We start from the raw sequence: 46,848 nt of genomic DNA, 5'->3' as shown, positions 1-46,848 counted from the left end.
TAAAAAAGACGCCGAAGCGTCTTTTTTATTGGTTAGGCAAGATGCGAAGGCAAATCTTTACGTTCATAAGCATCAGCAAACCCGTGGTTTCTATCTCTATGACCGGCTTCATCCTGCCTGATTCTTAAAACAACATCACGCAACAGTGCATCGTCCGCTAACTGGTAATAATCGATCGCAATTTTGGGAGCCGGTATGTTCTCTATGTACCCTTCGTCTATCTTCTCTAGGTATTCTGTATAGCTTTTACAGGCTTCTTCTTCAAAATAACCTACAACTCGATGTGCAACTTTGGAAGAGAGTAAATAGATAATCGAGTAAACAACAATAAACACGCCCTGACCCAGTAGAACTATGAGCCTCTCCAACCAACTGGGTTTGGCAATATCTAGAAAAATCATTAAGTGCATTCGCTCATTTTCAGCCTCGTCTAAAAGCTCTCGGATCCAACCTTCATCGTCTCTCATACGCCTAAGCGCTTTTAAGTGATTGAACATACCCGCTACCATTCCAGGTACGGCGGCGATGGTTTCCAGAATAACTGCCCTTTTATCGTATTTTTTGCCGTAAAAAAGGTTGAGTACATACTTCAGCAACTTAGTGACAGAAAGAGCGACTTTTTCTGAAACACGTTCAGCTTTCTTGTGCATCAATTTGAATTCTACCATTACTGATCTCTCCATATGATTAATCTACAAACAACATACATACTTAACGCCATTCATTCAACTATTTTTGAATAACACCAATAATAGTTGAGTTTTTATAGGGTTATTAAGACAAGATCATAAGAAAAAAGGCATTGAAATAGATAATAGTTTCGTTAAATCAGGAGCTTAAATTCAATCATCACTTTTATTGAAAAAGTTGAATCGTAGGGGGAATACTGGCTATCTAAGAATAATTAAGCGAAAGACACTGTCTAGCAGACACAGGCAGTTACACAATTGCGTCACGGCTGAATTTGTTCCCCTTAACAGGGTAAAGGGCATCAGATCATTGCGAGGAGGATTGAAAAGCGTGGATGATTATACGTTTGAGGATAGGTGCAAAAAAGAGCCTCGGTTTAACCAAGGCTCTTTATTGAGAACTGTTTTTAGCTTTGAGCAGGTCGAAGCATGAACCAGTATGGGAAATTTTCACTCTTAGACAGTACTTCAAAGCCTCGACGTTCAAAAGTCTTCACAACTTTCTCACTAGATGCCACGACATAGGTTGGTTTGCCTGCCGCATCTGCTTGGTCAGTGACGGTTTTGATTAACGCACTCGCCAGACCTTTTCCGCCAGCTTTCGGTGACACCCCTAGGCCCCACAACCAATAGCAATCTTGCAACGGTGGCACTGCTAGCATTTGTTCGCAGACTTCTTTTGCCAATTCAATTTTGCACGAGCCCATCATGCGCGTAACAATGGATAGAATCTCCATTTTTTGCATCACATCCGGCTGGTGCTTGCCTGGTGAGCGCATAATAACGCAACCATCGCGCTCAGGAGTGGTGTACACTTCACCACCGGCTAACCCCCACTCGCCAACCGCCCAACGCCAGTAACAATCATGTGCGAAGTCAGCCACCTCGTCTTGGCGTAATGCTGCTTGCATCGCTTCATTATCAGCGTAGGCATCTAGAAACATGTTACATAGATCTGGTACTGCAGAGTAATCGGCTTTGATAATTTGTAATTCAGACATGCTACTTCCTCATGGCGGATTTAAATCGAGATCGTAAGAAAAGAAACACACGCACATTTGCTTGCCTTCTTCCTTCAATAAAACAGCACTTTAAAGCAAAGTCAATATTCTACGATAGTTAATAACATATCGATTAATAAAGCAGCATAACCTGCAAATAGAGGCGTTTTATCTGACGGTATTTGGACAGGTTTGGAGATTGTGAGTTCCGCCAATAAAGCAAAGGCTCCATATAATGAAGCCTTACTTATTATCAAAATTGGCGGTTTAGCCTTTCAACTATAAGGTTGCTATACGTGTCTCTCTTCGCAAAATGTTGCTTGCTTCGCGCGTGGTTTTAACACGATCGCTACTACCGCTGATAATGCTAATGCGAAGCAGTAATAGGAGTTAGAAACCACTTCTAAAGGCGATAATTGGAAAACGGAGCCAAGCAGTAACACTTGAGCACCATAAGGCAGTATTCCTTGAATTACACATGAATAGATATCAAGTAAGCTTGCTGAGCGGCGTGCGGTTACTTTGTTTTCTTGAGCCAATTCTCGAGCCACGCTACCAGAGACGATAATGGCTACGGTATTGTTTGCCGTGCACATATTTACTAGAGAGACTAAGCCTGCAATACCGAACTCACTCGCCTTTCTGTTTGCTTGCGTTGAATGCGTTGATCCAAACTTACGAATCATTTTAGTAATAACTTGCGTTAGAAATGCTAAACCGCCTTGACGACGCATTAGCTCACTCAGCCCACCAATTAACATAGACAATAAGAAGATTTCTTGCATGTTGCCAAAGCCAGCATAGATATCTTGAGCAAAGCTTGTCAGTTGGTAGCCCTCAACAGCGGTCAAACTTACCGTACCCGCAAGCAGAATACCTACGGTTAAAACAACAAATACGTTTAATCCAGAGACGGCCAATACCAAAATCGCAATGTAAGGCATGACTTTAAACCACTCAATGTCTCCAGTGTCTGGTAACTGAGTCGCAGAACTATTCAATGCGAAAATCACTAAAGCAATAAACGCTGCAGGAATAGCAATACGTATATTTTCTTTAAATTTATCTTTCATTTCACACCCTTGCGAACGTGTCGCAGCTATGGTTGTGTCGGAAATAATAGATAAGTTATCACCAAACATAGCGCCACTTAGTACGACACCCGCAGTCAGTGGAACACTCATGCCCGCAGATTCTGCAATACCGAGTGCAACAGGGGCAACGGCGGCTATAGTACCCATTGATGTCCCCATTGCAGTCGCAATGAAAGCTGAAATAAGGAATATACCAGGAAGAATCATGCTTGTTGGAATGGCTGATAACCCGAGATTCACTGTCGCATCAACACCTCCAGAGGCTTTCGCTACGGCAGCAAACGCACCCGCTAACAAATAAATCATGCACATGGCAATGATATCCTGATGCCCCACACCTTTAATAAACTGCTCAATAGCTTTGTTGAGTGTTTCTTTACTTAAAACGATCGCCAAAAACACCGCTGGTAATGCAGCAATTGGCGCAGGAAGTTGATAAAACGCGAAATCTACACCTTGTAAGGATAAATAGGTCCCTACACCTATAAATAATGTCAGGAATAGCACAAGAGGAAGCAGTGCTATAGGTGAAGAAACAATAGATTGGTTGTTTTTATTCGTTTTGGTCATATCAAAAGTGGCAGCAATAACAGGAAGGCGTGCAGCATAATGCCGCCATTAAGACATGTCAACGTCTAGACGTCCAAATGTCCATGCACTATTCCACTGTATGATAAAACAGCTAAACGAAAGCAAGGTAAATACTGAAAGAAATAAAACACCCGCATCACGTCGATAATACCGCTGAGAATGCTCAATGTTCGTTGCCATACACTCTCTCGGGTGGTCTAATAAGAGTTATTCAAGCATCATTTCATCATGCTTAGTCTATGATTTAAGGAACCATTTCTAATGTCCCAACACCAACCCACTTATTTCTTTTTCGATTATGAAACATGGGGAGTGAGCCCTGCTAAGGACAGACCTTGTCAGTTTGCGGGTGTACGGACGGATGAGAACTTTAATATCATTGGTGAACCATTGGTTATTTACTGCCAGCCACCATCGGACTACTTACCTTCTCCCGAAGCAGCATTAATCACAGGTATCACACCACAACTTTGTCAGGAGAAAGGGCTCTCAGAACCAGAGTTCATTGCTAAGATTCATCACGAACTAGCCACACCAAACACGACAAGCCTTGGTTACAACAGCATTCGCTTTGACGATGAGGTAACTCGTTATACCTGTTATCGTAACTTCATCGATCCTTACGCATGGAGTTGGCAGAACGGTAACTCACGTTGGGATTTATTGGATGTTATGCGCGCATGCCACGCACTCCGCCCTGAAGGAATTGAATGGCCGCAGAATGACGAAGGGTTTACCAGTTTTAAACTTGAACATCTCTCTGTTGCTAATGGTATCGAACATGAAAATGCTCACGATGCCATGGCAGACGTTATTGCAACGATAGAACTAGCCAAAAAAGTAAAGGCCGCGCAGCCAAAACTGTTTGACTACTTTTATTCGATGCGTCAAAAGCGAAAACTAAACGAACTCGTCGATATCGTGAACATGACACCCTTGATGCATGTATCTGGAATGTTAGGTAAAGAGTGCCAATATACCAGTTGGGTAGTACCTATCGCGTGGCACCCAACCAATCAAAATGCGGTTATCGTTGCTGATCTGGCCAAAGACCCACAACCACTATTAGATTTAGATGTTGATGCATTACATCAGCGCCTATACACCCGACATGATGAACTCGCACCGGACGAGAAACCTGTCCCGCTTAAACTTATTCATCTCAACAAGTGCCCTATTCTCGCGCCAGCCAAAACGCTCACAGCGGAAAATGCAGAGTCCATTGGCATTGACAGAGAGCAGTGTTTGAAGAATCTAGCCCTAATCAAACAACATCCAGAGATCCGTGAAAAACTGATCGGACTTTATAGTATTGAGCGCGAGTTTGAGAATGATGGCGACGTAGATACTCAGCTCTACAGCGGCTTTTTCTCGCCAGCAGACAAGAGCGCGATGGATATTATTCGCGAAACGGACCCAAACAATCTATCTGCATTAGACATTAGTTTTAGTGATCCTCGTATTGAACCGCTGCTATTCAGGTACCGTGCACGCAATTTCCCATGGAGCCTTGATGAAACGGAACAAGCTCGCTGGGCAAACCATTGTCGTGAGTTTTTCGAAAGTCGTATTGAAAGCTATATGCTAAATATGGAAAACTTAGTTCACGAACATGAGTCTGACGAGAAGAAACTCGCCATACTAAAATCCGTCTACCGCTACGTGGAGCGTCTCGTTTCTTAACTTCTCCAGCCATGTAGTGACCGTGCAGCTAAACCTCAGGATTCATTCTTTTGGCTGCACTTAAGGAGAGTCGTTACTTTTTATACTAAGAGGAAGCCATGCTCAAAACCGCGCTTCACTATATACTATCGTTCGCTATTATTTTCGTTGCCCTATTTATCGGAAATACCATCCAACATTTACTCGATGTGTCCGTGCCTGGCAGTATATTTGGCATGTTACTGTTATTTGCGGCGATGGCGGGCGGAGTTATCCCGGTTAAACTCGTTCAACCGGGTGCTCACGTGTTCATTCGTTATATGATTTTGTTGTTCGTTCCCATTAGTGTCGGGTTAATGAACCATTTCGATATGTTGATTGCTAACGCTCTGCCGATCTTAGCCGGTGCTATTGGCGGTACACTTATTGTTCTGACCGCACTCTCCGTCTTCCTTGATCGATTCTTAAAGAAGGGAGATAGCTAATATGTGGCTGCTAGTTACTATCGTCGTTTTCTTTGTTGCCCGTTTTATTTCTCAGAAAGTAAAGAATCCACTGTTTAATCCGCTACTCCTCAGTATTGCGATTATGATTCCTTTACTCACGTACCTTAAAGTGCCGTTTGACACGTATTACGCGGACAACGAGTGGATCAGCTACCTGCTACAACCCGCAGTAGTTGCACTTGCCTATCCGCTCTATGAGCAACTCCCCCAAATACGTGCTAACTGGAGAATAATCGCGTTGGCATGTGGTGTTGGCAGTGTTGCTTCCATGTTCACGGCTTCAATGCTCGCTGTATGGTTAGGCGCCGACATGCAACTCATCGCTAGTTTGTTGGGTAAATCGGTCACCACGCCTATCGCAATGGAAGTTTCAAGCCATTTAGGTGGGGAGCCGGCCATTGCAGCCATTCTAGTCTTACTCGTCGGATTATTTGGTGCGATATTAGCGTACCCAATTTACAACTTACTCGGTGTCACGCATCCCATTGCAAAGGGATTAACCATGGGCACGGTGTCTCACGCTCTTGGCACAGCCACTTGCGCAGAGAAAGATCCTAGAGACGCGGCATTCAGCTCACTTGCTCTCGTTGTTTGTGGTGTTATCACTTCCATTCTTGCCCCGTCTATGTTCGCATTCTCCCTCTGGTTTGGGACTGTTATCGCTTAACACTTCAGGACTGTATAGCCAGTAAAACTCGTCGTTTACTGGCTACAAATTGTGTGACATCACTCTTATTGCTGAAACATTGCATTCATTGCATTTTTATTTGTGATCATCATCACCCTTATTTCTCACTAACTTGCATAGAATGTCAGTAAACCGCAAAAGATAAAGGACACAGCATGACAGATCGTTTTGAGTCAGCGCTTGCAGATATGCCAGAGCAGATCGTTAACTATCTAAAACCTATCATTACTAAGCCAGAATTTGATGCAACGCTATCACAAGAGCAGTTTGAACAACTGCTTGTTCTTTCTGGCCTAGAAGATGATGAGCTTCGCGTTGCCTTGCTGCCTTTAGCTGCAGCCTATTCATATGCACCTATCTCTGAGTTTTTTGTTGGCGCAATTGCACGTGGGACATCAGGCAAACTGTACTTCGGCGCAAACATGGAGATCATTGGGGCACAACTTGGTCAAACAGTTCACGCAGAGCAATCCGCTATCAGCCACGCTTGGATGAAGGGTGAAACTGGACTTAAAGATATCACGATTAACTTTAGTCCTTGTGGTCACTGCCGCCAATTTATGAACGAGCTGACCACTGCGGACAAGCTAGTTATTCAATTGCCACAGCGCGATGCAATGACGCTACAAGAATATTTACCAGAGTCCTTTGGACCTAAAGATCTTGGTATTACCGAAGGGTTAATGAGCCCATTAGCTCACGCTTTAACTACTGACGAAACCGATACGCTCGTCGTATCTGCAGTAGAAGCGTTAAATCGCAGTCATTCACCTTATACTCAAAACCTAAGTGGTGTTGCTATCGCAATGAAAGATGGCTCTGTCTACCAAGGGGCGTATGCTGAGAACGCAGCATTTAATCCTAGCCTTCCACCATTACAGGTAGCGTTTGTTCAGTTGCTTCTAGATGGTCAAAACTTTGAAGACATTCAGCTAGTAGCGCTAGCAGAAGTGTCCAAAGGTAAAATCAGTCACCTTGCAGACACTCAAGCAACACTTGAGGCCATTGACCCAGATATCCAACTAGAATACGTGTCAATTTAGCGCTACAACTCTCTGATATCGTTTAGCCTCGCTCATGCGGGGCTTTTTTAGGCCAAAATTTATACTGATAATAAAATCTCGCGCAAACGTTTGCTTTCCTGCAATAATCCAGTATGATCCCCCGAAATTCTTCCTCATGAATGCTCAAGGACACTCTATGTTTGGTACTGCTACTCGTGAAAATGCTACACGTGTTTTACTTTTAGGCTCTGGTGAATTAGGTAAAGAAGTTGCCATTGAATGCCAACGACTAGGCTTAGAAGTCATCGCTTGTGACCGATATGCTGACGCCCCTGCAATGCAAGTTGCTCACAGAAGTTATGTGCTCGATATGTTGGACGGCGAAGCACTAGAGGCCATTATCAATCAAGAACAACCCGACTACGTAGTGCCGGAAATCGAAGCCATTGCAACGGACAAGCTAGTCGCGTTAGAAAGTAAAGGCTTAAACGTTGTTCCTACTGCGAATGCAACCAAGCTAACCATGAATCGTGAAGGTATCCGTAGACTGGCGGCTGAAGAACTCGGCCTGAACACCTCTCCTTACCAATTTGCAGACAGCTACGAAGACTTTAAAGCGGCTGTAGAAAATGTCGGTGTACCATGTGTAGTAAAACCAGTCATGAGTTCTTCTGGTAAAGGTCAAAGTGTTATCAAGTCAGAATCCGACATTGAGAAAGCCTGGACCTACGCTCAAGAAGGTGGCCGTACTGGCGCAGGTCGAGTCATTGTTGAAGGTTTTATCGATTTCGATTATGAAATTACTTTATTGACCGTACGCGCTGTTGATGGCGTTCACTTTTGTGCTCCTGTGGGTCACCGTCAAGAAGATGGTGATTACCGCGAATCTTGGCAGCCTCAGGCGATGTCAGCTAATGCAATAAAAGCGGCAGAATATACGGCGGAGCAAGTGGTTAACGCGCTGGGTGGCTATGGTATTTTTGGTGTAGAACTGTTTGTTAAGGGCGATAAAGTTATTTTCAATGAAGTATCACCTCGCCCACATGATACAGGTTTAGTCACGCTGATTTCTCAAGACATGTCGGAGTTTGCATTACACGTGCGTGCTTTTACCGGCCTACCAATTAACGGCATCACCCAATATGGTCCTGCAGCTTCCGCTGTTGTTCTCGGCCAAGGCACATCTAACAATATCCGTTACGAAGGCCTTGATGAAGCTTTAAGTCTTCCACAAACTCAAATCCGCCTCTTTGGAAAACCAGATATTGATGGGCGTCGTCGTTTAGGCGTTGTACTTACTAAGCGTAAATCTCTAGAGACAGCAGTCGATGAGGCTGTCGAGTGCGCTAAGAAAATAAAAGTTATCTACTAACACGAGCGCTTTTACGTAATGGAATGACCAATGGGCTCCAACAGAATGCTTGAGCCCATTGGCGTATTTAGTGCTTATTATCTAGATTCAGACCAAACAGCAAAATCGTTGCCACTTGGCTCGCTGAAATGAAAGCGGCAGCCACCCGGAAAGTCGAAAATATCCCGTACTATACAGCCACCATTTTGTTTCACCCGCTCCAGTGTTTCGGAAATCGCCGCGCTGTAGAAAACCAGCAACGCCCCACCCTGTTGAGCTTTTGAACTTAACTCTGCGCGATAAAATCCGCCGTTAATTCCTTGGTTTGAAAAGGCTGTATAATCAGGTCCATAATCCTCAAACGTCCAACCAAATGCCGCTTCAAAAAACGCTTTTGTCGCGGAAATATCGGCCGCTGCAAACTCAACATAATCCAATTTATCGTGTGTACTCATCAATTCATCCTTGCCGCTCTGATAATTCAATCATAAAACACGTTCACTATAATAATTGTGAGTAAACGTTTGTTTCCAAAACAAACAATTATCTGACCACAGAGACAATAAATTATGGTGCGTAATGACAAACTTCTTTATCATTCATCATGGTTATTTATAAAACATGGAATCTTACGTGCAACGCTATCAGACTGAAGCTAAAAATCTCATCAAACTTGCCTCCCCCGTTCTCATTGCCTCAATTGCTCAAACCGGTATGGGGTTTGTCGACACTATTATGGCAGGTGGTGTGAGTGCCGTTGATATGGCGGCGGTTTCCATTGCCGCCAGTGTTTGGCTTCCTTCTATTCTTTTCGGTATAGGTCTGTTGATGGCCTTGGTACCCGTTGTTGCACAACTCAATGGCGCTGGAAAGCAAAAGCAGATCCCTTATGAAATCCATCAAGGTTTCATCATGGCTCTGCTTATTAGTGTTCCAATCGTGTTAGTCCTATTACAAATAGAAACCATACTCGATTTAATGAGTGTCGAAACCATCATGGCCGACAAAACCGTAGGCTACATTTACGCGGTTATTTTCGCTGTCCCTGCTTTCCTGTTGTTCCAAGCACTACGTAGTTACACAGACGGAATGTCGCTGACAAAGCCCGCTATGGTTATTGGTTTTATTGGCTTACTGATCAATATCCCACTTAACTGGATCTTTGTTTACGGGAAATTTGGTGCTCCAGCTTTAGGCGGCGTTGGATGTGGCGTTGCGACCACAATCGTCTATTGGATCATGTTCTTTATGATGTTGTTTTATGCCGTCACTACTGAGCGTCTCAAGCACATTGAACTTTTCAAAACTTGGCATAAACCAGAACGTAAAGCACAGGTTCGTTTATTTAAGCTTGGCTTTCCTATCGCTGCTGCAATCTTTTTTGAAGTATCTCTTTTTGCAGTGGTCTCATTGCTTGTCGCGCCACTTGGATCACTTGTCGTGGCGTCGCATCAAGTAGCAATGAACTTTTCATCTTTGGTCTTTATGATCCCAATGAGTATCGGTGCAGCAGTCAGTATCCGCGTTGGACATAAACTGGGTGAAACTGATACAGCTGGAGCAGTCATTGCTTGTCGTGTCGGCCTCGGAGTGGGCCTTGGGGCCGCTATTTTCACCGCAATCTGTACGTTGATCTTTAAGCAACAAATCGTTCACCTTTATACCGACAATGTAGAAGTAGTAGCGCTAGCAATGCACCTGTTGATTTTTGCAGCCATCTATCAATGTACAGACGCAATCCAAGTTGTTGCAGCGGGCGCATTGCGTGGCTATAAAGACATGAAAGCCATTTTTAATCGTACATTTATCGCCTATTGGCTAATTGGATTACCGTTAGGCTACGTTCTCGGAATGACCGATTTAATTATCGAGCCAATGGGAATTGTTGGTTTCTGGATTGGCTTTATTGCTGGTCTATCAAGTGCCGCTATCATGCTCACTATCCGACTGCTATGGATGCACCGTCAAAACGATGAGTTACAACTCGAATACGCGAGCCGCTAGCTTTAGAGCATCGATAAGTTTATTAAGGGTGATCAAAGATAGACTACGCTTACGTAATACCTAGATACGTAATATAACGCGCAGAAAACTTTGAAAGCACTAACAACACCTCCATCAGCAAAAACAGTCATGGCGCTTGTTTTTTTCTTAAGCGCCTTGTCTGGATGTATTGAGCAGAAAGGAGCTGAGAGCCGTTTCGAAGACTATTTGTCAAGAATTGCCTCGGTTCAAAACAGCGACTCGTTACCTAGCCCTAGCATCACTTTAATCACCCTTCCTAGCCAACGTGAAATTACTATCGATATTCCACGCACTACCTTGGGCATTATCGACAGTTATCAGCTCAGAAAATGCCATCTCTTTGAGCTGATCGCCGAGCGTAATTCTGTTTTAGGTAAAGTCCAGGATCAATTTCGTGATTTTGACTACCAGATAACATTAATCGACGGTATCGAGCGCTGCTTGTTATCCGACAAAATAGAGCAAAGTGTGAAAGCTCAGCTTGAAGACATTCTGGCCACTAAATACCGTTATCTTCCCAGCTACTTTTCAAATCTTATCTTTACCAGTAATGCTATGCGCGCTCAGCTATCCGGTAATCAGTGGTTAGATGAAGGGATAAGTAGTCAAGCGGCTCAATTACATTCTGCGTTAAATACATTCAATAGTATTGCCGCTTACATTCTCACACAAACCGAAGGAAGCCATACCTTAACCTTACCTCCGTCAATTACACCGTACCAAGAAACATTAGAGAAAACGAAACTTATCGGAAATCTCGCCTATTCTCTTCAAGCGAGTACACAGTGGCTGACGGTAGTCACTCAACAATTACAGAAGTACGATAATAAAATTTTGTGTGGGGCTAACAGAGATACTACCCGCTTTAACTATTTGGTTAATATCTTCAACAACCTATTCATCACCGATATTCAGCCTTACCTCTCGTTTCTCAGCAGCGAGTATCAAGCCATCTCTCGCGAAGTGGTGTTTATCAAGCACGTTTTGGATAAGGTCCAGCAAGATAAGGTGTCGGTTTATCGACTCGACCGCATTTATGATGAGTTCAAAACGGCAAATCAGCAGCATGTATTCTATTGGAAATCGTTGTTTAAGCGCTGTGGTAAAACCCTGACGGAGATAAGACAACCGTAATGGCTACTCTGGATCGCGAATTCGGAAAAATCGAGCAAAGCGTGGTAATCCATTGACTGTCCAACCGTTGTGCTTAAAAGTAATCATGGTTCCGATTTTAGGAGGATTAGTACGTTCTATATCGCTAAATCCGCTACCGACATAAAACCGTGCGCCGTCACTAAGTTCGATAAGTAATGCGCCCATCTTTCCTTGATACTTGCCTTTCCCCTCTTTGTAGCCAACCACCAGGCCTTCCATATCTTGTACGGTTTTGACTTTAACAAGTGAATGGTTTCTGCCCGGATGATAGACCTCATGTTTCAGTTTAAGCATCAGCCCTTCAGCCTTGTTCGCTGTTATCGATTCTAAATAGTCATCGAGTTCTTTGTGACTTAAAACAGTACGCTGTTCTACACATTGAACATGTCTCAAAGCAACACTTTCACAGTAACGCTTAAGAAACTCATATCGTTGTTCAAAGGTTCCTAAATGCCCAGGAGCGTCAAACAATTTAAAACGAATTTCTTGCCAAGCTTCATTGTCGGGCTTTAGGTCAAGTACTGTATTTTGGACTTTTGAAAACTGCTGTCTTCCCGCCCATAACTCTCCTTCGACCATGATGGCGGGAAGCGAATGTGTAAACCAATCTGGAGCGTTAATTACGCGTCCCGAACGCGTCACTAACTGTTCTCCTGTCCAAATAGCACGAATACCGTCCAACTTCTCACTAACATAGTACTCGTTTATATTCAGGCTTTGGTCGTAATTGATGGCGTTCACAACGCTAGGTTTAGTGTCCAGGTAGGCGACTCCCTCCGCAAAACCATCCGTTGATAACATCGATATTGATATAATATAGGGCCAATAATTTGCTCTGTTCATTCTACTGTTCTTTAGACGTTAAAATTAACGTTATTCTAGATAACAACAGTATTTTAGTTCGATTATTTCCATGCAAAGTCGAGCAAATTTGAATGATCTAGTAGCTAGGAATATATCAATTACAATTGAGTTTGAAGTAACTCGATAGAATATATTCTTATCGATAAAAATATCATTGTTCCGCGCAGAAATACGCCTCACCAATTAACGTACTACTGTAAGTACCTTTACTACTAGACATACCAAACGAATTTTTGTCCGCATAAGCGTACAGACCATCGTTACTATTATCTACACTCTTTTGTAATACAACGACATTCGCTCCTAGTTTATGTGCCTCGTTTTTCAGCTGGTTTCTAGCACCAACCAGAATGTTTCTGTCACTTGTAAAATCGGCGGTAAACCAATTACCTTGCGTTCCATCGACTTCACCTAAGTACAAGCAATTTGCAGGTGCAGAATCGACAATTCTGACCGATTTAGCATCTTGGTTAATGGGCTTAGCAGAGCAACCAACCATTAAAGTAATGACTAGTAATAATGTGGAGTTTTTCATTTATTCACCAATCTAAAGATACGATTCTTATGAAGCCCGCATATTACAATCAGATTGATAGATCATAGAATCAGAGTGTGAATGACATTCACTTCATAATTCAGGGAGGAGATTAATTGGCAAAGTATTTTTAGATATTTCTACTTTGCCAATCCTTGAATGTTATTGAATTCCGAGTTCGCTTTTCAACGTCGCAATATGGTTGAGATCCATATTATGCACTTTCAACATCTGCTCGATTTGGCTAATACGTGATGTGGCAGAATCATAACGGTCACATGAATCTGACTTTGCATCCCAAGATGTGCCTTCCAGGAATAGATCACAATCCTTCTTCCAGCGTTTCAAGTTTGGAGTCAGCTGCGATTTTTCTTGTTCCAACTTAGCCACTTCAGCTTTCAGTTCTGCTTCTCGCTTAAATAGCTCTTGAGACTGTTCGAACATCGAACTTTGGATATCCGTTTTACGTTCCAGTTGAACATTCTGTTTTTTCTGCTGCGCTAGTTTCTTACCTTGAGCACTCAACTGGTTTTCGAGTTGCTGGTTATCGGCTTCAAGTTTGGAAATCTGCTCATTCAAAGCATCTACTTGTTGCTGATGTTGTTCCACTTTCTCTTCCACCACTTTGCGCAACTTTAATTGTGACTCTGACTCGGCTAAAGCAAGTTTTTCATCCAAGTTAGATTGTTGAGTTTGAGTTTTGACTAGTGCTTGCTGGTATTGGGTATCGAGCTCTTTATATCGCTGCTGCCAGTCATTTTGCGTGACTGCCGAGCCAATAAGACCACCAGTTGCTAAACCCAGCACCGCGGCGATGCCAATATACAACCTCGCACGGGTATCTTTCTGTTCGATGACGACGACATCATCATTTTCGACCGGCTGATTTTCAGGTTGTTTATCCACTCTAACCTCTTTAAAAGTTGTTCATAGGTTTATCGAATTAACTCAGATATGACCAAGGTTGCTGTATAAATAACAAACGCAGACAGCACCGTAATCACCACACCTTTCTGTACCTTCTCATTGGTTCTATATCGAAACAGTAAAAAGGCCAGAGCCACTAGAAACGCAATTGCAATCAATCGAGTCATAAACATCTCCTTTGCACTAACGGCTACATTTTAAGCAAAAGTAGTGAATTTCCAGAGAGTTAACTGTACTACTCATCACTTTAGCGTACAACTTCAATTCTAAAGTCAGAAACATGTTCAAATATACCAAATGGAACGATCTACGCCCTATTTTGGCTCAAATAAATTGTAAAATTATTCATGACATCGTTTTTTATTTACGATAGGATTGCCGTCACAGATTATCTAGTCACTAGATATTTGTTCCGTTGAAGACTGCAGGAGAGTGGTTTATTAACCTTGCATTAACATTTGGTTAGTATGACCCGCCGAAGAAGTAAATCTTTCAGGTGCTTTATTCTGAGAAATCAGAGCTTATCTTAGATAAGGATAAAGTGAGGACTGTAGTTGGAGGAACCTCTGGAGAGAACCGTTAAATCGGTCGCCGAAGGAGCAAGCTCATTTCATGTAATGAGTGAAACTCTCAGGCAAAAGGACAGAGGAGAGAATAGCACCATTGAACAACTCATATTTCTACTGTAACGAACAACCGTTTACGGTCAATACTGAGTGGTAATGAACTCAGATCATTTTCGGTCTGTGGATTACTGCCCTTCTCTCTTCTCCTTAAGTTTTGTTTTATTAAGGGGAAATCATGAACGACCTTCAATCTTTACTACAAGCTATCGACTCTTTTGTATGGGGACCACCATTACTCATTTTGCTTGTTGGTACTGGCGTATACTTCACGTTTAGACTTGGCTTACTTCAATTTAGACATCTTCCAACCGCGCTCAAGCTCGTATTCAGCAAAGACAAATCCAGTAATGGTGATGTTTCTAGCTTCGCTGCATTGTGTACCGCTTTATCAGCGACAATAGGGACTGGTAACATCGTAGGCGTTGCAACTGCAATTAAGCTAGGCGGCCCAGGTGCTTTATTCTGGATGTGGTTAGCGGCGCTGTTTGGTATGGCTACTAAGTATGCCGAATGCTTGCTCGCCGTTAAATATCGCAAAGTAGACGATAAAGGACAGATGCTTGGCGGACCTATGTACTATCTGCGCGATGGTGTCGGTTCTAAGTTCCTAGCCACGATGTTTGCTGTCTTTGCTCTTGGTGTAGCTTGTTTTGGTATTGGTACCTTTCCACAAGTCAACGCTATTCTGGATGCAAGCCACATTTCTTTCGGTATCTCTCGCGAGATCTCCGCGTCGGTTCTTACTCTTCTTGTTGCCTTTGTAACCTTAGGTGGTATCAAGTCTATTGCTAATGTGGCAGGTAAAGTCGTACCGACCATGGCGGTGTTTTATGTACTAGCCTGCTCGAGCGTTATAGTCATGAACGCCGAACAACTAGGTGCCGCAATTCAACTTGTCGTAGTATCTGCATTTACTAGCACAGCAGCAACAGGGGGCTTCGTTGGGGCCAGCATAATGCTGGCAATTCAATCCGGTATTGCTCGTGGTGTATTTTCTAACGAGAGTGGTCTAGGCAGTGCGCCAATGGCGGCGGCGGCGGCTAAAACTGATAGCTGTGTTCGCCAAGGCCTTATCTCTATGACGGGTACGTTCATCGACACAATCATTATCTGTACCATGACAGGCCTTGCATTGATTTTAACTGGTGCGTGGCAAAGTGATTTTGCTGGCGCAGCTATGACCACTCATGCTTTTGCCGTCGGTCTAAATTCGGATACTCTCGGTCCTCTACTGGTATCGATCGGACTGATATTCTTCGCGTTTACTACTATTCTTGGCTGGAATTACTATGGTGAACGTTGCGTTGTATTCCTCATGGGCACCAAGGCGGTATTACCTTATAAGATCATCTTCGTTGGTTTGGTCGCGTCTGGCGCTTTCTTGCACCTAGATATAATTTGGATTATTGCCGACATCGTGAATGGCTTAATGGCGGTGCCTAACCTAATTGGATTGGTGTTGCTCAGAAATGTCGTTATTGAAGAGACTAAACTCTACTTTGCTTCGACCTCTAAAAACAAGCGTGAGGCTGTTATTGCATAGAGTCATCAACTCTTAAATTAGAAAAGGTCTGATGTTTAATCAGACCTTTCTTTTTACATAAACATTATGTCAGCAACGCTATCTAGTGCCGCATCGGTTGCGCCGTTTAATTGAGTGGCCAATGTCGCCATAAACGCCGAACAAGCCGCTATAATTGCAATGATCATAGGAATGTCCTACCGAATGAATGAAGCCATAGATTAACGTCATCCATAAACTATGAGTTACCTTTCTACGCCAAATGCTAATCCGTTTACTAAAACGTCTTAATGGCAGTTTCTCTTACGAAACACGATCATCACAATAGCCGGAATCACAATAGTCACCGGTATCACCAATGTTTGTAACAGCAAAGATCCAATACCACTGTGCGCAAACATGGTTTCCAAACGAAAATAGCCAATTAACAACAGTAGAATAAGTACCAAAGAACAGAGGAGCTCTTTCAGACACATCTTCGAACGAGGCGGACAATAGCCATTTGCGACAGCGAACAATAGCATTCCGATGCACAGCGCTAACCAGCTTAAAAATGATGGGTATTGCCAGATATAAGCACAGGTGGCCGCAATCGCCGTTAGTATGAGCCACACTTTAACCCGCGTAAACGTGTAGTCTTCAATGACCGCAAGGCTAAAATGATGCCTAATAAAATGCCAGCCAACAAGCGCACCAATAATTGCACCGGCTAACATGTCCGACAAGAATGCACCCCCACTTATAAATTGGTAGAACGCGATGATGATAGTGACCAAAAAAGCCGCGATGGCGAACTTACTCAAATGGCGTGGCTGTATTTGACTCACCACGATACTGGAAATACAAATCCAATTCGCCATGATTAAGTCGGGAAAGCTGAACCCGCTTCGCTCGTTATAGTTAAGCGTGGGTAAATAAGCATGGGGAACAGGAAAGCTAAACCCCTGCTTTGCGACCAAAATAAATAACGAGGTCGCCGTCACAGCAAACATAAGTTGTGCGGTAAAGTAGCGCCCCCATAGCCAAATGAACAGTGGCAGGAATGAAAGAAGTAGTAACGGCTGCAACACGATGTAAAGTACATTACCACCTAAGACAACTAACTCTTGTAGTTGCTTCGGCGCTGCAACAAGCGCTTCTTGTGTACTAGATAACCAAGACAATTCGAGTTGATGAACTTTTGGCGCAGAACTGATTAGGTTGTCGATATAACTGATAGGCTGATTCGGGATCGCAGCAAACATAGATTCTACCATCGGCCACTGACTAGGATATCGATACTCTGTCGATGATACCGATTTTGGGCTCAGTAGGTTGGCACTACGTACCTCCACACCAAAATGGGGTGCAAAATAAATAGGAAGTTCTACCCCTCGACCATAATTCGTCTCACTGTAAGCAATAATGTCAGACTCGACCTTACACTCATAGAACACTGCACGTTTAGTTCGGCCTAACTCTTGACCAACGACAACCACCAATCCTGCCTCTTCCCATGTTTCACGTTGGGCAGTGAGTCGTGGATCTTCGTTATTATCAATCGTTCCTCCCGGCAAAGATAGCTTTCCCGTTACGATTTCATCGACCAGCAGAATGCGATCGTCAGCACGAACCAAACACAATGCTCCTCTTATTGTAGGAGCTAATGGTGGATCATTATGCACAAAAGGTTCTCGGAGATTATCCGACAGCTCATTGAACGAGGTGTTTGGCACCTTAGACGTTACGTTCGGCGACATGTCCGAAGCAGCAAAGCTCTGATGTATTGTTAGTAGCGCAAGTAATAGCGTAAAAGCAATATGGCTCAAAAGTTGAGTCACAGACATACCTAATTAGATTTTTTTTCTAAGACAATGTATATGAGGGATAAATCCCTCTTTGTTATATAAGTTCAGAGCGGCGTGATTAAAGTCCCAGACCTCAACCATAATCTGACTAGCCCCTAACTCAATTAAACGACGTTCACTTTCTTTCAGTAATTTTTGAGCAAACCCATGATGCCGATAGTCAGGTTTTATAAACAGCTCATCGATATTTCCTATTAAACAAGGCTTACTAATCGGTGACAGTAGTTCACAAAACTGCGCCGTCACAAAACCGACGATCTGAGGGGCGCGCTTGTCGCCATCAATGGTTAGAACAAGTACCAAGCAGTCAGGTGAATCTAGGTAACGTGCAATGCTCTTTTCTTCCTGCACCTCTGATGCGGGTTTGAAGTCTTCGGGGACAGCTTGGTGATGATACTCATGCAACTCATACATAAGATCATTTAGCGTTTCCAAATCTTGGGTATTAGCAGAGCGAATTCTATAGGCTAAATCAGTCATAGACGCGTGGTAAATGTTGCAAAAAGAGAAAGTCGTTTACAAATGTGCGCCTAGTGTGAGGGTTTTGTCAGGCATGTGCAAATAAAAAAACATAATGAAAGATGATGTAGGAGTCTCGTGGGTGAATATCACACTCTCAGGTGACTATACTTATCCAAAACGATAAGGAGCATGATATGTCACGTACACTGATTTGCACTTTGTTCGGCCTACTATTATGGGCGCCCTATTCTTTGGCGTCTTTGCCGATGAAATGTACGTTAACGGCTACTACCGACCATTTTTGGTTCTATCAAGAACAGTTAGTATTTCAAAGTGAGCAGTTCGTAATTTTTCAGAATTTTAAAGGAAGAGTTGTCACACAGGTCGACCTAAAGACCGGAAAGTTCAGCCGTACTACCTATATCGGCGAACCTTTTACTCCTAAGTATCAAATGTTGTTTGGTAACTGCGAGGAACCGAACCATGTTCTTAAAATGTGGCAGATGAGTTCGGTTCCTTATGACAATTAAATCAGTCTGTATGCAACGCTCGTTCAATTTCTGAAAGGCTGCTTGGGTCATCAATCGTCGAAGGGACAGTGTAGGTTTCACCGTCGGCTATTTGGCGTATAACTCGACGTAGAATCTTACCAGAGCGAGTTTTGGGTAATCGTTCTACTACTAGTGCGTGTTTGAAACATGCAACAGCACCGATTTCCTGACGAACTTTACCGACCAATTCATGTTCCAGTTCCCCACTATCAACTTTGACACCATCTTTTAATACCACTAAGCCCAATGGCAACTGACCTTTGAGGTCATCATGCACACCAACAACTGCGCACTCTGCAATCGCTGGATGTCCACCAACAATTTCTTCCATCTCACCAGTAGATAAGCGGTGTCCTGCTACGTTTATGACATCATCCACTCGTCCCATAATGAATAAGTAGCCATCCTCATCCAGATAACCGCCATCTCCAGAGACATAATAACCTTCAAACTGACTTAAATAGCCCGATTCAAATCGGTCATGATTGCGCCACACGGTAGTAAGGCAACTTGGTGGCAATGGACGTTTAAGTGAGACAAAGCCTTGTTGATTAGCGCCAACTGGCTCACCGATTTCATTGAGAATCTCAACGGTAAAACCCGGACTTGGTTTCGTTGATGAGCCCGCTTTGACACCCATTACCTCTATACCTAACGGGTTAGAAGAGATAGCCCAACCCGTTTCCGTTTGCCACCAATGGTCGATCACTGGCTTTTTGGTATGTGTTTCTACCCACTCTAACGTCGGTGGGTCGAGACGCTCCCCCGCCATAAAAATGCTCTTTAACCCGCTGATATCATACTTAGACAACTCCAAGCCATCAGGGTCTTCCTTCTTGATTGCTCGAAACGCTGTAGGTGCAGAGAACAGCACTTGAACATTATATTCTTCACACACACGCCAAAATGCACCTGGGTCGGGCGTTCTTACTGGTTTACCTTCAAAAAGAATTGAAGTGCAACCGTGAATAAGCGGTGCATAAACAATGTAAGAATGCCCTACTACCCAACCTACATCCGACGCGGCCCAATATACGCCATCAGTTGGCATGTTGTAGACTGCAGACATTGAGTACTTCATAGCGACGGCGTGCCCACCATTATCGCGCACCACACCTTTTGGTTTCCCAGTCGTTCCTGACGTATACAAAATATATAGAGGGTCAGTGGCAAGCACAGGTACACATTCATGGGGCAACGCGGATTCATATTCTGTTTGCCAGTCCAAATCACGTTCTTGATTCAGCTCTGCCTCACATTGCGGACGTTGCAGTACAAATACATTGTTCGGCTTCCAACGACTATCCATGATCGCCTTGTCAACCAATGGCTTGTAAGGTAAAACCTTATTGATTTCTATACCGCAAGACGCGGTCATAATGACTTTAGGTTCAGCATCCTCAATTCTGACAGCCAGTTCGTTTGGTGCAAAGCCGCCGAATACTACTGAATGAATCGCCCCCAAACGTGCACAAGCCAACATTGCCATTGCCGCTTCCGGGATCATTGGCATATAGATAACAACACGATCGCCTTTAACCACTCCTTGTTTAGCAAGCATTCCCGCGATTTTTGCAACCTTATCTCGAAGCTCAAAATAGCTATACTTTTGCTTTGTACCTGTGACAGGTGAGTCGTAAATGAGAGCGGTTTTCTCCCCTCGCCCATTTTCGCAGTGATAATCAAGTGCTAACCAAGCAGTATTCATAACACCGTCAGGAAACCAACGCTCGATGCCGTTTTCATCTTTCTCAAGTATGGTTTTTGGCGCTTCAAACCAGTCAATGGCTCTTGCTTGATGTTCCCAAAAAGACTCTGGTTGCTTCTCAGCCCACTGATATTCTTGTTGATATGCAGACATAATGCGTCCTCCAATATGTCTATTTCATAGTATCCGATGGCACACGAACCCAACCTTCCATAAGGATTCGAGCACTTCGACTCATTATTGCTTTATTTACTGTCCAGCCATTCGATGACTGTGAAGCAACCGCCCCCACCTTCAATGTTCCAGAAGGGTGCCCAAACGTCACAGATTCTCGGTTGCCTCCGCCAGCAGCCAAATTTACGACGGTACCGTCTACGCTTGCAGCGCAGGCGATGGCAACGGCCGCAGTGCCCATCATCGCATGGTGTAATTTCCCCATCGACAAAGCACGAGCTAAGAGATCAACGCTGTTGGCCTCAATGGGCTTACCACTCGATGAAACGTAGTCTTTTGCAGACGACACAAAAGCCACTTTCGGAGTGTGCTGCCTAGTCGCGGCTTGATCAACCGAATCAATCAAGCCCATTTTTACCGCACCATGCGCTCGGATTATTTCAAACTTTTCAAGCCAAGCCTCATCACTGTTAATGTCATCTTGAAGTTCAGCACCTGATAAACCTAGTTCCTTGGCATCGATAAAAATTGTTGGGATACCCGCACTGATCATGGTCGCATTAAAGACACCTACATTTGGCACTTCTAGATCATCAATCAAGTTGCCCGTCGGGAACATCGAGCCATTGCTGTCACTAGGGTCAACAAACTCAACCGCGATCTCGGCAGCCGGAAATGTCACTCCGTCGAGCTCAAAATCACCCAACTCTTGCACTTCGCCGTCGACAATAGGAACGTTAGCGATAATGGTTTTTTGAATGTTTGCCTGCCAGATTCGAATTTTCGCGATACCGTTTTCGGGTATCCGCTCTTTATCAACCAACCCACTATGAATAGCGAAAGGTCCCACCGCAGCCGATAAGTTGCCGCAATTACCACTCCAATCGACAAAGGCCTTGTCGATTGAAACTTGCCCAAATAAATAGTCAATATCGTGATCATCACGGGTGCTTTTTGACACTATCACCGTTTTACTGGTGCTCGACGTCGCGCCTCCCATGCCATCAATCTGTTTTGCATAAGGATCTGGACTTCCTATTACGCGCATCAGTAACTTGTCTCGTGCTGCTCCTGGTTGCTGAGCTTCAAGAGGGAGATCCAACAAGCTGAAAAAGACCCCCTTACTAGTACCGCCACGCAGATAAGTCGCAGGAATTTTAATTTGTTTAATCATTCCTTTCCCCTTACTGTGCTAAGAAGTCTTGAGCAAATCGCTGTAACACGCCACCAGCTGAGTAGACTTTAACTTCATCTTCAGTATCCAAGCGGCAAGTCACTGGCACATCGAGTTTTTCCCCGTTGGTTCGGGTAATCACTAAAGCAAGATCACAACCCGCTTTGATATCGCCTACGACGTCGTACTGTTCCGTGCCATCAAGCGCTAACGTATTGCGGTTGGTACCTTTTTTGAACTCAAGAGGTAGAACTCCCATCCCCACTAAATTGGTGCGGTGAATTCGTTCAAAACCCTCTGCCGCAATAGCTTCAACCCCGGCTAGGCGCACACCTTTTGCAGCCCAATCTCGCGAAGAACCTTGCCCATAATCAGCACCCGCTACAATGATTAACGGCTGTTTACGCGCCATATAGGTCTCAATGGCTTCCCACATTCTTGTGACTTTACCTTCCGGCTCAATACGAGCGAGAGAACCCTGAACGACCTGTTCACCCTCTTTAACCATCTCGTTGAACAATTTTGGATTCGCAAATGTCGCTCTTTGCGCGGTCAAGTGGTCACCACGATGGGTTGCATACGAGTTGTAGTCTTCTTCTGGCACGCCCATGCTTGTCAGATATTCGCCGGCAGCACTAGTGGCTAGAATCGCGTTCGATGGCGACAAGTGATCAGTGGTAATGTTGTCGCCTAATACTGCTAAGGGTCGCATTCCTCGCAATGTGCGTTTACCTGTCAACGCCCCTTCCCAGTATGGCGGTCTACGAATATAAGTACTGCGTTCACGCCAGTCATAGAGTGGGCTTTTCGCTCTCTCGGTCTCATCCAGCTTGAACATTTGAATATACACTTGGTTAAATTGCTCAGGTTTCACATGTTGGCTAACTACAGCATCGATCTCTTCGTCACTTGGCCAAATATCGTTGAGATAGATGGGGTTACCGGAAGCATCAAGACCAAGAGCATCGCGCTCAATATCAAAGCGAATGGTACCTGCTATCGCGTACGCAACAACCAATGGCGGTGAGGCGAGAAACGCTTGTTTAGCGTAGGGGTGAATTCGCCCATCAAAGTTCCGGTTACCCGACAATACAGCAGTGGTGTAGAGATCGTTTTCAATGATCTCTTGCTGAATTTGTGGATCCAGCGCACCACTCATACCATTACACGTGGTACAAGCGTAGGCGACGATGCCAAACCCCAACGTTTCGAGTTCTGGTAACAATCCCGCTTCTTCTAGATACAGTTTGGCGACCTTGGAACCCGGTGCGAATGATGATTTCACCCACGGTTTGCGGAGTAGTCCTAACTCATTGGCTTTTTTTGCGATCAACCCTGCCGCCACAACATTTCTTGGATTACTGGTATTTGTACAGGAGGTAATAGCCGCAATGATAACAGCACCATCTGGCATCTTATCTTGCGTCTGCTCCCAAGGTGCAGCAATACCCTGCTGGTTTAACTCAGCAGTTGGTAATCGGCGATGTGGGTTGGAGGGACCTGCTAAGGTTCTTTCAACTTTAGATAGGTCAAATTCAAGTACTCGTTCATATTGTGCACTTTCTAAAGCATTTGCCCAAAGCCCTGTTTGCTTAGCATAGTTTTCTACCAATTTAACTTGTTCATCATCGCGACCAGTAAGCTTCAGATAGTTAATAGTCTGCTCGTCAATGTAGAACATGCCAGCTGACGCGCCGTATTCTGGCGTCATATTTGAAATGGTGGCACGATCACCGATAGTCAGATGCTTAGTACCGTCACCAAAGAATTCCAAATAACTCGATACTACACGTTGAGCACGCAAGAACTCAGTTAACGCCAACACAATATCAGTGGCGGTAATACCGGGTTGACGCTGTCCAACAAGACGAACCCCGACAATATCTGGTAAGCGCATCATGGATGGTCGACCTAACATCACCGTTTCCGCCTCTAAACCGCCAACGCCAATGGCAATAACACCAAGTGCATCAACGTGAGGCGTATGGCTATCTGTGCCGACGCAGGTATCGGGAAATGCCACGCCTTGCTTAGTTTGAACGACTGGCGACAACTTCTCTAAGTTGATTTGGTGCATAATTCCGTTACCGGCTGGTACTACACTAACGTTCTCAAAGGCAGTTTTACACCACTCGATAAAGTGGAATCGGTCTTCATTTCGACGCTCTTCTACGGCTCGATTCTTTTCAAACGCATCAGCCTCAAAGCCGGCATGCTCAACCGCCAATGAATGGTCAACAATCAGCTGAGTTTCAACAACAGGGTTGACGCTGGCCGGATCGCCGCCTTGATTAGCTATCGCGTCTCTCAATCCAGCTAAGTCCACCAAAGCAGTCTGCCCAAGAATGTCATGACAGACAACGCGGGCTGGATACCAAGGGAAGTCTTTATCTCGACGGCGATAAATAAGCTGAGACAAACACACCTCTAGCTCTGACGGTTCGCAACGACGTACTAAATTCTCTGCCAAAACTCGAGACGTGTATGGCAAGTGCTGGTAGGCTCCTGGCTCTATGTCATCAACCGCAGCTTTGGCATCGTAATAGTCCAACTGCGAATTGGGGAGAGCTTTGCGATATTGGTAATTTATAGTTTGATTAGACATGCTCACATCCTTTCTAAACGCTCTTTTTTCTCTGCTTAGTTTTCACAGTTAGTCACGTTCGTTGATTTCCACCCACTCTCTTGCTTCTGGGCCTTCATAGTCCGCGCTTGGTCTAATAATTCGGTTATTTGCGCGCTGCTCATAAACGTGAGCAGCCCAACCTGTAAGTCGACTCATGACGAAAATAGGCGTGAACAGTTTGGTAGGAATATCCATAAAGTGGTAAGCCGACGCATGGAAAAAGTCAGCGTTACAGAACAAACCTTTTTCGCGTTTCATTACCGCTTCTACCCTTACCGAAACATCGTAAAGATAGGTATCGCCAACTTGTGTAGATAGCTCTTCTGACCAACGCTTAATGAGTGCATTACGCGGATCGCTCTCGCGATAAATAGCATGTCCAAAACCCATGATTTTATCTTTGTTGGCTAGCATCTGCATGATATTGGTTTCTGCTTCGTCCGCGCTGCGCCAATCTTGAATCATATCCATGGCGGCTTCGTTTGCTCCGCCGTGCAATGGACCACGTAAAGTGCCTATAGCTGCCGTGATGCAGGAATGAATATCGGACAAGGTTGAGGCGCAAACACGAGCTGCAAAGGTCGAGGCATTAAATTCATGCTCGGCATAAAGAATTAACGAACAATGCATCACTTTTTTGTGAAGCTCAGATGGCGACTTATCAGTCAGCATTTTCAGGAAATAGCCCCCAATACAATCCTCTGACTGGTCCTTGGTATCAATACGCACGCCATCATGACTGTAGCGATACCAGTAACAGATAATCGCAGGAAATAGCGCAAGCATTCTCTCTGTCGCCGCTTCTTGTTGTGAGAAGTCTAGTTCTTGCTCTAAATTACCTAGCATCGAGCAACCCGTTCTCATCACATCCATCGGGTGAGCATCGGCGGGAATCAACTCCAGTGCCTTTTTCAAAGATTCAGGCAGGCCACGTAAGCCCACAAGAATGGTTTTATATTCATCGAGCTCTGTTTGATTAGGTAAATGGCCACGCAATAGTAAGTGCGCGACTTCTTCAAATTGTGCATTGTTGGCAAGATCGGTGATGTCGTAACCTCGGTAAGTGAGACCAGTCCCGGACTTACCTACTGTACATAACGCTGTCGTACCTGCACTTTGGCCTCGTAGACCTGCTCCACCTATGGCTGAATTAGGCATTTTGAACTCCTTTTCCCGCTTTTGTCCCTTTTGGGATCTCTTAACGCGGCATCATGTTATTGGATAAAGTTAGTAAATGGTTTTCTTGAGCTTCCGTTGTATTCCTAGGATTTGCTTTCGGTAAATAGTTGATCCAGTTTATCTTCGTAGCTGTGATAATTGAGATGTGCATAGAGCTCTGCACGAGTTTGCATTTGCTCGGTAAGCGCTTCTTGATTGCCAACACTTAGCAAATGCTGGTAGACATTCTCTGCTGCCTTGTTCATCGCTCTAAATGCAGATAGCGGGTAAAGGACCATATCGACGCCGACTTTTGCCAACTCGTCACAACCAAATAACGGGGTTTGCCCAAACTCGGTAATATTGGCAAGAATCGGAACATCTTTACCTGTAGCCTGATTCAAAGCCGTTTTGAATTGCTGATAGTGTTCAAGCGAGGTCATCGCCTCGGGGAATATCATGTCAGCACCCGCGTGAACACACGCAATCGCGCGTTCAATAGCCTTATCCATCCCTTCAACCGCCAGTGCATCGGTACGGGCCATAATGACAAAGCTAGCGTCAGTTTTGGCGTCTACCGCAGCTTTGACTCTATCTACCATTTCTTGCTGACTAACAATGGCTTTATTAGGGCGATGGCCACAACGCTTTTGAGCCACCTGATCTTCAATATGCACCGCTGCAGCCCCTGCTTTTTCCATCGCCTTAATCGTACGAGCAATGTTAAAAGCGCCGCCGAAGCCAGTATCAATGTCCACCAGCAAAGGCAAGTCACACGCATTTGTAATGCGCTCTACATCAACCAAGACGTCATTTAAGGTAGTAATACCTAGGTCAGGAAGTCCATACGATGCGTTAGCAATGCCACCACCCGACAAGTAAATAGCTTGATGACCAACGTTTTTTGCCATCATGGCGCAGTAAGGATTTACCGTACCAACGACTTGAAGTGGGTTACCGTTAGTGACGGCGTCACGGAATAGTTGTCCCGGGGATACTGACATGATTGTCTCCTTGTTACTTTCCCTTATGTAACGCAGTGCCGGACATCTTTACTGCGTCATCTATAAATTGAATTAGCTGTCTAGGTTCTTTTCGATTAACGCCTTGCTTCGTGAAATGTGTCTTCTCATCAGCAGTTCTGCCAATTCAGGATCACGATTTTTAATCGCGTCTAAAATAAAAAGATGTTCCTTTAACGCTGCCTCAGGACGAGATTGTGTCCGAGGTGATTGATATCGATACATCCTCAACAAGTGGTAAAGCTCATTGCATAGCAAGTTTACTAATTGACTGTTTTGACTGGCTTTGATGATGCGGTAATGGAAGTCAAAATCACCATGCTGGTGGAAATAGGAAGCACCATCCACTTCGTCTATATGCTCTGAGTGTCGGTTTAACAGCGTTTCCAACTCACCAACTTCTTTATCACTGATGTTTTGTGCAGCCAGTCTCGCCGCCATTCCTTCTAGAGCTTCACGAACGGAGTACAACTCCACCAACTTATCTTGAGATAAGGTAATCACGCGCGCCCCTACATGAGGAATTCGTTCAATCAGTCCTAACCCTTCTAGGCGCATAATAGCCTCACGAAGAGGTCCACGGCTCACTTCAAAGCGTTTTGCTAGCTCTGGTTCAGAGATCTTGCTACCTGATTCAATTCTCCCTTCAACAATCTCTTCGATGAGCTGTTCTGTTAAATTTTCAGACTTGGTCGCTTCTTTTAACGGCGCGTCGTCATTCATTACTGGTTCTGCACTCATATCAACGCTCACCTTAGAATTTACTCACATTGTTGACAGTTCTCATTACATGAACATTATTTAAGCAGCTTAATGCCATCAGATCAACAGGATTGTCGACAATGTAGACTAACGTCTAACTTAAAAACCAACGTGTGAACTTTATGAACAAAATTCACCCTATGTTCTTTATCCTCAATATCTGCACTTTATTGATGCATTTGTAACAAGTACGTAACCTTTAGCTAACCCATAGAGGTCAAGTCAGCATCCCTCTGCTGGCAGACAATAAAGTCAACATAAGGAACGTGAACATGTTTAAGGCACTAAAACCGACCCTAGCGGCATCGATTGTGGCAACTACTCTTTCTTTTGGTAGTTATGCTGCAGATCTAGAGAAGATTCATTTCTTAATTCCTGGGGGTGCTGGCGGCGGTTGGGATATGACAGCACGCGGAACAGGTGATGTCTTGGTAAAAGCAGATATTGTCGACAATGTTTCTTTTCAAAACCTGTCAGGTGGTGGCGGTGGTAAAGCAATTGCACACCTAATCGAAACCGCGCAGCGCCAAGAAGACACCTTAATGGTTAACTCTACTCCTATCGTTGTGCGTTCATTGACTGGTGTTTTCCCACAATCATTTAGAGACCTTACACCTGTTGCAGCAACGATTGCTGACTATGGCGCTATTGTTGCTCCAGCAGATTCTCCATACAACACATGGGAAGACGTAGTTGCTGACTTCAAAGAGAACCCTCGTAAAGTCAAAATTGCAGGAGGCTCAGCTCGAGGAAGCATGGACCACCTAGTCGTTGCGGCAGCATTTAAAGGCGAAGGCTTTGATGCGAAAAAGGTACGCTACATTGCCTACGATGCAGGTGGTAAAGCGATGGCCGCTCTTCTATCGGGCGAAACCCAGCTTCTGTCAACAGGTCTTGGTGAAGTGCTAGAAATGTCGAAGTCAGGTCAAGTCAAAGTACTTGCTGTTACTGCACCGAAGCGTCTCGAAGCAGCGCCGAATATTCCAACACTAACCGAGTATGGAAACGAAACTGTCTTTGCTAACTGGCGTGGTTTCTTCGCAGCTCCAGGGGCGAGTGAAGAGAAAGTCAAAGAGTGGACAGAAGCGTTGTCGAAAATGTACTCCACTGATGAATGGGCAGTAGTTCGTGACCGCAATGGTTGGATTGACAACTACAAACCTGATCAAGAGTTTTACCAATTCCTTGAAGACCAAGAAAAGCAGATGGGCGCGCTCATGACTGAACTTGGTTTCTTGAAACAGTAAGCAACACTAAGGAGGGATTTGCTGTTCCCTCCTCTTGCCAATATTTTGCCGTATATGAGACGCAGCTACGAATCCTTCAGTTTGTAATTGCTCTAGCAGTACTCCTTTGTTTATTGGGTAAAAAGACTGTGTCCTGAGTTCTCTTACCCACTTGGTCGACGCTCATCGATCCCTTGTATACGGCCTTTTCTCTTTTCTTTACCTGGAGTGAGTTATGTCAGATTTCACCTCTAAGCTGTTCACGAAAGAAAATCTACTTTCTCGTGATCGTGTAGGTGCGATGATATTTATGATCCTTTGCTTATGCTATGGATACCAGACATCGCTAATCCCAATGTTTCCTGGGGATGAGTACGAACCGTTCACCGCGAGAACGTTACCAAGCATATTAACCGTTGTTGGTATTGTGCTGTCGGTAATTCTTCTTGTCACCGGACAACCTAATGAAAAAAGCGGCGCCGTCACTGATTTCAATTGGAAACTACTGATTGGATTTTTGGTGTTAATGGCCGCATATGGCTTGGGACTAACCTATCTAGGATTTGTCCTCGCTACTGGTTTCTTCTTAATGATTGGGTTCTATTTACTTGGTGAACGTCGTAAGAGCATTTTACTTGGTGCTTCTTTTCCTTTTGTCATCGCTTTTTATCTCATGCTTACGCAAGGACTAGATATTTATCTAGAGCCTGGACTCATCTTCACTCTTTGGTAGGACACCATTATGTTAGACGGAATTTTACAAGGATTATCAACGGCAGTTATGCCGATGAACATCATGATGGTGATTGTCGGTTGTTTTGTCGGTACTTTTATCGGGATGCTTCCGGGTCTGGGCCCTATTTCAGCAATCGCGTTGATGATCCCTATTACTTACGGACTGGATCCCTCTTCTGGCCTAATCCTGATGGCCGGTGTTTACTACGGCGCGGTATTCGGAGGTTCAACCTCATCCATTCTTATTAATGCTCCGGGCTGTTCATCAACTGTTGTTACCGCATTTGATGGTTACCCAATGGCACAGAAAGGCCAAGCAGGTAAAGCGTTAGCTCTCGCAGCCTACTCTTCTTTTACCGGCGGTACACTTTCTGCCATCATGTTGCTGTTCGCAGCCCCCGCCCTTGCCAAAGTTTCATTGAGTTTCCAGTCTTCGGACTACTTTGCGCTGATGCTACTTGGTTTATCTGCGGTTGCGGCATTCGCTGGCAAAGGTCAGGTTATTAAAGCGTGGATGATGGTTGTGCTGGGACTCATGCTATCAACAGTCGGTATCGATAAAGGTGTGGGTGTCGAGCGTTTTACCTTTGGCTTAACTGACTTAATGGACGGATTTAGTTTCCTATTACTTGCGATGGCAACCTTTGCTTTAGGTGAAACCTTGATGGGTATACTTAAGCCAGAAAAAGATACACGCCAAGACGAACAGCGCAAGATGAGCGATATAGGAAGCATGAAGATCACTAAAGAAGAAGTAAAAGAAGTGGCACCTGTCTCTATTCGTTCTTCTATCTTGGGCTTCTTTACCGGTGTCCTTCCTGGCGCAGGCGCAACCATTGCCGCTTTCCTTTCTTATGGTATGGAACGTAACCTTGCGCCTAAAGACAAAAAAGAAGAATTTGGCAAAGGAAGCATTCGTGGCTTGGTTGCACCAGAGTCAGCTAACAATGCAGCATCAAGTGGTTCGTTTGTTCCGCTATTGACGCTCGGTATCCCAGGCTCCGGTACAACTGCAATTATGTTAGGTGCACTGATCGCCTATGGTATTCAACCGGGTCCTCGACTATTCGTTGAACACCCAGACGTGTTTTGGTCAGTCATCATCTCTATGTACTTCGGTAACATCGTTCTAGTTATCTTAAACCTACCGTTGATTCCTTATATTTCTAAGCTACTAGCGGTACCAAGAACGGTATTGTTGCCGATGATCCTATTCTTCTCTATTACTGGGGTGTATTTGGTCTCGTTCAATACCATGGACGTGTTTATCATGCTGCTCGTAGCAATGGCAGCAATCGCACTAAGACTAGCCAACTTCCCATTAGCTCCGTTACTGCTTGGTTTTATTCTTGGCGGATTAATGGAGGAGAACTTAAGACGAGCACTGATGATCAGTGATGGTGAGCTAAGCTTCTTGTGGGAGCGCCCTATCACATTGACGTTTACTGTATTGGCTGTACTAGTACTTGTCGGACCCGCGTTGCTTACGTTGGTTAAAAAATGGTTTTATCAACCCAAGAAAGTTGAATCTTAGGTTCAATATGAATTGATACTTACAGAGCCACTCTATTGAGTGGCTCTTATTTAATTAACAATTCTGGTCGATAATCGTGTAACGGTACTCGCCTTTTTCAGAGTCTGGTTGAGTAACAAGAAGAAAGCAGCCGCCCTCTTTCACAGCTTCAACATTGCGTATTTCTTTACCACCATAGATGACCAACTCACCACCGTCACTAGCACCATTCTGTTTGACATGAAAATTCATGTCTGTATCAAGAAATTGAGCGACGTTGTTTTTAGTATCCAGTTTCAAATGGCCATTGATTAAGTTTACTCTTTTACCATCAATTTTGACGGCTTTATCTCCATTGCGTTCAACGCCATTGATTACGGCCTTGCTATAAACCAATGAGTCCATACCTTTAACCGCAGCTTGAGCGCCTTTCAGCACGCTTACTCGGGCATCACTGGTAAGATTTAAGAACCTTGGTGCGGCACTGACCGCTAAAATGCCAAGAATAACGATAACTACAACAAGTTCGATAAGCGTAAAGCCGTTACGTTTCATGAGGATTTTTCCTTTCTATTGGGCCGAGTTTATTGAATCAAGATCACGATTCGGCCGAATAGTACGAAAAAAGCCCTTTTGTAAAACAACAAAAGGGCTTTAGAAATCCTTTGAAAATCAGATTAAGAGATGATTAACGTATAACTTTACGATAACAGCGCTCTGGGCGTCCGACGGTGCCGTAATTCACGTCAGCTTCCAACTCGCCATTACTAATAAGAAACTCCAAGTATCGCCTTGCTGTTGTTCTGCTCGCGCCAATCATTTCCCCCGCTTCATCGGCGGTAAATGGCTTATCTTCTTTAAACAATGCACGAATTTTCTCAAGAGTCACGCCATCAATCCCCTTGGGTAGTCGAAGCTCAACATTTTTCTCTGCGCTACTAGTTTGCATCATTTCGTCTACTAACGATTGATCCAAACCTTCCACATGATGCAGTTGCTCAGTACGTTTCTGGTACTTTTTCAATGCCGCCTCCAGCCGAGGAAACATAACAGGCTTTAATAAATAATCAATCACACCGCCACGCATCGCCTGTTGCAGAGTTTCAACATCGCGTGCAGCAGTAATCAAAATAACATCACACTCTTGATTCAAACTCCGTAGCCAAGCCAATATTTCTATGCCTGTACCATCAGGCAAATAAACATCGAGCATCACTAGTTCGGGTTCTAATATTTCAAGCTGTATTTCAGCTTCGGCTTTTGATGTCGCCATTCCAACTACTTCAAAACCACCAATTTGCTCTAGGTATCGACGATGCAGTTCTGCGATTTTTAAATCGTCTTCTATTATCATGACTCGTGTTAAGTCACTCATGCTAATCCATCCTTAGGAATATATACCGTCACACGTGCGCCGATATCCTTGTTTTCTACTATTTCCAACTGTCCTTGGTATCTTTCAGTCAATTGTTTGACTAAAAACAATCCCACACCACGATTAGTGACTGATTTACTCGACACTCCGCGTTGCGTTAGCGATTTCACATCGAGATGCTTGGGTAAGCCACACCCCTTATCAATGACTTCTAAAATGATTTCATTACCAAAGTCACTCACCGACACTTCAACGTCTGACCGTTCTAACCGCTCATGAGGAGAGTGCGCAATAGCCGATAATGTTGCTTCAAACGCGTTATCAATTAAATTACCCAAAATGGTCACTAAGTCATCAGCATTTATCTCTTTTGGCAATGGTTCAAGTCGCGACTCATCTTCTACTTTTAATCCTAATCCCAGCTCACGTGCGCGCTCTGTTTTTCCAAGAAGCATACCGGCGATCAACGGGTCTTTAACGGTTTCTCGAAGGAACTCAATTAAGCTCTGATAGTGCTCAGTTTCTTGCCCAATGAGATGCTGCACCGCATCCAATTCCCTCATTTGTACCAATCCACTTATAGTGTTCAACTTGTTTCGATGTTCATGAGTCTGCGAACGTAACAGCTCGGCATAAGCTTTGGTTTGCGATAGCTGTTCAGTCAATTCCGAGATTTCATCGCGCAAACGAAAACTCGACACCGCACCAACGACTTTGCCATCAACAACAATGGGACTGCGATTGGCAACGATACGTTGTTGATTGAGATACAGCTCAATATCATTATCTGACTCTTGGCTTTCGATCAAACTTTGCAGGTCGGAGTTCGGTAATACCTGGTACAACGGTTTGTTCATAACACCCGATTTAGTTAACCCTAAGATCTCACACGCACTGGTATTAATCGAGCGTAATACCCCGTCGGAGTCAATGCTGATAACACCTTCCTTAATGGTGCTCATAGTGACGTCCAACTCGCCATAAAGACGACCGATCTCTTCTGGTTCAAAACCCAATAGTGCTTTTTGAAAACGACGTGAGATAAAGTAAGAAACAATCGCGTTCACAATGAGCACCAGTATTGCCATTCCAAGGAGGAAAGCTAAATAGGGCTCAATACGGTCTTGGAGTCTATCCAATAAGTAGCCGACGGAAACAACACCTATGATATTGCCATCTTTATCAAATACCGCCGCTTTGCCTCGAACTGACTTTCCAAGAGATCCTTCTGCAAACGATACGTAGGTTTGACCATGAATCAGAGCTTGATCATTATCACCCCCTTTCATTGGTAACCCAATTCGCTCATCAATTGGATGGACTAAACGAATGCCTTTCTCGTCACCAATAACAATGAAGGCTGCCCCAATCATCTCAGTAAGTCCACGAAATCGGTTTTGCATTCGGGCAGACGTGTTCTGTTCAATCATATTGATAACAGCACTAGACTGCGCTAAGAATGTTGCGACGCCTTTGGCTTTTAGCCCCATTTCCTGCTCTTGGGACTGCTTGATGTAGCTAAATCCAGCTAATGATAAGACAAGCAACTGCAACAACCCCGAAACCGTCATAATTATGAGCATTCGGTGTCGAAAACTTATCTGGTTCCATTTCATGATAACTCTCCCTAACACCCATACTGTAACAGCGTTGTAACATACGAGCACTCAATTGGGTATCGAACTGTGAAGCACATAATTAATTTACGTAGAATCAGTCAAATAGACGACAAAAGTGCTCTTTGATTCCTACAATTAGAGTGTAAATATTCATGTCAGTTACATGCATATGCAACCGAATATCTGATTATGATCACATCACTTTTAGCTTATTTTTAGAACAATTCAGCCGTTATTCCGTATAGTAAAATTGTTATCTAAAAAGTACCTGAGTCTACTTGCTATTTGTCGACTCAAACGTAACTTTCAAGGTCACTTATAACTAGAAAATAATAAACGAAAACGCAGTAACCCTTGTGCAGAGCGCAAAATACAACGTAAGAAGGAACGTCGTTATGGAACGGGACTGTTTTGGAATTTGCCTTAATCGGGCGCTTCTGTCGAAAAATCGACGCGCTACATTTACTCACGTCAGAGCATATCAAGCGACAAACTCACAAGCATCGGAACTAGAACACGAGGTTTTGGTATCGTTCGCTTCACCACAAATGTCGGGCAGTGAAGTCTTAAAAGAACTGCTTCAAGCAAAAGACCTAATGTGGAGAGCTGGCTACGTTTGTCCATCAAATGATTAAAGTCGTTTGATTTCAAAAAAGCAACGGCACGTAATGTGAAGTTGCTTTTTTAGTATCAGTGACCAAAATATATCGTTTAGCTTCTAAATAACAGACACTTAACCACATAGAGATCAAAAAAACATCTATAGTTAGGTTATTGCACACCATTTTATTAGAGCATATACTCTAATCAATTTATTAACATCATCTGTTTTGGAGCATACATGAAGATAAGGTCCCTACCGCTGGTTGTGGGCGCATTGCTAGGAACGCTTTCTTTCGGTGGCTACTCTGCCGAAGTCTCCTTTGATGAAGCCTGGCAATTGCTTCAACAAAACAATAATTCTCTAGCCGCACAACGAGCCAACGTAGAACGATACGGGCACTTACAAGACGCAAGCGGTAGTTTAAACCTACCTAAGGTCACGGTTGGCGCTAACTACACTCGATTGGATCAAGATGTAACAATTAGTGGCTCGCAATTTGCGGATAGCCTTAGTGGAGTCCCTAACCTACCCGCCGGAGCATTAGGACCGGTCTTAGGACAAGTTGCAAGTGCTCTAGGGGGCATTACTTCCACCATTGAAAACCAAGACATTTTCACCTCTTCAATCCGAGCAGTTTGGCCGATTTTTACGGGTGGTAGAATCACCGCAGCGCAAACCGCCGCCGAGGGTAAAAAAGAAGAGGCTCAAAGCCAGCTTGCAATGGAAGTTCAAGCTCGATACGAAGATCTAAGTAAGTACTATTTTAGTGTGGTGCTCGCGCGCAATGTCGTCGAAACCAGAATGGCGGCAGAAAAAGGGCTAACCAAGCACCGAGACTTCGCAATTAAACTTGAAGAACAAGGACAAATTGCTCGAGTTGAGCGCCTTCAAGCTGAAGCTTCATTAGCCAAAGCGGTGGTGGAGCGCAAAAAAGCACAACACGGCCTAGATATCGCAGAAGCTGCGCTTACCCAAGTTTTGGGGCAATCTGAAACCGTTGAACCTCGTGACCAACTCTTTATCAACGAAAACCTACCACCTCTGGATGCTTTCGTTGATCAAACCCTCAACACCTACCCTGGCCTTTCCATTCTTGATGCGAAAGAGAAACAAGCAAGTAGCTTGATGAAGGCTGAGAAAGGTAAATATTTCCCAGAAGTATACGCCTATGGTGACTATAGTCTGTATCACGGCGATTCATTGGCCGGACAGATGAAGCCAGATTGGCTAGTTGGTATTGGCGTAAGTGTCCCACTTCTTGAGAACACAGGTCGCAGTGAGCAAATGAAAGCGGCTAACAGTGCGGTATCTCAAGTACAATTTTTAAAGAAACAAGCGAAACAAGACTTAAGTGTCTTAGTTGAAAAAACTTACTTAGAAGCGCAGCAAGCACTCGATGAAGTGCAAGGGTTGAATACCAGTATTCAACTTGCAGAAGAGAACCTCAAGCTACGCCAAAAAGCCTTTTCTCAAGGATTAGGCCGCTCTCTAGACGTGGTCGATGCTGAGCTCTATCTTGCCAGCGTCAAGACCCAGCAAGACGCCGCAAGCTTCCAGTACTTACTGTCATTAAATAAATTACTCGCGCTTTCTAGCGAGATGAACAACTTTTCTACGTATAAATATAACGCTATTACCCCAGCTCAACTAAGAACGAAGGATGCATCATGAACAAGGTAAAACCTACTTTACTGACATTAGGTACGATTGCGATTATTGGTTGGGTTGGATACAAATTTTATGATGCCTATCAAACACCTCCATTTCGACTACAAGGGCAAATCGAGTCTCAGCAATATAGCATTTCATCAAAAGTACCAGGTCGAATTGATGAAGTATTAGTGCGAAAAGGTGACGAAGTAGCTGAAGGCCAACTCATTTTCACCATCCATAGCCCAGAAATCGAAGCCAAACTTGAGCAAGCCGTAGCCGGACAGAAAGCTGCGGGAGCGCTTGCCAAAGAAGCGGAGACAGGCGCACGTAAGCAACAGATTCAAGCAGCAGAAGACCAATGGCGCAAAGCAAAAGCCGCTGCAGCATTACTTGAGAAAACGTATCTACGAGTTAACAACCTATATAAAGATGGTGTGGTAGCTGAGCAGAAACGTGATGAAGCCATGACTCAATGGCAAGCGGCCAAATACACTGAAAGCGCAGCATTTCAGATGTACCAGATGACCAAAGAAGGGGCGCGTTCTGAAACAAAATTAGCGGCGGCAGAAAAAGCTCGAATGGCGGAAGGCGCGGTAGCCGAAGTGGAAGCTTATGCAGCTGACACTAAAATCCATTCTTGGTTTGATGGTGAAGTTTCGCAAGTATTGCTGCACAGTGGCGAACTTGCGCCTCAAGGCTTCCCTGTAGTTACGGTTATTGATACCAAAGACACTTGGGCCGTACTGAATGTACGTGAAGATCTTTTAAGCCAGTTCGAGAAAGATAAAGAATTTGATGCTTATTTACCTGCACTTGATGAAACTGTCACCTTTAAAGTGTTCCACGTTGCTGTAATGGGTGACTTTGCTACATGGCGTTCAACTGACGCGACTCAAGGTTTCGATCTTCGCACTTTTGAAGTTGAAGCTCGTCCAGTAGATAAGGATGTACCGCTTCGTATGGGTATGAGTTTAGTGGTAGAAATGTAGGAAGCCATTATGCCTCACTCTTTTCCAACATTAGCTACACGAAGACTCGCGAAAAGTCAGTTTCATAGCCAATGGCAGATACTACGCCATGACAAATGGCTATTATCCTGCCTCACTTGGGTGCCAATATTATTGTGCCTTTCTATCTATTGGATCTTTTCCCAAGGAATCGCCAGCAACTTACCCATCGGCGTGGTTGATCTGAGTAAGAGCCAGTTATCACAAAAGCTAATTCGAAACTACGATGCCACATCGATGTTGAGTGTCAATCATCAGTACGATGACATTGGTCAAGCTCGTGACGCCCTCATAGAGGGCGATATTTACGCAATTTTAACCATACCGTATGGTTTTGATAAAGCGATAGTGAAATCATTACGTCCAGAAGTGACCTTATTCTATAACAGTCAGTATATACTCGTTGGACGCTTGATTAATTCTGCGGCTCTACAAGCACAAGGCACTTTTAATGCTCAAGTTGAAGTTGTCAAAGCTCTAGCAAAAGGCGACACAACAGGCGCTGCAGCCATGGGTAAAGCAGTCAACGTGAGAACTCAGATAACACCGTTGTTCAACAAAGGCACTAACTATGCTCAGTTCCTAGTGAGTGCTATCGTTCCAGCAATTTGGCAAATCGCTGTTGTGTCGTTCACTGTACTGGTGTTGAGTGCAAACTATCGAATCTCCGGACTCGCTCCTTGGTTAGGGCAAGAAAAACCCATATCAAGATTGGCACAGACCTTGTTCCCTTATTTCCTCTGGTTCTTGTTGCAAGGCACTTTCTTTTTAGTGTGGTTTTACGACTTAATTGGATGGCCAATGGAAGGGAGTTGGCTGGTGCTCTTCTTTGCACAGATCGTTACTACGGTCACCTGTATGATAATGGCAGCACTGTTTTTCTTCTTAACTTGCGATGCTGCACGTGCGATGAGTTTTGCTGGAGCATTTACCGCACCTAGTTTTGCATTTATGGGAATTACTTTTCCAGCGACTGACATGAATCCCCTCGCATTATTTTGGCGCGAGCTATTACCAATCAGTCATTATATTGAAGTTCAGGTAAGCCAGGCAAGTTACGGCGTCACTCCACTTCAGTCACTTTCGCACTTAACACCCATGTTAGGTTACGTCATCCCATTGGTAGTAACGTCTGTATTAATTAAAAAACATATGAGTAAGGAGTTAGTAGCATGACGCTGTTAGAACATGTAAAACTCGAACTCAAAGCCATTCTCACCAATCCCGTAGTAGTACTAACGGTATTTGGTGGCGTGATTTTCTATTCGTTTTTATACCCTCTTCCCTACACTCAGCAAACACCAAGAGAACAACCAATCTCTGTAGTCAACTTAGATCTCAGTCAAACCAGCTTTCAATTGGAACGTATGGTCGACGCAACACCAAATGTGAAAGTGGTACAGCGAGACCATACTATTGCAGCAGCGAAAGAGGCTTTTTTAAATGGGGAAGTGTCCGGTATTTTGGTGATTCCTGAGCATTTCTACAAAGACCTTATGTTAGGGAAAAGTCCAGTACTTGCCTACGCCGGCGATGCCGCTTTGTTTTTGGTTTATGGAACCGTGGTTGAGGGTCTAGCGCAAGCTGGCGGGACTTTAGCAGCAAAAGCCAAAGTAACCAAATTGCTCATCGATGGCGTACCTCTGGAACTGGCGAGCAAACAGTATGCTGCGACTCAGCTTAACACCAAGCCTACCTTTAACCCTCGAATGGGATATGTAGACTATGTTGTGCCGGCCGTCTTTGTATTAATCCTTCAGCAAACTCTCGCAATGGCGTCAGGTTTGGTTGGTGGCACGCAACGTCAAGGTAAAGGTTATTGGCGCTCTCAATCAGTATTATCTGTTGTGGCTGTTCGCAGCATTGTGCTTACGCTTATTTACTACCTACTTGGTATGTATTACTTCGGTGCTAGCTTCGAGATGTATGGTATCAGTAAGCTAGCTCACCCCATCGAATTGCTGACTCTAATGTTGCCGTTTTTGCTTACTTCTTGTTTTATTGGCATATTTTTGGGCGCCATTACACCACGAAGAGAACTGGTGACTGTTGTTGTTCTGCTAAGCTCAATGCCTCTGATCTTTTCCGCAGGCTTTATATGGCCAACAGAAATGCTACCAGAGCCCATCAAGTGGTTTGCTGCAATCTTCCCGACGCAAGCAGCAATTAATGGCTTTTTGAAGCTAAATCAAATGGGTGCCGAGTGGTCTCAAATACGTGGGGCATGGACGCAACTTTGGATTCAAGCTTTCGCTTGGGGAAGTCTTGCTGTATACAGCTTCAAGAAATATAGAATCAGCAATGCTGAATAACTGAAAGACAAAATAAAAGGGGCTAATGACATATCATTAGCCCCTTTTATTTTCTTTCGTTGAATTAGCTTCGAACTAGTTCAACCTTTTCTTCGCTTTCACCGGCAGCAGGATCGTTGAACTTATCAATGTTCAATGCGCCTTCCGATTTGGCTACAATACAAGTAACTGCGCTATCACCTGTGATGTTAACTGCGGTACGAATCATATCTAATAGGCGGTCAACACCCATGATTAATGCAATACCTTCTAAAGGTAGACCCACTTGGTTTAGTACCATGGCTAACATGATAAGGCCAACACCAGGAACGCCCGCAGTACCAATTGACGCAAGGGTCGCTGTCAGAATTACCGTCAGGTAATCACCCATGGTTAAATCAATATTAAACGCCTGAGCAATAAACGCAGTTGCCACGCCCTGCATGATCGCAGTGCCATCCATGTTGATAGTAGCACCGAGTGGAATTGTGAAAGACGATACCTTGTTATCTACGCCAAGACGATTTTGAGCCGTTTCCATGGTAACAGGAATAGTTGCGTTAGATGATGCGGTAGAAAATGCAAACATGACAGCATCTTCCATCTTCTTCAAGAAGGTAACAGGACTCAAACCTGTAAATGACTTAAGCATGACACTGTACGTCACCAAGCCATGCAATAGTAATGTGGCCGTTAGAACGAAGAAGTACTCTGCAAGGTTAAAGATGGCGCTTAAACCTAAACCAGTAAACAGCTTAGCCATTAAGAAGAATACACCATAAGGGGCGATGTTCATTAACAAGGCTACCAACTTCATGATCACTTCGTTAAGGTCACGGAACACAGCCGCGATTCGCTCTCCAGGTTCGCCCGCAGCACTAATCGCAATACCGAACAATACAGCAAACACGATAACCTGTAGTGTTTTACCTTCTGCCATTGCGCTAATAGGGTTAGTTGGGAACATGTCAATGATGACCTGCCCTAAAGATGGGGCTTCAGCAGCGGCAAATGAACTAGCGGCAGTAAGGTCTGCACCTGCACCCGGTTGGAACACAGTGCCCATGGTAAGAGCTAAGGTGATCGCAACTGCTGTCGTCGCTACATAAAAAAGAACAGTCTTACCACCTAAACGGCCTAGAGTGGTTACGTCCTTCAAAGAACTCGTACCACAAACTAGCGATACAAAAACCAAAGGTACAACAAGCATCTTCAAGCTGGCGATGAAAATTTGGCCACCAACTTCGAACAAACCATTAACGATGTATGCGTCTACAAATCCGTTCTCAGCAAACAAGCTTCGAATCGCGAAGCCCGTCAAAATACCTGCAACCATACCGATAATCACTCGTGTAGTCAGTGACATTGGTTTTTTGGTATTAGTCATAATTACTCCTTATTTTTATATTGCCTAGAGATGGGGACATCTAAAAGCCGGAGCAGATTAGCAGCTAGACGCTGACGATTAGAATTACAAATTTGTTTTCTGATTCTGCACTGTGACTGGGATCACTCATGTTGTTACACACAGCACGCCGACAAAAACCTTAATGCTACATTTTACCAACAAAACAGCATGCAATATAACACCAATGGCCACAACTAATATTATGTTCTTTTAAAGTTCACATAAGAAATATTAATACCTGACTAGCATCTCAATATACCATCTTAATGAAATAAAAATACCCAGCACATAATTCTGGGTATTTTGAAATGAAAGGTAAATAATCTAAGCCATCAAATAGACACAAGACTCAGTTCGAAAACAACAGCAGTTTCTTCTGGAATCCTAGGGTGTTCATCTTCTTTATAAGCTAAGTGAGCTGGGACATATAAACGCCACGTAGAGCCTAGCTTCATCTGTTTTAGCACGACTAACCAAGAGACAGGAGCCTGATTTAAAGAAATCGTTAGCGGCTCAGGCAGATGTACAGAGCTATCAACTTGACGTCCGTTTAGAAGCCAAGTCTTATGTCTGACCTTACACTGCGTTCCTGACGAGACACTAGCGAGCTCATTCCCCTCTTTTAGTATTTCATACTGAATACCAGAGCTATGGGTTGTTACTTCGCGGCGCTGACCATTCTTTTTGAAAAAAGCTTGTTCAAATTCTGTTTGTTGCTGCTTTAGCTGTTTCTCTGTTTCTTTGCGCTGGTCTTCCATCTGTTGCTTCAATTGCTCATTTTCAGACGGGTCAAATGGCCATTCTTTTTGCATGAATGTGTCCATGATGGCTTCTTGGACAATTTTGATATTCATTTTTGGAAATGATTTTTTGGCAAGCTCCAACGCGATCTCTCGACCGTAGATATAGCTTACTTTTTGTTCTAACGTCTCTATTTCCATCCCAACCTCTCAACAACTAACTCTTGGTCTAATGTTAAGACTTCTTATACAGAAAAAAAGTATGTTACGGATAAAAAGGCTTGATACTGGAAAAAGAAAAGGACCAAGAGGTCCTTTTGCATTGATGATTATGTGAACTTTAGGTCAGTTCATTATCTGGCAGGGAATCGACCACTGGCAAAGTTTGCAACACGTATTGACCAGGCGCACTACCTACTACAGGATATTCTTCATTTCCTGTTGAAAACGGTTCAACTTGCTCTTCCGCGCTAAACTGTTTGAGCCACTCGTTCCAGTGCAGCCACCACGACCCCTTATGGTGTTCTGCATTCCCTATCCACTCTTCTGCGGATTCTTCTAGAGTAGAATTAGTCCAGAAACCATATTTCTCTTTTGCGGGATGATTAACGATACCTGCAATATGCCCTGATTCGCCCAATACGAAAGTTTTGTTCCCACCCATTTTCAACGCACCGCGATAAGTTCCTTGCCAAAGTGCAATATGATCCTCTTTGGTGGAAATAAAGTAACTTGGGATTCGTATCTTATCTAAGTCTATCCACACGCCGCCGATTTTCACACCTTTATCCTGAATCAGCTTGTTTTCAAGGTATAGCTGTCTTAATAGAAAATTATGTGTAGCTGCAGTTACATTAGTGCTATCACTATTCCAGTACAACAAGTCGAAATCTACGGGACTGTTACCCTTAAGGTAATTATCGACATAGTAGTTCCAGTAAAGACTATTTTCTCGAAGCAAGCTAAATGTCACACTGAGTGAGCGACCATCCATATAACCTATGGCGTTATTTTGTAGTTCAATAGCTCTGATGATGGTGTCGTTTATATAAGCTCCTACTTCGCCTGGCTGGCTATAATCAAGCAACGTGGTGAAAAACGACGCTGAGACAATCCGTTTCTTCATACGTTTGGCGGCATAGTACGCCACAGTGGAAGCGAGGACAGTGCCACCAATACAATATCCGGCAGCATTGATCTGATCTTTACCGGTGATCGACTCAATGGCAGAAACTGCTTTGACAACACCGTTAGTCACGTAGTCGCCAAATTCCACCTTAGCTTGAGAAGCGCCAGGATTTCGCCACGACATCATAAATACACTGTGGCCCTGCTCCAGCAACCATTTAACCATCGAGTTTTTCTCACGAAGATCAAGAATGTAGTATTTGTTGATGAAAGGCGGAACGATAAGCAATGGTGTAGAGTTCACCACTTCTGTTACTGGACGATATTGAATCAGCTCAAATAGCTCATTCTGATAGACAACATCTCCAGCCGTATTAGCGACATGTTCACCTATTTGGAATGCTTCAGTATTCGTCATGCGAATTTTCAGCACATCAGCACTTGCTTCGATGTCCTCTTGGAACTGCTGAAGTCCAGCAAGCAAGTTTTCTCCATTTTGCTCAACAGTTAGTTTAAGTAGCTCAGGATTGGTGGCGATGAAATTCGTTGGTGAGAGTGCATTCAACGTTTGTCGGGAGAAAAACGTCAATCGCTCTTTGATTTTCTCATCGACACCTTCCACCGAGTTGATGGTCTCTAAATAAGTCTTACTGAAAAGAACATAGGACTGCTTGATGAAGTTATAAAACGCTTCTTCTTTCCATGCATCATCTTCAAATCGACGGTCGCCTTTTTCTACAGAAACGACGTCTTCTTTACTTGATTGCAGTGCTACTCGCTGCCAAATCTCTAGTTGTTGAGTCCACCATTTAGTTTGCATGTCCAACATAGCAGCGGGTTGCTGTGAGGCCTTATCCATAAAAGCTGCAGTATCTTCTGCGTTGAGTTCCTGCATTGCTTTAGTTAGAGGGCTATTAACGGCTGCCTTGCCTTGCTCGAAGTCTTTCCACCATTGCTGGTTGCTCTCCTGCAGTTTCACAAGGTAGTCCGAAAAGAAGTTTTGAAACATAGTTAAAACCCTTTTCTTGGAAAACAAAAAAGGCTGCGGGAACGAGTGCCCCCGCAACCCTAATAAAAAAACTGAATCATTAAGCTGGTGTGTTAGCTTTTACTGTTTCAGTTGTTAGAGCTTCAATATCTTCTTTGAATTCTTTCGCAACTTGTTGGAGCTTATTACTGTCATCCATCATTTGTTGAGATAGGCGAGACAGTGTATTAAGTTGTTGGCTATTAAAAACAGCAAATGATGACACGTCTTTAATTTCGGAGGCCGCTTTCATTTGGCTTAAACCAAGCTCACTGTACGAACGCATGGCATTAAGTTGCAGTTCAGTTAGAGTCTCTACATTTTTCGTCATCAATTTGTTGAATTTTGCATATGGTTCAAACGTTTTTTCTGACTGTTCATTGAAAACTTTAAAGATATCCGTGTACATGATTATTTCTCCTAGGAAATATATTCCAATTTTATATAACTATCCCATTAATATTTGGGAATCCGACAACACTGTAATGAGCTATTAACAATTACGTTTTTTAAGACTTGCAGTTTTTCAAAAGTACTGCTGTTCCCATACCACCACCCACACATAAAGATGCAACGCCGATATTCTTTTGTTCGCGTAACATTTCATGAATAAGAGTGACAATAATTCTATTACCAGACGCTCCTAATGGATGTCCTAGGGCAATAGCACCACCATTTGGATTAGCTTTTTGTAAAATAGACTCCGCAGACACACCATGCTGCGATGCTAAGTTGCGTATAACCCCTAACGCTTGGGCTGCAAACGCTTCGTTAAGCTCAAACACATCCACGTTTTCTATGGTTAAGTCAGCTTTACTAAGCACTTTAGTCACCGCTTGAACTGGGCCAAGTCCCATTACTTGCGGGTCAATACCAGTTTGAGCGCAGTTAACGACTTCACATAATGGTGTCAACCCTAAGCGTTCAACCGCCGACTCGGAAGCCACAACCAAAGCGCTAGCACCATCATTAATGCCCGACGCATTACCCGCCGTCACTGTACCTTCTCTATCAAATGCAGGCCTTAACTTAGATAAGCCTTGCATGGTCGCGTCTAGTTTGGGGTATTCATCGGTCGAAAATTCGACGCTTTGACGTCGAATTTTCACCTCAACGGGTTGAATTTCATCTATAAACTTCCCTGCTTCAATGGCTGCGGCCGCTTTTTGTTGACTTTGTAGGGCATACGCATCTTGATCGTCACGAGAAATATCGACTTCCTTAGCGATGTTTTCAGCGGTCACGCCCATGTGGTAAGCATTAAAGACATCGGTGAGTCCATCTGAAACGAGAAGATCCTTTGCAGTGATATCCCCCATTTTATGGCCTGAACGTGCCGACGCTGGCATAGCAAACGGGATCTGCGACATAATCTCAACACCAGCAGCGACAACAACTTCTGCCTCGCCTGATTTGATATGTGATGCGGCGTCCATGAGCGTTTTCATTCCGCTACCACATACCATGTTTAGCGTATAAGCAGGAACTTCCGCTGGAATACCTGCATAGATAGAAGCTTGTCGCCCTACCCCCATGCCTTGATTTGCACTCACAACGTTACCGACAATCACTTCATCTATGTCGTTAACAGTTATACCGCAGGCATCGACCGCACCAGCAATCACTTCCGATGCAAGTTTTCCAGCAGTAACGTTCTGTAAGCTGCCACCAAAACTACCGATTGCTGAACGCTTTGCTGCAACAATAAAAACTTTTTCCATTATCTGTTCCCTTGATTACGCCATGTATAGGCCGCCATTGATGGCAACCGTTTCACCTGTGATGTAAGCGGCCTCTTCACTTGCCAAAAATGCTACCGTGGCGGCAACTTCTTCTGGTTTTGCTAGGCGTTTCAGTGGAATGGTGCTTTTAATGGAATCGAGAACGTCTTCACGCATGGCCTCAACCATAGGCGTGCCTGTATAACCAGGTGCAACAACATTTGCTGTAACTCCAGATCTAGCACCTTCTGAAGCAAGCGCTTTGGTAAAGCCAATCATTCCAGCTTTTGCTGCAGCGTAATTCGCTTGGCCAAACTGCCCTTTTTGACCATTTACCGATGAGATATTGATGACACGGCCATTACCTTTTTCACACATAGCCGCGAAAAGAGGTTGCGTCACGTTATAAACACTATTCAGATTAGTGTTGATAACATCAAACCACGCTTCAGCCTTCATTTTCTTAAACTGGCCATCCCTCGTAATACCGGCATTGTTTACGACCAGATCAAATGTCCCTTCTTCTTGCTGAAGTTGATTTAGCTTTTCGTTACACTCCTCAGTATTTGTAACATCAAGTTCAAACAGCCTTACTTGGTCTTCTGTGAAACCCTTGCTGTCGAACCATTCCTTAGCGCATGAATAGTTACCTGTGTTATAGGTAGCAATCAGACGATATCCTTTATCGACAATTGCAGATGATATTGCGGAACCAATTCCGCCTTTTGAACCGGTGATTATTGCGAGCTTCTTCATTAATGACTCCATTCCTAGCAACTAGCATTTAGCTATTTATGTAAAATACTAAATTCTGACGTCCTAATTTGCGTATTTATTATGATGACTGACTTTATTATTGATATTACTGAGCTTTTGTTACGCTTTGACTTATGGATATTAAATTAATGAAATCTTAATATTTAACCACCCTTTAATCGTTGCACGGAGTAGTACTTAGATACTGATCACAATCATGAAATTACTAAATTACATTTTATCCACCCGTTCTCCTTGAAGAAAAAACCCGAATCAATTTTTCAACAAACCTTTTAATAACAGTCACTTTAAATTTATATT

General features: G+C 44.0%; 43 protein-coding genes and 1 riboswitch. Of the genes, 17 read left to right on the top strand and 26 right to left on the bottom strand.

Annotated elements, in window-relative coordinates; all coding sequences use genetic code 11:
* Positions 1 to 32: 32 nt before the first annotated feature.
* The 4 genes from OH456_RS25325 to OH456_RS25310 all read right to left on the bottom strand — a co-directional run bounded on the left by OH456_RS25325 (position 33) and on the right by OH456_RS25310 (position 3,555).
* Positions 33 to 668 carry an alternative oxidase gene (locus tag OH456_RS25325; protein ID WP_270034438.1) on the bottom strand — a complete coding sequence of 212 codons (636 nt, stop codon included), beginning with the start codon at positions 666 to 668 and terminating at the stop codon, positions 33 to 35.
* A 428-nt stretch (positions 669 to 1,096) separates the two neighbouring features.
* Positions 1,097 to 1,690 (bottom strand): GNAT family N-acetyltransferase, encoded by a 594-nt coding sequence (locus OH456_RS25320; RefSeq protein WP_006072464.1) that lies wholly within the window; start codon positions 1,688 to 1,690, stop codon positions 1,097 to 1,099.
* 290 nt (positions 1,691 to 1,980) lie between these two features.
* On the bottom strand, positions 1,981 to 3,354 hold the full coding sequence (locus OH456_RS25315) for a Na+/H+ antiporter NhaC family protein (protein ID WP_270034437.1): 1,374 nt from the start codon (positions 3,352 to 3,354) through the stop codon (positions 1,981 to 1,983).
* A gap of 48 nt (positions 3,355 to 3,402) precedes the next feature.
* Positions 3,403 to 3,555 carry a hypothetical protein gene (locus tag OH456_RS25310; protein ID WP_270034436.1) on the bottom strand — a complete coding sequence of 51 codons (153 nt, stop codon included), beginning with the start codon at positions 3,553 to 3,555 and terminating at the stop codon, positions 3,403 to 3,405.
* Between the two features lie 81 nt (positions 3,556 to 3,636).
* Between OH456_RS25310 and sbcB the strand changes: the two genes are divergently transcribed.
* The 5 genes from sbcB to purT all read left to right on the top strand — a co-directional run bounded on the left by sbcB (position 3,637) and on the right by purT (position 8,607).
* Positions 3,637 to 5,058: an exodeoxyribonuclease I gene (gene sbcB, locus OH456_RS25305; protein ID WP_270034435.1), complete on the top strand. Its 1,422-nt coding sequence runs from the start codon at positions 3,637 to 3,639 to the stop codon at positions 5,056 to 5,058.
* Between the two features lie 98 nt (positions 5,059 to 5,156).
* Positions 5,157 to 5,522, top strand: a complete 366-nt coding sequence (locus OH456_RS25300; protein ID WP_006072459.1) for a CidA/LrgA family protein — start codon at positions 5,157 to 5,159, stop codon at positions 5,520 to 5,522.
* A 1-nt stretch (position 5,523) separates the two neighbouring features.
* Positions 5,524 to 6,210 (top strand): CidB/LrgB family autolysis modulator, encoded by a 687-nt coding sequence (locus OH456_RS25295; RefSeq protein ID WP_006072457.1) that lies wholly within the window; start codon positions 5,524 to 5,526, stop codon positions 6,208 to 6,210.
* Between the two features lie 176 nt (positions 6,211 to 6,386).
* Positions 6,387 to 7,274 (top strand): cytidine deaminase, encoded by an 888-nt coding sequence (cdd, locus tag OH456_RS25290; protein WP_006072456.1) that lies wholly within the window; start codon positions 6,387 to 6,389, stop codon positions 7,272 to 7,274.
* A 157-nt stretch (positions 7,275 to 7,431) separates the two neighbouring features.
* Positions 7,432 to 8,607, top strand: coding sequence for a formate-dependent phosphoribosylglycinamide formyltransferase (purT, locus tag OH456_RS25285; RefSeq protein WP_270034434.1), 1,176 nt, complete (start codon positions 7,432 to 7,434; stop codon positions 8,605 to 8,607).
* A gap of 77 nt (positions 8,608 to 8,684) precedes the next feature.
* Here purT and OH456_RS25280 read toward each other — a convergent pair whose 3' ends face one another.
* Complete coding sequence (locus tag OH456_RS25280) at positions 8,685 to 9,041, bottom strand: VOC family protein (protein WP_270034433.1); 357 nt, start codon at positions 9,039 to 9,041, stop codon at positions 8,685 to 8,687.
* A 178-nt stretch (positions 9,042 to 9,219) separates the two neighbouring features.
* Here OH456_RS25280 and OH456_RS25275 point away from each other — a divergent pair, with 178 nt between their 5' ends.
* Positions 9,220 to 10,590, top strand: a complete 1,371-nt coding sequence (locus OH456_RS25275; protein WP_006072451.1) for an MATE family efflux transporter — start codon at positions 9,220 to 9,222, stop codon at positions 10,588 to 10,590.
* 129 nt (positions 10,591 to 10,719) lie between these two features.
* A complete protein-coding gene (locus OH456_RS25270) occupies positions 10,720 to 11,745 on the top strand; it encodes a DUF3080 family protein (protein ID WP_006072450.1) in 1,026 nt (341 codons plus the stop codon).
* 3 nt (positions 11,746 to 11,748) lie between these two features.
* Here OH456_RS25270 and OH456_RS25265 read toward each other — a convergent pair whose 3' ends face one another.
* The 4 genes from OH456_RS25265 to OH456_RS25250 all read right to left on the bottom strand — a co-directional run bounded on the left by OH456_RS25265 (position 11,749) and on the right by OH456_RS25250 (position 14,259).
* Positions 11,749 to 12,609, bottom strand: a complete 861-nt coding sequence (locus OH456_RS25265) for a DNA ligase (RefSeq protein WP_006072449.1) — start codon at positions 12,607 to 12,609, stop codon at positions 11,749 to 11,751.
* 172 nt (positions 12,610 to 12,781) lie between these two features.
* Positions 12,782 to 13,165 carry a DUF4156 domain-containing protein gene (locus OH456_RS25260; protein ID WP_038222565.1) on the bottom strand — a complete coding sequence of 128 codons (384 nt, stop codon included), beginning with the start codon at positions 13,163 to 13,165 and terminating at the stop codon, positions 12,782 to 12,784.
* 162 nt (positions 13,166 to 13,327) lie between these two features.
* Positions 13,328 to 14,071, bottom strand: a complete 744-nt coding sequence (locus OH456_RS25255; protein WP_006072447.1) for a hypothetical protein — start codon at positions 14,069 to 14,071, stop codon at positions 13,328 to 13,330.
* 29 nt (positions 14,072 to 14,100) lie between these two features.
* Positions 14,101 to 14,259 carry a hypothetical protein gene (locus OH456_RS25250; RefSeq protein ID WP_006072438.1) on the bottom strand — a complete coding sequence of 53 codons (159 nt, stop codon included), beginning with the start codon at positions 14,257 to 14,259 and terminating at the stop codon, positions 14,101 to 14,103.
* A gap of 389 nt (positions 14,260 to 14,648) precedes the next feature.
* Positions 14,649 to 14,748: riboswitch (glycine riboswitch) on the top strand.
* Positions 14,749 to 14,893: 145 nt separating this feature from the next.
* On the opposite strand from OH456_RS25250, the gene OH456_RS25245 reads away from it, so the two are divergent.
* Positions 14,894 to 16,261, top strand: a complete 1,368-nt coding sequence (locus tag OH456_RS25245; RefSeq protein WP_270034432.1) for an alanine/glycine:cation symporter family protein — start codon at positions 14,894 to 14,896, stop codon at positions 16,259 to 16,261.
* Positions 16,262 to 16,527: 266 nt separating this feature from the next.
* Here the strand turns inward: OH456_RS25245 and OH456_RS25240 are convergent, their stop codons facing one another.
* Positions 16,528 to 18,060: a bifunctional NUDIX hydrolase/phosphatase PAP2 family protein gene (locus OH456_RS25240; protein WP_270034431.1), complete on the bottom strand. Its 1,533-nt coding sequence runs from the start codon at positions 18,058 to 18,060 to the stop codon at positions 16,528 to 16,530.
* A gap of 12 nt (positions 18,061 to 18,072) precedes the next feature.
* Positions 18,073 to 18,567: a GNAT family N-acetyltransferase gene (locus OH456_RS25235; RefSeq protein ID WP_270034430.1), complete on the bottom strand. Its 495-nt coding sequence runs from the start codon at positions 18,565 to 18,567 to the stop codon at positions 18,073 to 18,075.
* Between the two features lie 176 nt (positions 18,568 to 18,743).
* On the opposite strand from OH456_RS25235, the gene OH456_RS25230 reads away from it, so the two are divergent.
* Positions 18,744 to 19,079: a hypothetical protein gene (locus tag OH456_RS25230; protein WP_006072426.1), complete on the top strand. Its 336-nt coding sequence runs from the start codon at positions 18,744 to 18,746 to the stop codon at positions 19,077 to 19,079.
* A 1-nt stretch (position 19,080) separates the two neighbouring features.
* Here OH456_RS25230 and OH456_RS25225 read toward each other — a convergent pair whose 3' ends face one another.
* From OH456_RS25225 to OH456_RS25200, 6 genes are all read right to left on the bottom strand, one after another.
* Entirely contained in the window at positions 19,081 to 20,961 is a 1,881-nt protein-coding gene (locus OH456_RS25225) for a propionyl-CoA synthetase (RefSeq protein WP_124941134.1), read from the bottom strand.
* A 19-nt stretch (positions 20,962 to 20,980) separates the two neighbouring features.
* Positions 20,981 to 22,156, bottom strand: coding sequence for a 2-methylaconitate cis-trans isomerase PrpF (gene prpF, locus OH456_RS25220; RefSeq protein WP_270034429.1), 1,176 nt, complete (start codon positions 22,154 to 22,156; stop codon positions 20,981 to 20,983).
* A 10-nt stretch (positions 22,157 to 22,166) separates the two neighbouring features.
* Entirely contained in the window at positions 22,167 to 24,761 is a 2,595-nt protein-coding gene (acnD, locus tag OH456_RS25215; RefSeq protein ID WP_270034427.1) for a Fe/S-dependent 2-methylisocitrate dehydratase AcnD, read from the bottom strand.
* A 48-nt stretch (positions 24,762 to 24,809) separates the two neighbouring features.
* Positions 24,810 to 25,940 carry a bifunctional 2-methylcitrate synthase/citrate synthase gene (gene prpC, locus OH456_RS25210; RefSeq protein WP_006072421.1) on the bottom strand — a complete coding sequence of 377 codons (1,131 nt, stop codon included), beginning with the start codon at positions 25,938 to 25,940 and terminating at the stop codon, positions 24,810 to 24,812.
* Positions 25,941 to 26,044: 104 nt separating this feature from the next.
* Positions 26,045 to 26,944: a methylisocitrate lyase gene (gene prpB / locus OH456_RS25205; RefSeq protein WP_062460608.1), complete on the bottom strand. Its 900-nt coding sequence runs from the start codon at positions 26,942 to 26,944 to the stop codon at positions 26,045 to 26,047.
* 72 nt (positions 26,945 to 27,016) lie between these two features.
* On the bottom strand, positions 27,017 to 27,703 hold the full coding sequence (locus tag OH456_RS25200) for a GntR family transcriptional regulator (RefSeq protein ID WP_006072419.1): 687 nt from the start codon (positions 27,701 to 27,703) through the stop codon (positions 27,017 to 27,019).
* A 293-nt stretch (positions 27,704 to 27,996) separates the two neighbouring features.
* Here OH456_RS25200 and OH456_RS25195 point away from each other — a divergent pair, with 293 nt between their 5' ends.
* From OH456_RS25195 to OH456_RS25185, 3 genes are all read left to right on the top strand, one after another.
* Entirely contained in the window at positions 27,997 to 28,971 is a 975-nt protein-coding gene (locus OH456_RS25195; protein WP_006072418.1) for a tripartite tricarboxylate transporter substrate binding protein, read from the top strand.
* A gap of 214 nt (positions 28,972 to 29,185) precedes the next feature.
* Complete coding sequence (locus OH456_RS25190) at positions 29,186 to 29,683, top strand: tripartite tricarboxylate transporter TctB family protein (protein WP_006072416.1); 498 nt, start codon at positions 29,186 to 29,188, stop codon at positions 29,681 to 29,683.
* 9 nt (positions 29,684 to 29,692) lie between these two features.
* The gene (locus OH456_RS25185) at positions 29,693 to 31,219 is read left to right on the top strand and encodes a tripartite tricarboxylate transporter permease (RefSeq protein WP_031494770.1); all 1,527 of its coding nucleotides are present in this window, start codon (positions 29,693 to 29,695) and stop codon (positions 31,217 to 31,219) included.
* Between the two features lie 54 nt (positions 31,220 to 31,273).
* On the opposite strand, the gene OH456_RS25180 is transcribed toward OH456_RS25185, so the two are convergent.
* The 3 genes from OH456_RS25180 to OH456_RS25170 form a co-directional block, all read right to left on the bottom strand.
* Complete coding sequence (locus OH456_RS25180; protein ID WP_270034426.1) at positions 31,274 to 31,753, bottom strand: type II secretion system protein; 480 nt, start codon at positions 31,751 to 31,753, stop codon at positions 31,274 to 31,276.
* Positions 31,754 to 31,886: 133 nt separating this feature from the next.
* Positions 31,887 to 32,573 carry a response regulator gene (locus tag OH456_RS25175; protein ID WP_006072411.1) on the bottom strand — a complete coding sequence of 229 codons (687 nt, stop codon included), beginning with the start codon at positions 32,571 to 32,573 and terminating at the stop codon, positions 31,887 to 31,889.
* Positions 32,570 to 34,189 carry an ATP-binding protein gene (locus tag OH456_RS25170; protein WP_065311721.1) on the bottom strand — a complete coding sequence of 540 codons (1,620 nt, stop codon included), beginning with the start codon at positions 34,187 to 34,189 and terminating at the stop codon, positions 32,570 to 32,572. Before OH456_RS25170 ends, OH456_RS25175 begins: the two co-directional genes overlap by 4 nt.
* A gap of 398 nt (positions 34,190 to 34,587) precedes the next feature.
* On the opposite strand from OH456_RS25170, the gene OH456_RS25165 reads away from it, so the two are divergent.
* The 5 genes from OH456_RS25165 (at position 34,588) to OH456_RS25145 (ending at position 39,768) form a co-directional block, all read left to right on the top strand.
* Complete coding sequence (locus OH456_RS25165) at positions 34,588 to 34,827, top strand: hypothetical protein (RefSeq protein WP_031493599.1); 240 nt, start codon at positions 34,588 to 34,590, stop codon at positions 34,825 to 34,827.
* Between the two features lie 206 nt (positions 34,828 to 35,033).
* Positions 35,034 to 36,467 carry a TolC family protein gene (locus OH456_RS25160; protein WP_198557785.1) on the top strand — a complete coding sequence of 478 codons (1,434 nt, stop codon included), beginning with the start codon at positions 35,034 to 35,036 and terminating at the stop codon, positions 36,465 to 36,467.
* A complete protein-coding gene (locus tag OH456_RS25155; protein WP_006072406.1) occupies positions 36,464 to 37,438 on the top strand; it encodes an HlyD family secretion protein in 975 nt (324 codons plus the stop codon). The genes OH456_RS25160 and OH456_RS25155 overlap by 4 nt, the downstream gene beginning before the upstream one ends.
* A gap of 9 nt (positions 37,439 to 37,447) precedes the next feature.
* The gene (locus OH456_RS25150; RefSeq protein ID WP_236110596.1) at positions 37,448 to 38,632 is read left to right on the top strand and encodes an ABC transporter permease; all 1,185 of its coding nucleotides are present in this window, start codon (positions 37,448 to 37,450) and stop codon (positions 38,630 to 38,632) included.
* Entirely contained in the window at positions 38,629 to 39,768 is a 1,140-nt protein-coding gene (locus OH456_RS25145; RefSeq protein WP_031493596.1) for an ABC transporter permease, read from the top strand. Before OH456_RS25150 ends, OH456_RS25145 begins: the two co-directional genes overlap by 4 nt.
* A 64-nt stretch (positions 39,769 to 39,832) precedes the next feature.
* Here OH456_RS25145 and OH456_RS25140 read toward each other — a convergent pair whose 3' ends face one another.
* The 6 genes from OH456_RS25140 to OH456_RS25115 all read right to left on the bottom strand — a co-directional run bounded on the left by OH456_RS25140 (position 39,833) and on the right by OH456_RS25115 (position 46,527).
* Positions 39,833 to 41,134, bottom strand: a complete 1,302-nt coding sequence (locus OH456_RS25140) for a dicarboxylate/amino acid:cation symporter (RefSeq protein ID WP_063606768.1) — start codon at positions 41,132 to 41,134, stop codon at positions 39,833 to 39,835.
* Between the two features lie 353 nt (positions 41,135 to 41,487).
* The gene (locus OH456_RS25135) at positions 41,488 to 42,096 is read right to left on the bottom strand and encodes an FKBP-type peptidyl-prolyl cis-trans isomerase N-terminal domain-containing protein (protein ID WP_006072399.1); all 609 of its coding nucleotides are present in this window, start codon (positions 42,094 to 42,096) and stop codon (positions 41,488 to 41,490) included.
* A gap of 139 nt (positions 42,097 to 42,235) precedes the next feature.
* Positions 42,236 to 44,032, bottom strand: a complete 1,797-nt coding sequence (gene phaC / locus OH456_RS25130) for a class I poly(R)-hydroxyalkanoic acid synthase (RefSeq protein ID WP_240205860.1) — start codon at positions 44,030 to 44,032, stop codon at positions 42,236 to 42,238.
* 79 nt (positions 44,033 to 44,111) lie between these two features.
* A complete protein-coding gene (locus OH456_RS25125) occupies positions 44,112 to 44,459 on the bottom strand; it encodes a phasin family protein (RefSeq protein ID WP_006072396.1) in 348 nt (115 codons plus the stop codon).
* Between the two features lie 100 nt (positions 44,460 to 44,559).
* The gene (locus OH456_RS25120) at positions 44,560 to 45,771 is read right to left on the bottom strand and encodes an acetyl-CoA C-acetyltransferase (RefSeq protein ID WP_006072393.1); all 1,212 of its coding nucleotides are present in this window, start codon (positions 45,769 to 45,771) and stop codon (positions 44,560 to 44,562) included.
* 15 nt (positions 45,772 to 45,786) lie between these two features.
* On the bottom strand, positions 45,787 to 46,527 hold the full coding sequence (locus OH456_RS25115) for an SDR family oxidoreductase (RefSeq protein WP_006072390.1): 741 nt from the start codon (positions 46,525 to 46,527) through the stop codon (positions 45,787 to 45,789).
* Positions 46,528 to 46,848: the final 321 nt, after the last annotated feature.

This window comes from Vibrio sp. La 4.2.2 (assembly GCF_027586995.1).
Lineage (GTDB): Bacteria > Pseudomonadota > Gammaproteobacteria > Enterobacterales > Vibrionaceae > Vibrio > Vibrio mediterranei.
This window is presented reverse-complemented; position numbering and strand designations above follow the sequence as displayed.

Bases quoted from the DNA above. Each gene is read 5' to 3' on its own strand.
- OH456_RS25160 (WP_198557785.1), top strand. From the start codon at position 35,034: ATGAAGATAAGGTCCCTACCGCTGGTTGTGGGCGCATTGCTAGGAACG.
- OH456_RS25190 (WP_006072416.1), top strand. From the start codon at position 29,186: ATGTCAGATTTCACCTCTAAGCTGTTCACGAAAGAAAATCTACTTTCT.
- OH456_RS25270 (WP_006072450.1), top strand. From the start codon at position 10,720: ATGGCGCTTGTTTTTTTCTTAAGCGCCTTGTCTGGATGTATTGAGCAG.
- sbcB (WP_270034435.1), top strand. From the start codon at position 3,637: ATGTCCCAACACCAACCCACTTATTTCTTTTTCGATTATGAAACATGG.
- OH456_RS25120 (WP_006072393.1), bottom strand. From the start codon at position 45,771: ATGGAAAAAGTTTTTATTGTTGCAGCAAAGCGTTCAGCAATCGGTAGT.
- OH456_RS25280 (WP_270034433.1), bottom strand. From the start codon at position 9,041: ATGAGTACACACGATAAATTGGATTATGTTGAGTTTGCAGCGGCCGAT.
- prpC (WP_006072421.1), bottom strand. From the start codon at position 25,940: ATGCCTAATTCAGCCATAGGTGGAGCAGGTCTACGAGGCCAAAGTGCA.
- purT (WP_270034434.1), top strand. From the start codon at position 7,432: ATGTTTGGTACTGCTACTCGTGAAAATGCTACACGTGTTTTACTTTTA.
- OH456_RS25165 (WP_031493599.1), top strand. From the start codon at position 34,588: ATGGAACGGGACTGTTTTGGAATTTGCCTTAATCGGGCGCTTCTGTCG.
- OH456_RS25265 (WP_006072449.1), bottom strand. From the start codon at position 12,609: ATGAACAGAGCAAATTATTGGCCCTATATTATATCAATATCGATGTTA.
- OH456_RS25195 (WP_006072418.1), top strand. From the start codon at position 27,997: ATGTTTAAGGCACTAAAACCGACCCTAGCGGCATCGATTGTGGCAACT.
- phaC (WP_240205860.1), bottom strand. From the start codon at position 44,032: ATGTTTCAAAACTTCTTTTCGGACTACCTTGTGAAACTGCAGGAGAGC.
- OH456_RS25180 (WP_270034426.1), bottom strand. From the start codon at position 31,753: ATGAAACGTAACGGCTTTACGCTTATCGAACTTGTTGTAGTTATCGTT.
- OH456_RS25185 (WP_031494770.1), top strand. From the start codon at position 29,693: ATGTTAGACGGAATTTTACAAGGATTATCAACGGCAGTTATGCCGATG.
- prpB (WP_062460608.1), bottom strand. From the start codon at position 26,944: ATGTCAGTATCCCCGGGACAACTATTCCGTGACGCCGTCACTAACGGT.
- OH456_RS25175 (WP_006072411.1), bottom strand. From the start codon at position 32,573: ATGAGTGACTTAACACGAGTCATGATAATAGAAGACGATTTAAAAATC.
- OH456_RS25150 (WP_236110596.1), top strand. From the start codon at position 37,448: ATGCCTCACTCTTTTCCAACATTAGCTACACGAAGACTCGCGAAAAGT.
- OH456_RS25230 (WP_006072426.1), top strand. From the start codon at position 18,744: ATGTCACGTACACTGATTTGCACTTTGTTCGGCCTACTATTATGGGCG.
- OH456_RS25145 (WP_031493596.1), top strand. From the start codon at position 38,629: ATGACGCTGTTAGAACATGTAAAACTCGAACTCAAAGCCATTCTCACC.
- OH456_RS25245 (WP_270034432.1), top strand. From the start codon at position 14,894: ATGAACGACCTTCAATCTTTACTACAAGCTATCGACTCTTTTGTATGG.
- OH456_RS25125 (WP_006072396.1), bottom strand. From the start codon at position 44,459: ATGTACACGGATATCTTTAAAGTTTTCAATGAACAGTCAGAAAAAACG.
- OH456_RS25115 (WP_006072390.1), bottom strand. From the start codon at position 46,527: ATGAAGAAGCTCGCAATAATCACCGGTTCAAAAGGCGGAATTGGTTCC.
- OH456_RS25170 (WP_065311721.1), bottom strand. From the start codon at position 34,189: ATGAAATGGAACCAGATAAGTTTTCGACACCGAATGCTCATAATTATG.
- OH456_RS25250 (WP_006072438.1), bottom strand. From the start codon at position 14,259: ATGACTCGATTGATTGCAATTGCGTTTCTAGTGGCTCTGGCCTTTTTA.
- OH456_RS25310 (WP_270034436.1), bottom strand. From the start codon at position 3,555: ATGGCAACGAACATTGAGCATTCTCAGCGGTATTATCGACGTGATGCG.
- OH456_RS25300 (WP_006072459.1), top strand. From the start codon at position 5,157: ATGCTCAAAACCGCGCTTCACTATATACTATCGTTCGCTATTATTTTC.
- OH456_RS25140 (WP_063606768.1), bottom strand. From the start codon at position 41,134: ATGACTAATACCAAAAAACCAATGTCACTGACTACACGAGTGATTATC.
- OH456_RS25155 (WP_006072406.1), top strand. From the start codon at position 36,464: ATGAACAAGGTAAAACCTACTTTACTGACATTAGGTACGATTGCGATT.
- OH456_RS25315 (WP_270034437.1), bottom strand. From the start codon at position 3,354: ATGACCAAAACGAATAAAAACAACCAATCTATTGTTTCTTCACCTATA.
- OH456_RS25200 (WP_006072419.1), bottom strand. From the start codon at position 27,703: ATGAGTGCAGAACCAGTAATGAATGACGACGCGCCGTTAAAAGAAGCG.
- prpF (WP_270034429.1), bottom strand. From the start codon at position 22,156: ATGATTAAACAAATTAAAATTCCTGCGACTTATCTGCGTGGCGGTACT.
- OH456_RS25260 (WP_038222565.1), bottom strand. From the start codon at position 13,165: ATGAAAAACTCCACATTATTACTAGTCATTACTTTAATGGTTGGTTGC.
- OH456_RS25135 (WP_006072399.1), bottom strand. From the start codon at position 42,096: ATGGAAATAGAGACGTTAGAACAAAAAGTAAGCTATATCTACGGTCGA.
- OH456_RS25320 (WP_006072464.1), bottom strand. From the start codon at position 1,690: ATGTCTGAATTACAAATTATCAAAGCCGATTACTCTGCAGTACCAGAT.
- cdd (WP_006072456.1), top strand. From the start codon at position 6,387: ATGACAGATCGTTTTGAGTCAGCGCTTGCAGATATGCCAGAGCAGATC.
- OH456_RS25295 (WP_006072457.1), top strand. From the start codon at position 5,524: ATGTGGCTGCTAGTTACTATCGTCGTTTTCTTTGTTGCCCGTTTTATT.
- acnD (WP_270034427.1), bottom strand. From the start codon at position 24,761: ATGTCTAATCAAACTATAAATTACCAATATCGCAAAGCTCTCCCCAAT.
- OH456_RS25225 (WP_124941134.1), bottom strand. From the start codon at position 20,961: ATGTCTGCATATCAACAAGAATATCAGTGGGCTGAGAAGCAACCAGAG.
- OH456_RS25235 (WP_270034430.1), bottom strand. From the start codon at position 18,567: ATGACTGATTTAGCCTATAGAATTCGCTCTGCTAATACCCAAGATTTG.
- OH456_RS25325 (WP_270034438.1), bottom strand. From the start codon at position 668: ATGGTAGAATTCAAATTGATGCACAAGAAAGCTGAACGTGTTTCAGAA.